This window comes from Azospirillum sp. UENF 111221 (assembly GCF_058780625.1).
Genome location: NZ_JBSNCH010000003.1, coordinates 415,001 through 472,671 on the forward strand (window position 1 = coordinate 415,001; position 57,671 = coordinate 472,671).

Sequence of the window (57,671 nt, forward strand, 5' to 3'; positions counted from 1 at the left end):
CGGTCAGACGGAAAGACCCCGTGCACCTTTACTACAGCTTTGCAGTGGTGCTAGGGACTTCATGTGTAGGATAGGTGGGAGGCTTGGAAACATGGGCGCCAGCTCGTGTGGAGCCAACCTTGAAATACCACCCTTGAAGTCTCTGGCATCTAACCGTGGCCCGTTATCCGGGTCCGGGACCCTGCATGGCGGGTAGTTTGACTGGGGCGGTCGCCTCCCAAAGTGTAACGGAGGCGCGCGATGGTGGGCTCAGAGCGGTCGGAAATCGCTCGTCGAGTGCAATGGCATAAGCCCGCCTGACTGCAAGACTGACAAGTCGAGCAGAGACGAAAGTCGGCCATAGTGATCCGGTGGCTCCACGTGGACGGGCCATCGCTCAACGGATAAAAGGTACGCCGGGGATAACAGGCTGATGACTCCCAAGAGTCCATATCGACGGAGTCGTTTGGCACCTCGATGTCGGCTCATCACATCCTGGGGCTGGAGCAGGTCCCAAGGGTTCGGCTGTTCGCCGATTAAAGTGGTACGTGAGCTGGGTTTAGAACGTCGTGAGACAGTTCGGTCCCTATCTGCCGTGGGTGTCGGAGTTTTGCGAGGATTTGTCCCTAGTACGAGAGGACCGGGATGGACATACCTCTGGTGCACCGGTTGTCACGCCAGTGGCATGGCCGGGTAGCTAAGTATGGACGGGATAACCGCTGAAAGCATCTAAGCGGGAAACCCACCTCTAAACCAGAGCTCCCTTGAGAGCCGTGACAGACCATCACGTCGATAGGAGGCATGTGGACGGGCAGCAATGCTTGAAGCTAAGCCTTACTAATCGCTCGATCGGCTTGATCTCGACACCACTAACCGCGCCATGCGCAGCAGCAAGCCTGCTTGAAAGCAGTGCTTGACCAGCGCATCGCCGTTCGATACATCCTCCTCACTTGCACTGAACAAGCATTAAGCGCTTTCGGTAACAGCGTCGGTCTTGTGCCTCGGTGACCTGGTGGTCATGGCGAGGTGTCAAACACCCGATCCCATCCCGAACTCGGCCGTGAAAAGCCTCCGCGCCAATGGTACTGCGTCTTAAGACGTGGGAGAGTAGGTCGCCGCCAGGTCGCTCAGGCACATGAGACGCTCAATACAAGAAAGCACGCACGCTTGCATCTTCACGACATCCGTCATCCAGCATAATGGACATCCGCGGGGTGGAGCAGCCCGGTAGCTCGTCAGGCTCATAACCTGAAGGCCGCAGGTTCAAATCCTGCCCCCGCAACCACCGACAGTTGACAGCCCGCCTCTCACGAGGCGGGCTGTCGTCGTTTCGGGTTCGCCCCGGCGCACGCCTCCAGGATCGCCAGCAGATCGCCAGGACGCTGCGCCTCCAACCCGGCGTCCGAGAGGGCAGGGGAAGCACACGACCCTGTCGACCATGGTCCGCACCATCTCCATAGCCGCCATCCCCTCGTCGCCATGGCGGCGCATCCACTGGATCGCGCCGATCCACACGGAGATGTGGGTCAGTTCGACGCCCAGCGGGTTCACGTCGATGCCCGGCACGGCCTCCGGCCCGATGGTATTCGGCCGTTGGTTTACTTTCAGGTCGAGTTTCAACTGGCGGAGGTAGCCGAAGCTCTCCAAGCCCTGCCCCGCGGCGGACGCCGCTGCCATGCCGATTTGTGCGCCAAAGCGGTTCGCATGCGAAAGAGCCTAAATTTCCGCGGGGTGCATTCGTCGTCTTTCAGGAATCCGGAAGGAGGCGGCGGTCGGCTGAGGTCGGTCGGCATCCGGCTGGAGCCCCGCCACGCCATTGACCGGCACGACCGGCACAGGCAGGAGCAGGACCGGCCCATGCGTCCGGCAGCCGTGGCGGTGTTTTTGGGATTCTCAACAGGGGACGACAATTCCATGACTCAGTTCAGCCTCTCCGAAAAGCCCCTGGACCTTGCCGGGATCGGGTTCGGACCTTCCAACATCGGGCTGGCGATCGCCCTCGAAGAACAGGCGGAGCGTTCCGGACGGGCGCTGGACACGGCCTATTTCGACCGGCAGGCCTCCTACAGCTGGCATGGCGGCACGCTGGTCCAGCAGAGCGACCTGCAGATCTCCTTCCTCAAGGATCTGGTGACCCTGCGCAATCCGCAGAGCCCCTACAGCTTCGTGAACTATCTGCACCGCAAGGAACGGCTGATCGATTTCATCAACATCGGCACCTTCTATCCCTGCCGGATGGAGTTCAACGACTATCTCCGCTGGGTGGCGTCCCACTTCTCCGATGCCTGCCGCTACGGCACAGAGGTGGTGCGCATCGAACCGGTCGTCGACAGGACCGGCGTCATCAGCATGCTGGATGTCGTCACCCGCGGCCCCGACGGTATCGAACGCGTGCGGCGAACCCGCTCGCTGGTGGTCGGCACCGGTGGAACGCCGCGCATCCCGGCGCTGTTCGCCGGGCTGAAGGACGATCCCCGCGTGTTCCACCATGCCGACTATGTGCAGCGGATCGCTGCCCAGCCCTGCGTCGCCGGAACGCCGATGCGGATCGCCCTGGTCGGTGGCGGGCAGAGTGCCGCCGAGGCCTTCATCGACCTCAACGACAGTTTCCCGTCGGTGCGGGCCGACATGATCCTGCGCTCGGCGGTCCTGCGTCCGGCCGACGACACGCCCTTCGTCAACGAGATCTTCGCGCCGGCCTATACGGATGTGATGTTCAACCTGCCGGAGGATGAACGGACGCAGCTGATCCGCGACTACCACAACACCAATTACTCGGTGGTCGACGCCGAGCTGATCGACCGCATCTACGGCATCCTCTACCGGCAGAAGGTATCCGGCCTGCAGCGCCACGGCTTCCTGTGCCGGCGGCAGATCGAAGCGGTCACGTCCGACGGGTCCGGCATCGCGCTCACCCTGCGCGACCTGTCCAGCGGTGCCCTGGAGGAAATCCACTATGACGCGGTGGTGCTGGCAACCGGCTACGAGCGCAACTCCCACCGCCGGCTGCTGGAGCCGCTGGGCGACCTGACGGGCGATCTGCGGGTCGACCGCGATTATCGCGTCCGCACCGACCCCAAGCTGACGGCACCGGTCTTCATCCAGGGCTTCTGCGAGGAGACCCATGGGCTGAGTGACACGTTGCTGTCGGTCCTGCCGGTCCGGGCGGCGGAGATCGCCGCCGCCCTCTACCGCGATCTGGCGCCGGCCGACGGCCGGTCCCGTCGTCAGTCGGGGCCGACCGGGCTGGTCGCCGGCGCGTCGAACCGCTGATGGACGCGATGATGCGGCGCGGACGCGCCGGGCTGCGGCTGCTGTGCATCCTGTCCGCCGTCTGCGCGGCCGGGTCGGCAGCCGCCGCGGCGGACGATGCCGTGGCGAAGGCCGTCCCTCAGGCTGTCCATGCCTCCGCACGGGGCGCGGTGCTTGAGGTGGCGACGCTGGCGACCTACCGGCGGGATGCGATCGAGGCCGGGCTTGGATCGCGCGCCGCCTTCATCGGCCGGCCGCTCTGCGACGTTTCCCTGTCGCGGGTGACCTATGCCACCATCGGGGTGCATGGCGAACCGGCGACCGCTTCGGCCATGCTGCTGTTGCCCGGCGGTCCGGATTGCGGAGAGCCGCATGACTTGCTGGGCTGGGCACAGGGCACCCAGACACGGCGGGACGCCAGTCAGGCCGACGATACGCTGGCCGCGGGCGACAGCCCGCTGCTGACCTTCTACGCTGCCCGCGGCGTCGCGGTCGCCGCCACGGACTATCTCGGGCTCGGCCGCTCGGACTACCCGTTCCATCCCTACCTGCATGCGGAGAGCGAGGCGTCCGCCATCGTCGATGCGCTGCGCGCCGCGCGCAGCGTGGCGGGGGAGGCGCGGATTCCGCTGTCCGGGCATGTGCTGCTAGCCGGCTATTCCCAGGGCGGGCATGCGTCGATGGCGGCCCAGCGCACCATCGAGCGCGACCATGCGGGCGAGTTCCACCTTGCCGGAACGGCGCCGATGTCCGGTCCCTATGCGCTGGAGCAAACCTTCGTCGACGGCTGGTCGGCGACCGGGCCGGCGGGGCCGAACGGTCTGGCGACGGCGCTGTTCGCTTATGCCGTGGTGGCGATGCAGCGCGTCTACGGCAACATCTATGCCTCGCCCGCCGACGTGTTCCGGTCGCCCTTCGACGCCACGGTCGAGGGATTCATGCCGGGCCGCCTCGACATCTTCGATGTGCTTCGGCAGGGAATGCTGCCGCCGGGACCGGAGATCGCGCGGCTTCGCCAGGACGGCTTCACACGGTCCTTCGACGATCCGCAGGCTCCGTTCCGCCGCGCCCTCGCCGGCAACGACCTGCTGGACTGGACACCGCGCGCGCCGATGGTCCTGTGCGGGGCCGGCCGGGATGCCGTGGTGCCCTTCGCCAACACCCTTGCCGCCAAACGGCTCTTCACCGCCCGCGGGGCGGCTGTCGAGCTCCTGGACATGGATGACCGCATCCCGGCCGAGGTGGATGGGGTGTCGGTCCACACCAGCGCCGCCGTCTGATCTGTGCTTCGGGGCGACCCGCGACCGGCTGCTCGCCCTCGCCCGGTGACGGGACGGCGGCAGCGGGCGCCAAGAACTGGAAACCGCCACCATGACATCATCCCGTACCCTGCCTTTGCCCGATGGCCGCCGGCTGACCGCCGAGACCGGATCCGGCGGTCTGCGTCTGTCCATCGACGGCCGTCCGCTGCTGTCGGCCGCCTGCGAGCCGATCGAGGGCGGCCTCGTCCTTGTGCCCGACCTCTTCGGCGAACGTCCCGCTCCACTTCCCGCGGATGCCGCCTGGGCGATGGCCTGCTGGCTGTTCACCGGCGACCCGGCCTGCCGCCGTCTCGTCTGGCGCGGCATTGAGCCCGACCCGGCCTCGCTGCGGTCCGGCCTGCTGCTCGCCGATGGCGGAGGTGGCGCCATCAGCCGGCGCGACGCCTTCTGGCAACTGCCCGGCCCCTGGCTGCGCGGTCCGGGCACGACCGGCTATCCGGCCATAGCGCGGGGGGATGGCGCGCGGGGGGATGGAGTGCATCTCCACCGGCCGCCGAAGCCGGCCGGGGAGTTGTACCGCCGGTTCGATCCGGCGCTCGGCCTCTGGATTTCGCTGCGCAGCCTGGACATCGACGTCGATCTGGAGCGCTTCAACCGTTGGCAGAACACCCCCCGGGTCCTTGCCTTCTGGCAGGAGGGCGGCGACTTCCTGAGACACCGCGCCTATCTGGAGGGGTTGGCGGAGGACCCACATGTCCAGACGGTGATCGGCTGCTTCGACGATGAACCTTTCGCCTATTTCGAGGCCTATTGGGCGAAGGAGGACCGTATCGCTCCCTTCTGCGCGCCGGGCGACCATGACCGCGGCATCCATATGCTGGTGGGGGAGGAGCATCACCGTGGACCGCACAAGGTGCGGTCGTGGCTTTCGGCGCTGGTGCACTGGATGTTCCTCGACGATGCCCGCACCGGCCGCGTGGTGTCGGAGCCGCGGGCCGACAACGCCCGCATGATCGGGCACATGCAGTCGCTGGGGTTCCTGCGCGAACGGGAGTTCGACTTCCCGCACAAGCGCGCGGCGCTGATGACGCTCGACCGCCGTGACTTCTTCGACCGCTGCCCCGGCCTGTCGGAGCCGTCGACGACGGCCGCCGCGCACGAAAATTCGTACATATGAAAGATTCTCCTTAATATTCGCCTACCCCCTTCGTCTTAGAGCCGGGAGACGGATTTCGCGAGAGAGCGGAGTCCGTCGGACAGAGCTTCAGTTGGGGGAACGGTGATGGAGAGTGAGGTTGGCGCGGCCGGATCGGCCGGTCGTCTGGCGACGGGCAAGCACGGGCGTTTGAAATCCTTCCTGCTGGCGACGACGATGGCCGGTCTGGCGCTGCTGGCGAACCAGCCGGCCGGTCTCGGCGCAGCAGGCGACGAACGGCGGCCAGGCCGGCCAGGGCAGCGGGCAGGCCACTAGCGGAGAGGCCGCCACCGGCGCCGGCATTGTTCTCGACCCGATTTCCGTTCAGGGAGTCGTCGGTGGCACGGAGGGTTATGTCGCCACCCGCAGCGCCGTCGGCACCAAGGTCGAGACGCCGCTGGTCGAAATCCCCCAGACGATCTCCGTCGTGACCCGCAAGGAACTGGACCAGCGCGCGGTGCAGGATTTCGCAGGTGCGGTCGCCTACTCGCCCGGCATCGCCGTTGTCGATTACCCGGGCGGCCCCGGCGCCCCTGATTTCTCGATGCGCGGCTTCCGCGACTTCAACCTGTTCGGCATCTACCGTGATGGCCTGCGTGCCGGCTTCAACAACTACGACACCAATTTCGAGCCCTACGGGCTGGAACGTGTCGATGTCGTGAAGGGCCCGTCGTCGGTCCTGTTCGGCCAGACCTCGCCCGGCGGCGTGGTGAATCTCACCACCAAGCGGCCGACCGACAAGCCGCTGCACGAGATCGAACTGCAAACCGGCAGCTATGACCGCCGTCAGGCCGCCTTCGATTTCGGCGGGCCGGTGGATGGCGACGGCAAGGTCCTGTACCGCCTGACCGGCCTCGGCCGCCTGTCCGACACCCAGGTCGACCATGCGCCTGACGACCGCTTCTACATCGCGCCGGCCCTGACCTTCAAGCCGACCGACAAGACCAAGATGACCCTGCTCGGCAGCTATCAGAAGCTGAAGATGAGCGGGGCGGAACAGAGCATTCCCCGCGATGCGATGGGCCAGATCGGCACCGATCTCTTCTTCGGCATCCCTGGCTATTCCGACTGGAAGGTGCAGAACACCACCGTCGGCTACGAGCTGGAGCATGAGATCAGCTCGAACTGGACCTTCCACCAGAATGCCCGCTACATGCATTCAAAGGTCAACTTCGTCAGCGCCTTCAGCACCGCCTGGCCGGTGGAGCTGGTGAACGGGCGCGATTATCCGGTCGGGGTGCAGGACCGTCCGAAGACGACCGAGACCTACCTGCTCGACAGCAACGTCCAGGGCAAGGTGCAGACCGGCGCTGTGTCGCACACCATCCTGGCCGGTGTCGACTACGGCTATTACATTGGGCGGGAGACGCGGCGCAACTCGTTGAACGAGCTGGTGATCGATGTTCTCAACCCGAGCTATCCGGGGACCGACTTCCTCTATGGAAACCCCTGGGTGGATGGCAAGAGCAACCTGAGCCAGATCGGCGCCTACCTCCAGGACCAGTTGCGCTACGACAACTGGATCCTGACCCTCAGCGGCCGCCAGGATTGGGTGGTCGACAAGGAGACGGACAACCTGTCCAGCAGCTCCCAGACCGCGCGCGACCATCATTTCACCGGCCGTGTCGGTCTGGGCTATGTCTTCGACAACGGCATCGCGCCCTATGCCAGCTATGCGACCTCCTTCCAGCCGACCACCGGCACCTACGCGCCGCAGCGCGGCGGCGGCACCTTCAAGCCGACCACCGGCACCCAGTACGAGGTCGGCGTGAAGTACCAGCCGAACGGCTGGAACAGCTTCATCTCGGCCTCGCTCTATCACATCACCCAGCAGAATGTGGTCACCAACGACCCGGTCTACAGCGGCTTCGCGGTGCAGGACGGCGAGAATCCGCAGCCGCGGCATCGAGCTGGAAGGCAAGATGGAGCTGACTGAGGAGTTCAGCCTGATCGCTTCCTACGCCTTCGTCGATGCCGAGATCACCAAGGACAATCCGGCCGTCGGTTCCAGCACCAGCTCGGTCGGGCTGCGTCCGAAGGGCATCCCGCGCCACATGGCCTCGGCCTGGGGGGACTATACCTTCAAGTCCGGTCCGCTCACCGGCCTCGGCTTCGGCGTGGGCGCGCGCTATGTCGGCTCGTCCAAGAATGCCGGCAACACCGAGACCATCCCGGATTACACGCTGGCCGACGCCGCCGTCCGCTACGACCTGGGTGCCCTGCGGTCCGAATTGCAGGGGGCCAGCGTGGCGCTCAACGTCAGCAACCTGACCGACAAGAAGTATTACTCGGCGGGCTTCTATGACAACACGGTGCTGTACGGCAACCGCCGCCAGGTCCTGGCGACGCTGAAGTACAGCTGGTAAGGCGGGACCGTTGTCCCCGATGCCCAAGATGACCGGCGCCGTCGACCGGCGCCGGTTCCTCCATGCCGCCGCCGCGCTGCCGCTCGGTCTTCTGGCCGGTGGCGCACGGTCGGCGGAGCCGGGGGTGGACGGCGGGGTCTGCGCGCTCGATTGGACGAGTGCACAGGCGCTGTTGTCGTTGGGCATCGTCCCGCATGGCTTGCCGGAGATCGATCGCTACCGTCGCTCCGTGATCGAGCCGGCGGTGCCGGACGGCGTTCCGGACATCGGTGCCAGGGCGGAGCCGAACCTGGAACTGCTCGACCGGCTGGCACCGGCACGCTTCGTCACCGATGGCATGCTGTCCGCCGTGCGCGGCCGGCTGGAGCGGATCGCTCCGCTGACACTCTATCAATCCTTCGACACGGGATCTGTCGACAGAGATCGGGGGAGCGGTCAGCTTGCCTTCGCCATCGCCTCCCTGCGCGGGTTGGCCGACGGCCTCGGCGTGCCGGATGCGGCGGACCGCGCGGCTGCCCGTCTCGACCGCGCATTGGAGGAGGCGCGCGCCCGCCTGAGCGGGCGGGAGAGGCGTCCGCTCTATATTCTCAGCGTCCTTGACGGGCGCCGCGTCCTCATCCATGGACGCAACAGCCTTTACCAGGATCTCCTCGACCGGCTGGAGATCGAAAATGCCTGGACCGGTCCCAGCGGCCCCTACGGCCACGCCACCGTGACCATGGACCGGCTGACCGGCCGTCCCGATGCCGGACTGGTCAACATCGGCAGCGAGGGAAAGCGGGCGCTGGAGGCGCTGGCCGACCTGCCGCTGTTCGCCGGGCTGCCGTTCCTGCGCGAAGGCCGGGTCACCATCCTGCCGCCCATCCTGTTCTATGGCGGCGTCCCGACGGCGGAGCGTTTCGTCCGTCTGCTCGGCGAAAGGCTTCCGCAGCGCCATGGCTGACACCGCGATCCCGACCCCGTCCCGCCGGTTCGGTCCGGCCTGGCCGGTGACCGGCCTGTTCCTGCTGGCCGGACTGGCATCCTTTCTGGTGCTTGGCCGGCAACTGCCGCCGGAGCTGTGGTGGAGGGCGCTCGTTGATCCCGATCCGGCGCGTCTCGACCAGCTTGCCGCCCACTATGTCCTGTTCCCGCGCTTCGCGGTCGCCCTGCTGGTCGGGGCGGCGCTGGGGCTTGCCGGCACCATCCTGCAGCAGGTTCTGCGCAACCCGTTGGCCGAACCCGCCACGCTCGGCATTTCCGCCGGCGCGCACCTGTCGCTCGCCGTCGCCACCCTCTGGATTCCCGAGGCGCTGGCGCTGGGCCGCGAATGGGTCGCGCTGGCCGGTGCCGGACTGTCGGCGGCGGCGCTGCTGGCGCTGTCCTGGCGCAAGGGGTTGTCGCCGGTCACCGTCGTGCTGGCCGGTCTCGTCCTCAGCCTCTATGCCGGATCGGTCAGCGGCGTGATGGTGCTGTTCAACCACGACCTGCTGATCGGCCTCTTCCTGTGGGGTGCCGGCTTCCTCGACCAGCAGGATTGGGGCATGGCCGCCTTTCTGGCGCCCCGGCTGGCGGTGCTGGCCGTCGCCGCGGCGCTGGTCCTGCGCCCGCTGGTCCTGCTCGGCCTGGGGGAGGGCGGGGCGCGCAGCCTCGGGCTGTCGGTTGTGGGCGCCCGTCTGGCCGGATTGCTGATCGCGGTGATGCTGACCGCCCTCACGGTCGCCGCCGTCGGCGTGGTCAGCTTCGTCGGGCTGGCCGCCCCGACCATCGTCGGCATGGCCGGCGCCCGCCGGCTGGGGCAACGGATGCTGTGGGCGCCGCTCTGCGGTGCCGCCCTGCTGTGGGCGACCGACGCCTTGGTGCTGATGGCGCCGATCACCTACCGCGAATTGCCGACCGGTGCCGTCACCGCGGTCCTGGGTGTGCCGATGCTGCTGTGGCTTCTGCCGCGGCTGCGGACCTCCGCACCGCCGGTCCTGTCCGCCGCCGCCCAGCCGCCGCGCGCCTCCCGCCCCGCCCTGGTGCTTGCCGGCGCTGCCCTGCTGCTGCCCCTGGCCCTGTGGATGGCGGTCGCCTTCGGTTCCGGTCCGGATGGCTGGGGCTGGAGTTCCGGCGACGATCTTGCCGCGCTGGGGCCCTGGCGGCTGCCGCGGGCGATGGCGGCCCTGTCCGGCGGGGCCATGCTTGCGGTCGCGGGTGCCATGCTGCAACGGATGACCGGCAATCCGCTGGCGGCGCCGGAGATCCTCGGCGTGTCTTCCGGCGCGATCCTCGGCGTGATCGTGCTGATGTTCTCGGCGGACGCGCCGGAGCGTGGCGCGCAGATCGCGGCCGGCGGGGCGGGAGCGGTCGCGGTGCTGGCGGCGATGCTGGCGCTCGGCCGCAAGGACGGCTTCTCGCCCGACCGGCTGCTGCTGGCCGGAATCGCCACCAGCTCCATCTCCGGCGTCGTCGTCGCCGTCCTGATGGCCGGGCAGGATCCACGCCTGCAAACGCTCGTCACCTGGCTGTCCGGTTCGACCTACATGGTGGGGTGGACCGACGGGCTGGCGGCGGTTCTGCTGGCGATGCTCGCCATCGGCGCCATTCCCTTCGTCGCCCGCTGGCTCGACCTGCTGCCGCTCGGCGGCGGGGTGGCCGCCGCGCTGGGGGTCAGCCCGTCGCTCAGCCGGATCGCGCTGTTCAGCCTGTCGGCCCTGCTGACCGCGGCGGCGACGCTGATCGTCGGCCCGCTGAGCTTCGTCGGGCTGATGGGGCCGCATCTGGCCCGTATGCTCGGCCTGCAGCGGGCTGCTGCCCATCTCGCCGGTTCCGCCATGCTCGGCGGCCTGATCATGCTGATGGCCGACTGGCTCGGCCGCAGCGTGATCTTTCCCTATCAGGTGCCGGCCGGGCTGCTCGCCTCGGTGATCGGCGGACCCTTCCTTCTCTGGCTGCTGGGACGGCGCTGATGCCCCGCTTCTCCTGCGATACCGCGATCCCTCACGACCGCCCCTCCGCTGCCGCGGACCGGCTGGTCGCCGCCGCCGAACCCTACGGCCTGACCTTCACCCGCGAGGGCGAAACCCTGGTGGCGAGCGGCCCATTCGGCCGGCTGGCTCTGTCCGTCGCGGCCGACGCCCTGCATCTCCGGGCGGAGGCGGACGACCGCGGCCTTTTGGAGCGTCTGCGCGCGTCCGTCAGCGAGCAGCTGGTCGGTCTGCTGGGGGAGGAGGTCGCCATCGTCTGGAGCGGCGATGTGGAGACAGGACCGCTCTTCGCCGACTTCCGCGAGATCCGCGTCGTCGCCGTCCGTGACCTGACGCCGCGCCTGCGCCGCGTCACCTTCCGTGGCCGTGACCTTGACCGCTTCGCAACGGCGGACAACCTGCACGTCCGGCTCTATCTGCCGCCGGACGGATCGGAAACGCCGTCCTGGCCGCGCCCCGGCCCCGACGGACGGCCGCTCTGGCCCGAGCCGGACCGGCGTCCGGCGGTCCGCTACTACACCCTGCGACGCATCGATGCCGAGGCGGGCGAACTGGACATCGATTTCGTTCTCCATGCGGACGATACGCAGTCCGATGGCGGGCATCCCGGTGGTGCTCCCAATGGCGCTCCCAATGGCGCTCCCGGGGCCGACTTCGCCCGGCGGGCCCGGCCCGGCGACCTCTGCGGCATGTCCGGTCCCTGCGGGCTCGGCATCCGTCCGGCGGCCTGGTACCTGCTGGCCGGCGACGAAACGGCGCTTCCCGCCATCGCCCGCATCCTGGAGGAGTTGCCGGGCGACGCCCGCGGCATCGCCCTGATCGAGGTGGAGGACGCGGCGGACGAACTGCCGCTTCAGGCGCCCGCCGGTGTCTCCGTCCATTGGCTGCACCGCCGGGATGCCGGGGGTGCGGGGCCGCTGGTCGAGGCGGTGCGCGCCCTGACGTTGCCGTCCGGCCCGGCCGCGCCGTTCGCCTGGGTGGCCTGCGAGTTCGACGATCTCGCCCTCCTGCGCGACCATCTGCGCGGACGCGGCATCGACCGCGACCGCCTGCTGACCGTCGCCTACTGGCGGCGCACCCCGCCGGCCGCCTCATCAGACCGCAGGATTTCCGCATGACGTCTTCAGCCGCGTCCCCGACAGCGCCCCCATCTGCGTCCCCGACAGCGCCGATGTTCCGCATCGACGGGGTGAGCTTCGCCTTGCCCGGCCGCCTCCTGCTCGACATACCGTCCTGCGACCTGCTTCCCCGCCGGGTGACCGCACTGATCGGCCATAACGGCTCCGGCAAATCGACCCTGCTGAAGATCCTCGCCCGCCAGCAACGACCCAGCGGCGGGCGGGTGCTGTTCGACGGCCAGCCGCTGGACCGCTGGAAACAGCGAGCGCTCGCTCGCCGGATCGGTTACCTGCCGCAGCACATGCCGCCGGCCTCCGGGCTCCTGGTGCGGGAGCTGGTGGCGCTCGGCCGCTATCCCTGGCATGGCGCTCTGGGCGCCTTCCGGGCGGAGGATGCCCGCAAGGTGGAGGAGGCGCTGGTGCTGACCGATACCGCGCGGTTCGCCGGCCGTCTGGTGGACAGCCTGTCGGGCGGCGAGCGGCAGCGGGTCTGGCTGGCCATGCTGATCGCGCAGGATGCCGGCTGCCTGCTGCTGGACGAGCCGATCTCGGCGCTCGACGTCGCCCATCAGGTGGAGGTGCTGGCGCTGGTCCGCCGGCTGTCGCGCGACCGCGGCGTCGGGGTGGTCGCGGTGCTGCACGACGTGAACATGGCCGCACGCTTTTGCGACGACATCGTCGCTCTGCACGGCGGGCGTCTGATTGATCGCGGCACGCCGGCCGAGATCATGACCGCTGCCCGGCTAGGCGCCATCTACGGCCTGCCGATGGCGGTGATTCCCCATCCGGAGTCCGGGGAGCCCGTCGCGCTGGTCCGTTGATTGCCGCAGCAACCCTCGCATCGCTTGTTGCGAGGGGGGCGTTGCGAGGGAATCGCAAAATCCTCCTAACAATTCGCCGCGCTGCTTCGTCCATTAGGGCAGGAGGGCGCCGGGCGCGGACCGCATGAGCGGCCGGACCGGAATGCCGCCCCACTCCCGACAGTGAACGAGGACAGCGATGGCGTTCGACCGCGAGGACATCACCTTCAAGGTGCTGGTCAACCACGAGGAACAATATTCCATCTGGCCGGACTACAAGGCGGTTCCGGCCGGCTGGCGCGAGGCGGGCAAGAGCGGTCCCAAGGCCGACTGCCTCGCCTACGTCGAGCAGGTGTGGACCGACATGCGGCCGCTCAGCCTGCGCCGCCAGATGGACGAAGCCGCCGCGCGATGACGTCCGCGACCGCCCCCGTCTTCGGTCGCGCCGCACCACCGGCGATGCGGCTGTTCTGCCTTCCCTATTCCGGCGCCAGCGCGATGATCTATGCGCGCTGGAAACGCCTCGTGCCCTCCTGGCTGGAGGTTGTGCCGGTCGAATTGCCGGGCCGCGGCCGGCGGATGGACGAACCCCCCAGGACCGACCTGACGGCGCTGGCCGCCGAACTGGCGGAAGAGCTGGCTCCGCAAGCGCAGGGCCCCTTCGCCCTGTTCGGGCACAGCCTGGGCGGTCTCCTCGCCTTCGAGCTGGCGCATGCCTTGCGCGGGCATGGGCGGGGGGAACCGCGGGCGCTGTTCGCGTCGGCTGCCGCCGCTCCCAGCCGGCGCGAGGACGGGCGTTGGGCCGAACCGCTGGACGATGACGGGTTGATCGCCGAGATGCGCCGCCTCAGCGGCACGGCCGAGGAGGTGTTCGGCAACCGCGACCTGCTGGAGATGGCCCTTCCGGTCCTGCGCGCCGACTTCCTGCTGTGCGGCCGCTACGCATACCGTCCCCGACCGCCGCTGGACTGCCCGATCCGGGTGTTCGGCGGCACACAGGACGACATCGCCGCCGACCGGCTGCGGGCGTGGTCGGCGGAGACGCGCGGGGGCTTCACCCTGGAGATGTTCGACGGCGACCATTTCTTCCTGCGCGCCCACGAACGTCCGCTCCTCGACCGGCTGGCGGACGGCTTGGGCGTGATCGCCGCGACCGCCTGAATTCAAGAGGGTTCCATGGCCGAGCGTAGTTTCACGATCGAAGATTTTCCCCATGCGCGTGGCGGCCTGCCGCTGCTGGTGCGGGCGCGCGATCCGCAGGTGGATCTGCTCGACGCTTTCGCCGACCTGGAGCCGCTGGTGCGTGACTGGCTGCCGCGCTGCGCCGGCATTCTCTTCCGCGGCTTCGCGCTGGGTCCGGCCCCAGAATCCGCAGCGGACTCCGCAGCGAACACGGTAGAGCGTTTCCGCGCCTTCGCCGCCGCCTTCGGCCATCCGCTGCTGAGCTACGAGTTCGGCTCGACCCCGCGAACCAACGTGACGTCGGGCGTCTACACCTCCACCGAATATCCGGCCGACCAGCACATTCCCCTGCACAACGAGCAGGCCTATACCCGCGACTGGCCGATGCGCATCTGGTTCTGCTGCGTCCAGGCGGCGCCGGTCGGCGGCGAGACGCCGATCGCCGACAGCCGGGCGATCCACCGCCGGATTCCCGCCGACATCCGCGAGCGGTTCGAACGGCGCGGCCTGATGTATGTCCGCAACTACGGCAACGGGTTGGACGTGCCGTGGCAGAAGGTCTTCAACACGGAGGACCGCGCGACGGTGGAGGCTTATTGCCGCGACCACCGCATCCTCTGCGACTGGAAGGAGGATGGCGAACTGCGCACGCGCCAGATCTGCCAGGCGACCGCCCACCATCCGGTGACCGGGGAGGCGGTGTGGTTCAACCAGGCGCATCTCTTCCACGTCTCCAACCTTCCGGAGGAGGCGCGCACGGCGCTGCTCGACATCCTCGACGAGGAGGATTTGCCGCGCAACGTCTACCACGCCGACGGCGGTCCCATCGATCCGGCCGACCTTGCCGCCATTCGCGCGGTCCTGGCCGAGGAAACGGTGCTGTTCCCATGGCAGACCGGGGACGTGATGATGCTCGACAACATGCTGGCCGCCCATGCCCGCACGCCCTTCAGCGGGCCGCGCAAGGTCGTGGTCGCCATGGCCGAACCCCATTCCGCCGACTGACCGCTCCCGGCTGGCGTTTCCGCCGGCCTTGCCGACCTCGTGACCGTTTCGCCCCATGGCTTGGCCGGGGGCGTGCCCTTCTGCCTGCACAGGTGATCCCATGGACAACCGTTCCGATGCCGCCTCCCTTTCGACGGTCTCAGCCGGGCGCAAGCCCGCCGGGACGTCGGCCGAGACGCTGGTCGGCACACTGGTCGGGCGGGCCGCGGAGACGCCCGGCGGCATCGCCCTGCGCTTCATCGCCGAGGGGACGGACGATCCGCTCAGCTATGCGGACCTCGACCGGCGGGCCCGGGCCATCGCCGTCCGTCTGCGCGAGCGGGCCGGACTGGGCGACCGCGCCATTCTGCTGCTGCCGAGCGGCCCGGACTATGTCGCGGCTTTCTTCGGCTGCCTCTATGCCGGCGTCATCGCCGTGCCGGCCTATCCGCCTGAATCGGTGAGGCCGCAGCATCTGGCCCGGCTCCAGGGCATCCTGGCCGATGCGCAGCCGCGCTTCATCCTGACGGATTCGGTCCTGTACGACACGCTGCTTGAGGCTTGCCGGGCCATGACGGGTAGCGACCAGATGCCCGAAATTCTGGCCGTGGACAGGGTGGACGGCGGGCTTGCCGACGACTGGTCGATCCCGCCGCTGTCAGGCGACGATATCGCCTTCCTGCAATACACCTCCGGCTCGACCTCCGCGCCCAAGGGGGTGCGGGTCAGCCATGGCAACCTGATCGCCAACGAGCGGCTGATCCGCGGCGGTTTCGGCATCGGGCCCGACGACTGCATCGTCAGCTGGCTGCCGCTGTTCCATGACATGGGCCTGATCGGCGGCCTGCTGCAGCCGATCCACGCCGGCATTCCCTGCGTGCTGATGTCGCCGCGCTATTTCCTGGAACGGCCGCGGCGCTGGCTGGAGGCGATCGGCCGCTATGGCGGCACCATCAGTGGCGGGCCGGATTTCGCCTTCCGCCTGTGCTGCGAGCGCATCGCCGACACCGCGCTGGATGGGCTGGACCTGCGGTCCTGGCGCCTTGCCTTCTCCGGGTCCGAACCGATCCGTCCCGACACGCTGGCCCGTTTCGCCGAGCGCTTCGCCCCAACGGGTTTCGACCGCCGGTCCTACTTCGCCTGCTACGGGCTGGCCGAGGCGACGCTGTTCGTCACCGGCGGCCGGCGCGGGCAGGGCATCACCCTGGCGCCGTTCGACGGAGCGGCATTGGCCGCCAACCGGGCCTTGCCTCCGGGTGACGACGCGTCGGCGACCGTGCTGGCCGGCTGCGGCCACGTGCAGCCCGATCATCCCCTGCGGCTGGTCGATCCGGCCAGCGGCTCGGAGGTCGGCGAGGGGACGGTCGGCGAGATCTGGGCCGGCGGACCCAGCATCGCCGACGGCTATTGGCGCAATGCGGAGGCGACGGCCCGCAGCTTCGTCGAGCGCGACGGCACGGTCTGGCTGCGCACCGGCGACCTGGGTTTCATGAAGGAGGACGAGCTGTTCGTCACCGGCCGGCTCAAGGACATGCTGATCGTGCGCGGCCAGAACGTCTATCCGCAGGATCTGGAGCGCAGCGTCGAGGAGGAGGTGGAGGTCGTCCGCAAGGGGCGGGTTGCCGCCTTCGCCGTCGAGCAGGATGGCCGTGAGGGGATCGGCATCGCCGCCGAGATCGGCCGGACGGTGCTGAAGCTGGTGACGCCGGAGGCACTGTGCGGTGCCATCGCCGCCGCGGTGGCCGATTCCTGCCAGGAGGCGCCGGTGCTGGTCGCCCTGCTGGAGCCGGGCGCCCTGCCCAAGACCTCAAGCGGCAAGCTTCAGCGCTCCGCCTGCCGGTCCCTGCTCGACGCGGGTGAACTGCCGGCTTTCCACGTCCAGCGCCGGGGAGCGCCCGTCGCCGCCGCCGAGACCGCCGCCCGCGCCCTGACAAAGCGCGAGAGCGTGGTGGCCGCCGTCTGGGCGGAGGTGCTGAACGTCGCCGTCACCGATGCCGGCGCCCATTTCTTCGCGCTGGGCGGCAATTCGGTGTCGGTGGTGCAGGTGGTCGCCCGGCTGCGCGAACGGTGCGGACTGGCGGCCGACGTCGCCGACCTGTTCCGTCATCCCACCCTGTCGGACTTCGCCGCCAGGCTGTCCGAGGCGGGTCCCGCGACGATCCAGGCGATGGCTCCCCAGAGGGGCGGGGAGGAGCGCATCGCCGAACCGTCGGCGGCCCAGGCCCGCATGTGGTTCAACTGGAAACTCGACCCGCGGGACTGCGGCTACACCATTTCCGGGCGGGTCCAGCTGCGCGGGCCGCTGCGCCGCGATGCCGTCCAGGCGGCGGTGGACCTGCTGGCCGGGCGGCACGAGAGCCTGCGCACCGTCTTCCGCGAGGAGGCTGGTCGGCCGGTGCAGGTGGTCCGCCCTGCCGGGACGGTGCCCGTCGCCGTCCGCCTCGCCGATCTCTCCGGTGACGCTGACCGGGACGATGCGTTGCGCCGTCTGCTGGAGGAGGAGGTCCGTGCCCCCTTCGATCTGGTAGAAGGCCCGCTGATGCGGGTGCAGCTGATCGCCTGTGCCGACGACGACCATCATCTGCAGGTCAGCCTGCACCACGCCATCGCCGACGGCTGGTCGATGAATGTCCTGCTCGACGAGTTCGGTGAGGCCTATGCCGCCTGCTGTGGCGGCAGGGCACCCGAATTGCCGGCGCTGACCGTCCAGTATGCCGACGTCGCCCAATGGCAGCGCGACCTGCTGGAGTCGGGTGAGGGCGCTCGCCAGCTTGCCTATTGGGCTGGCCGGCTGGGCGACCGCCATCCGGTGCTGGACCTGCCCGCCGACCGACCGCGTTCCGCCGGTGGTAGCCAGCGCGGGGCGGCGGTCCATTGCGCCATCGACGACGGGCTCGCCACGGCCTTGCGCGGGCTGGCACGGCGGATGGGGGTGACGCTGCCGACCCTGCTGCTCGCCAGCTACACGGCTCTGCTGCACCGCTATTCCGGCCAGGACGACATCCGTGTCGGCTGCACGCTGGCCAACCGGCGCAGCGTGGACAGCGAAAGGCTGATCGGCTTCTTCGTCAACATGGCGGTGCTGTGCGCCGACCTGTCGGACGATCCGGCCTTCGAGGCGCTGCTTCGCCGTGTCGGCGAGGCGGCGCTCGACGCCCAGGCCAACCAGGATCTGCCCTTCGACCGGCTGGTCGAAGAACTGCAACCGCAGCGCGATCTAGCTCATCATCCGCTGTTCCAGGCCGCCTACGACCATCAGTGGCAGCGGCTGGACGGCCTCGACCGGTTGCCGGGCCTGCGGGTGGAGGCCGTCGAGCATCTCCAGCTCGCGACGCAGTTCGACCTGATCCTGCACACCACCGAGCGGGCCGGTCCGGGCGGAGCCGGTCCTCTCGGCGCCTTCTTCACCTACAGTCTCGACCTGTTCGAGCCGGAAAGCGCGGAGCGGATGGCCCGGCACTGGCTGACCCTGCTTCGCGGCATCATTGCCGATCCGGCGCTGCCGGTCAGCCGTCTGCCGCTGATGGACGAGGCGGAGACGGCGGCGCTGGTCGCCGGCTGGAACGATCCCGCCCGCAACCTTGCCCGCCTGCCGGCACCGCTTCCGGCCGATGCCCCCGGCCTTCATGCCCGCATCGCGGCCCATGCGCACCGGCACCCCGACGCCCCGGCCGTGACCTGCGATGGCCAGACCCTGAGCTATGGCGAGCTCGACCGCAGCAGCGACCGGCTGGCGTGGCAGCTGCGCTCGCTCGGTGTCGGGCCGGACCGGCTGGTCGGGCTGGCGGCCGACCGCTCCTTCGACCTGATCGTCGGCATGCTCGGCATCCTGAAGGCGGGCGGCGGCTATCTGCCGCTCGACCCCTCCTATCCCGCAGACCGGCTGCTTTACATGCAGGCCGACAGCGGCATCGGGCTGGTCGTCACCCAGGCCCATCTGCGCGATGCGCTGCCGCTTGCCGATGGCGTGCGGGCGATCTGCGTCGGCGACGAGCCCGACGCGCCGGACGGACCGCCGCCCGATGGTCCGCCGCCGGACCTGGGCCGGGCCGGATCGCTCGCTTACTGCATCTACACCTCGGGATCGACCGGCCAGCCGAAGGGCGTGGCGATCACCCATGCCAATGTGCTGCGGCTGTTCGAGTCCTGTCCGGCGGACCTGCGCTTCGACGGGGGCGACGTCTGGGCGCTGTTCCACTCCTATGCCTTCGACTTCTCGGTCTGGGAAATCTTCGGCGCCCTGCTGCATGGCGGGCGGCTGGTGGTGGTGCCCTACTACACCAGCCGGTCGCCGGCCGACTGCTTCGCCCTGCTGCGGGACGAGGGAGTGACTATCCTGAACCAGACGCCGTCCGCCTTCCGGCAACTGGTGCCGGTGGCGCTGGCGGCGCCGCGCGATGCCCTGTCGCTCCGGCTGGTGGTGTTCGGTGGTGAGGCGCTGGAGATGGAAAGCCTGCGCGGCTGGTTCGAGCATTTCGGCGACAGCCGTCCGCGGCTGGTCAACATGTACGGCATCACCGAAACCACCGTCCACGTCACCCATCGTCCGCTGACCCTGGCCGACCTGCCGAAGTCCGGGCAGGCAACGGACCAGCCGGAGGCCGGCGCCCCGGTCGGCATGCCGCTCGGCGACCTGCGCTGGTACTTCCTCGACCGGCATCTCCAGCCGGTCCCGCCCGGCGTGGCGGGTGAGATCCATGTCGGCGGAGCCGGGCTCGCGCGGGCCTATCTGAACCGACCCGGCCTGACCGCCGGGCGCTTCGTCGCCGATCCCTTCGGCGCGTCCTTCGGCGATCCGGGGGAACGCCTGTACCGCAGCGGCGATCTGGCGCGCTATTGGCCGGATGGCCGGGTTGAGTATCTCGGCCGCGCCGACCAGCAGATCAAGTTGCGCGGCTTCCGCATCGAACCGGGCGAGATCGAGGCGGCGGTCCGCCGCCAACCCGCCGTCGCCGATGCCGCTGTGCTGCTGCGCGGCGACGGTGCCGACCGCCGGCTCGTCGCCTATGCCGTCGCCGACGAGGAGGCGCTGCGCGACCGGCCCGAGGAGCAGCGGGGCGATCTGGTCGGGCAGTGGAGCACGGTGTTCGACGGCACCTATTCGCGCGCGGACGCGGCAGCGGGGCCGGGCTTCACCGGCTGGAACGACAGCTACGACGACCGGCCGATCCCCGAGCCGCAGATGCGGGAGTGGCTGGATGCCACCGTCGCGCGCATCCTGGCCTTGAAGCCGCAAAGGCTGCTGGAGATCGGTTGCGGCGTCGGTCTGCTGACCCAGGCGGTGGCGCCGCACTGCGCCGTCTATCACGGGACCGACTTTTCGGCACAGGCCATCGCCGATCTCGGTGCCTGGGCGGCGGGAAGGCCGGAGCTGGCCCATATCCGGCTCAGCCGGCGCGAGGCCACCGATTTCGGCGGGATCGGCGAGAGCGGAATGGAGGAGGGTGGCTACGACACCGTCGTCATCAACTCCGTCGCCCAGTATTTCCCCGACGGCGACTATCTGCTGCGCGTCCTGGAAGGGGCGGTGCGGGCCTTGCGGCTGGGCGGGCGCATCGTCCTGGGTGACCTGCGACCGCTGCATCTCCAACCGCTGTTCCATGCGTCGGTGGCGCTCTGGCGGGCGGAAGCGCAGGCGAGCCCCGCCCAACTCCGTGCCCGCGTCGCCCGCGCCATGGCCGAGGATGGCGAGCTGCTGTTCGCTCCCGGCTTCTTCCAGGCGCTACGCGGCCGGATTCCAGAGATCGGCCGCATCGACCTCGATCTGCGTTGCGGCCGGGCCGACAACGAGTTGACCCGCTACCGCTTCGACGCGGTCCTGCATGTCGGTGGGGAGGACCTGCGGCCTGCCGGCGGCTGGCGCGAGGCCGGGGAGGACCTGACCCGTCTCGACCGCCTACTGGCGGAGGAGCGGCCCGCCGGCCTGCGGATCGCCGGGATCGCCAACCGCCGGCTCGCCCGCGACCTTGCCGCCTGGACGGCGATGTCCGGCGCCTCCTCGCCAGCGGCGGGGGCATTGCGGGAACGGATCGACCGGCTGGATCCCGCCGGTGCCGATCCCGACGCCTACCGGGCGCTTGCCGAGGCGCATGGCTACCGGGCCCGCGTCGGCTGGAATGTCGGTCCGGACGGTGCCGGCAATGCGGAAGGCCGTTTCGACGTGGAAATCTTCGATCCGGCCCGGCTGGAGCGTCACCCCATCGGGCCGGAACCGGCAGTTCGCGATGGATGGCGCGCCCAGTGCAGTGATCCGCTGCTCGCCCGGCAGCGGCGCCAGTTCGCGCCGCGTCTGCTGTCCGCCCTGCGCGGCAGCCTGCCGGCGCATATGGTGCCGTCCCAGATGTTGCGCGTCGACCGGCTGCCGCTGACCGTCAACGGCAAGCTGGACCGCGACCGGCTGGCCGACCACGACCAGCCCATGCAGGTGACGGCGGCCGCCCATGTCCCGCCGGAAAGCCCGGTGGAGCAGGCGCTAGCCGCCATCTGGGCCGAGGTGCTGGGCGTCACCCGCGTCGGCCTGGACGACGACTTCTTCGAGCTGGGGGGCCATTCGCTGCTGGCGACCCAGGTGGCCTCGCGCATCGCCGCCGATCTGGGGGTGACGCTGGATATCCGCACCCTGTTCGAGGCGACCGGCCTGCGCGGCCTCGCCCGGCGGGTGGAGGAGCGGCGCGCCGCCACCGAGCCCGCCGCCGCATCCGCCATCGAAGACGAACTGGCCGCCGCGCTGAAGGCCATCGAAGGCCTGTCGGAGGCCGAACTAAACGCGCTCGCGGATGCCGCCACGGATTCCGCCCGTATCGGCAGTGCCGAAACAGACAGTGCAAACACGGGGATCGCCCGATGACCAGCAGCCCGTCCACTCCCTCCCTGCCGTCCTCGCTCGACGGTCTGTCGCGCAGCCAGCGCCGGGCGCTCGCCGCCGTTCTGGCTGCCAAAGGCATCGACATCCATACCCGGTTCCCGATCCCCCACGCGGACCGTTCGCAGCCGCTGCCGCTCTCCTATGCGCAGCAGCGGCTGTGGTTCCTCTGGCGGATGGATCCCGGCGGGGCGGCCTACAATATTCCCGGCGCCATCCGGGTGACCGGCCCGCTCGACCCCGCCCTGCTGGAGGCGGCCTTCGCCCATCTGACCGACCGGCACGAGGCGCTGCGCACCAGCTTCGCCGAGCGCGACGGCCAACCCGTCCAAATCATCCACCCCCGGATGGCCCCGATGCTCGCCAGCATCGACCTTTCGGCGCTTTCCCCCGCCGACCGCGAGGCGCGCGCACGGGATCTGGCGCGCACGGAAGCTTTGGCACCCTTCGATCTCGGCAACGGTCCGCTGATGCGCCTGACGCTGGTGCGGCTGGCGGCGGAGGATCATCTGCTGCTGGTCACCCTGCACCACATCGTCGCCGATGGCTGGTCGGTGGAGCGCTTCCTGGCGGAATTCGCCCGCAGCTACGACGCCCTGCGGGCTGGCCGGCAGCCGGACCTGCCGTCGCTGCCGATCCAATATGCCGATTACGCGCAGTGGCAGCGCGACTGGCTGGAAGCCGGGGAGCGCGACAGGCAGCTCGCCTACTGGCGCGACCGGCTCGGCACCGATCATCCGGTGCTGCCGCTGCCGCTCGACCGGCCCCGGCCGGCGGTGCTGGGCGCCCATGGCGGCACGGTGGCCTTCCGGCTCGGCACGCAGCGCAGCCGCGACCTGAAGGCGCTGGCCCAGGCCCGCGGCGTGACCCCCTTCGTCCTGCTGCTGGCCACCTTCAAGCTGCTGCTGATGCGTCACAGCGGTGAGACCGACCTGCGGGTCGGCGTGCCCTTCGCCAACCGCAATCGCATCGAGACGGAAGGGGTGGTCGGCTTCTTCGTCAACACCCTGGTTCTGCGCAGCCGGTTGGACAGCCGCGAGAGCTTCGGCGCCCTGCTGGCCCGGCTGCGCGATACCGCGCTGGAGGCCCAGGCCCATCAGGATCTTCCCTTCGAGCAACTGGTCGAGGCGCTCCAGCCCGAACGCAGCCTGAGCCACAACCCGCTGTTCCAGGTGAAGTTCAACTACGGCTTCGACACCTCCACCCTGCCGGCACCGGTGGGGCTGCGACTGGCGCCCGAGCCCAACGAGTTCCTGGGCGCCCATTTCGACCTGGCACTGGATATCGCCGACGCTCCGGACGAGTTGCACGGTTCGATGACCTATGCCCGCGACCTGTTCGAAGCCGCCAGCGTCGAGGGGTTGGTCACCGACTATTGCGGTCTGCTGGACGCCGTCCTGCGCCAGCCCGACGCCCCGCTGTGGCGCCTGCGCCCTTCGGGTTCGGCACCGGCCGGCGAAAGCGGCAGCTGGCGCGATCCGGCGCCGGGCGTTCTGGAACTGTGGAACGCCCGTGTCGAAGCCGATCCGGAGGCCGTCGCGGTGTGCGGCGGCGACCGGACGCTCACCGTCCGTGCGCTGGACGGGTTGGCGAACCGGCTGGCGAATGCCCTGCGCGAAGCCGGGATCGGGCCAGGCGACCGGGTCCTGTTGTGCTTCGAGCGATCCTGCGGCCTGATCGCCGCACTGCTCGGCGTCATGAAGGCCGGCGCCGCCTATGTGCCGCTCGATCCCTCCCAGCCGGCGGAGCGGTTGCGCCGTCTCGCCCTGTCGAGCGGCGCCCGCTGCGCCGTGGCGGCGGGAGCGACGCTGGCCGCAGCCGCGGCCACCGGGTTGTCCTGCCTCGACCTCGACGGTCCGCGTATCGCATCCCAGCCGGATGGCTTCGATGGCCCGGTCCCGGCCGGGGGGCTTCCGGCCTATGTCATCTACACCTCCGGCTCCACCGGCGAACCCAAGGGCGTCGTCGTCAGCCATGGTGCGCTCGGCAGCTATCTGCGCGGCGTTCTGGAGCGGCTGGCCGTGCCGAAGGGCACCTCGATGGCCATGGTCTCGACCGTTGCCGCCGACCTTGGGCATACGGTGCTGTTCGGCGCGCTCTGCCATGGCGGCGCTCTGCATCTGGCCGACGACGCCACCGCGCGCGATCCCGACCGCTTCGCCGCCTGGATGGCGGGCTGCGCCGCCGGGGTGCTGAAGATCGTGCCCAGCCATCTGCGCGGCCTGCTTCACGCCGCCAGCACCGCCGACGTGCTGCCGCGGGACCTGCTGGTCCTGGGCGGCGAGGCCTGCGACGGCGGGCTGGTGGAGCAGTTGCGGCGGCTGCGGCCGGGCCTGCGCGTGCTCAACCATTATGGCCCGACCGAGACGACGGTCGGCGTGCTCACCCACGAGGTTCCTGCTGCGGTCCCCGCCGTCATTCCTCTCGGCTCCCCCCTGGCCAACGTCCGTGCCTGCGTGCTCGACCCGGATCTTGAGCCGGTGCTCGCCGGAGCCGTCGGCGAGCTTTATGTCGGTGGCGACAGCTTGGCCGATGGCTATCTCGGCCAGCCGGCGCTGACGGCGGCCCGCTTCATTCCCGATCCGCAACCGCGCCGGCCGGGCGACCGGCTCTACCGCACCGGCGACCGGATCCGCCTGCGCCGGGACGGGCTGCTGGAGTTCGTCGGACGCCTCGACGATCAGGTGAAGATCCGCGGCCATCGCGTCGAGCCGGGAGAAGTCGCCCGCGTCCTCAAATCCCTGCCCGGATTGGCGGACGTGCTGGTGACCGCCGGCACCGCTGCTCATGGCCCGGCGGCCGGGCAACTGATCGCCTACTGCGTGCCGTCCACCGGCGAGCCCGATATCGCGGCCCTGCGCCTGTCCGCTGCCGGTCTGCTCCCGGATCATATGGTTCCGGCACATTGGCTGGTGCTGGACCATCTGCCGCTGACCGCCAACGGCAAGCCGGACCGCAAGGCGCTGCCGGTTCCGGCTGCCGCCGAACCGGCATCGCAAACGGCGATGACGGAGACGGAACAACGCCTCGCCCGGATCTGGGCCGAGGTGCTGAAGCGCGAGACGGTGGACGTCGGTGCCAGCTTCTTCGCCATGGGCGGGGATTCGATCCTCAGCCTCCAGCTGATCGCCCGCGCCCGCAAGCAGGGGCTGAAATTCACCCCGAAGCAGCTGTTCGAGGCCCAGAGCATCCGCGCGCTCGCCGCTCTGCTGGACGCCCGGCCGCTGGGAAACGCTCCGGTCCTGTCGCTGGTCCCGGTCCCAGCCCCGGCATCGGCGGCGGAGCCACAGGCCGGACCGGAGGCTGCGGCGATTCCCACCGTACCGCGCGGCGATGGTCTGCCCTTGTCCTCCACCCAGCGCCGCCTGTGGTTCCTGTGGCGCCTCGACCCAGCCAGCACAGCCTATACCATCGCCACGGCGCTCCGCCTGCGCGGCCGGCTCGACCCCGAAAGCCTGCGGCGGGCCTTCGCGCTGGTGTCCGGGCGGCACGAAACCCTGCGCACCCGCTTCGTCGAACGGGGCGGCGAACCCCGGCAGGTCGTCGAAGCCGATGCCGCCGTCGACTGGACGGTCGAGACGCTGGAGGATGCCGGTCTGCTGGATGGCCGGCTGCGCGGCGAGGCAGCCCGCCCCTTCGACCTGGAACGGGGGCCGTTGCTGCGCCTTCGCCTGTTCCGTCTGCCGGACGGGCCCGGCGGGAACGAGCACGTGCTTTCGCTGGCGATGCATCACATCATCTCCGACGGCTGGTCGATGAACGTCCTGGTGGACGAGGTTGCCCGTGCCTATGCGCTGTTGTCGGCCGGTCTGCCGGCTGCATTGCCGCCGCTGCCGCTCCAGTATGCGGACTATGCCGCATGGCAGGAGCGCTGGATGGAGTCGGCCGAGGCGCGTCGGCAGCTCGACCATTGGCAGGGGCGCCTGGGGGGCGAGCAGCCGGCGCTCGACCTTCCGGCCGACCGTCCGCGCCGGCCGATGCAGAGCCATCGCGGTGCGGCGGTGGAGTTCCGGCTGGACGCCTCGCTGGTCGCCGGGATGGCTGCCGTCGGGCGGGAGCAGGGGGCGAGCCTGTTCATGGTCCTGCTCGCCGCCTTCGCCGCCCTGCTGCTCCGGCACAGCGGTCAGCGGGACCTGCGCATCGGCGTGCCGACCGCCAACCGCGGCCGGGTCGAGCTGGAGGGGCTGATCGGCTTCTTCGCCAACACCCAGGTCCTGCGCATCGAACCCGATGGGCGTCTGCCCTTCGACCGCTTCCTGGCGCGGGTGCGCGACGAGGTTCTGGCGGCCCAGGCCAACCAGGAGCTGCCGTTCGATGCCCTGGTGGAGGCCTTGCAGCCCGACCGCAGCCTCGACCGCAACCCGCTGTTCCAGGTGATGGCCAGCCACAGCCGTCCGCGCTCCGACGCGCTGCGCCGCCTGCCCGGCCTGGACATCGCCGAGCATCCGCGGCTGCACCACGCCGCCCAGTTCGACCTGTCGCTGCACAGCGAGGAGCAGGCCGACGGTTCGCTGCGTGCCACCCTGATCTACGCCACCGACCTGTTCGAAGAGGACACGGTCCAGCAATTCCGCAGCCATTTGGAACGTATCCTCCACGGGGTGGCGCAGGCGCCCACGGTCACGCTGGGCTATCTGCCGATCCTCGACGCCGCCGACTGGCCGGAGGTGCTGCCCAGCCCCCGTCCGCCGGCCGGCCCTCTGGTGCCCGATCTGATCGCGGAGCAGGCCCGTCTGCATGGCGACCGTCCGGCGGTTACGTTCGGCGGGCGGACGCTGAGCTATGCCGAGCTTGAGGCGCAGGCGAACCGGCTGGCCCACCGGTTGCGGGCTCTCGGCGTCGGCCCGGAGGTGGTGATCGGCGTCGCCGCCGAACGTTCGCTGGAACTGGTCGTTGGCCTGCTGGCGGTGATGAAGGCGGGCGGCGCCTATCTGCCCCTCGACCCGGACCTGCCGTCCGCCCGCCTTGCCGCCATGGCGGCGGACGGTGGCATCGCCCTGCTGCTCACCCAGTCCCATCTTGCCGGACGGCTGGGTGGCGAGGCGCTGCCCGAGGCTGTCCGCCTGCTGCTGCTCGACGCCGAGGACACCGACGCCGAGAGCACCGGGGGACTGCCGGACACGCCGCCCGCGGCCGGGCTGCGGCCGGAGAACCTCGCCTACCTGATCTACACCTCCGGCTCCACCGGCACGCCCAAGGGAGCCTGCAACAGCCATGGCGCCCTGCTGAACCGGCTGGTCTGGATGCAGAAGGCCTACCGGCTTTCCCCTGGCGAGCGGGTGTTGCAGAAGACGCCCTTCGGCTTCGACGTCTCGGTCTGGGAGTTCTTCTGGCCGCTGATGGTGGGGGCGCATCTGGTGGTGGCTGCGCCCGGCGAGCACCGCGACGCGGCCCGGCTGGTGGTGCTGATTCGGGAGCAGGGCATCGACACGCTGCACTTCGTGCCCTCCATGCTGCAGGCCTTCGTGGAGGAGCCGGGGGTGGAGCAATGCACCAGTCTGCGCCGTGTGGTGTGCAGCGGCGAGGCGCTGCCGGCGGCGTTGCAGGACCGGCTGTTCGCCCGGCTGCCGCAGGTCGGCCTGTACAACCTCTACGGCCCGACGGAGGCGGCGATCGACGTCAGCCACTGGACCTGCCGGGCCGGGGAGGGCGGTACGGGCGGCAGCGTGCCGATCGGCGTGGCCATCGACAATCTGCGCCTCCATGTGCTGGATGAGTGCCTGAACCCGCTTCCGGCCGGTGCGGTCGGTGAGCTGTACATCGCCGGTGCGGGCCTGGCGCGCGGCTATCACCGGCGGGCCGGCCTGACGGCGGAACGCTTCGTCGCCGATCCGTTCTCGGCCGACGGCGGCCGGATGTACCGGACGGGCGATCTGGCGCGGCGGCGCGGGGACGGGGTGATCGAGTATGTCGGGCGGATCGACCATCAGGTGAAGATCCGCGGCCTGCGGATCGAGCTTGGCGAGATCGAGGCTGTGCTGCGCGGCCATCCGGCGGTGCGGGATGCGGTGGTGGTCGCCCGCGACGGTGCGGGCGGCAAGCGTCTGGTCGGCTATGTCGCCGCCGATGCGGCTGCGGAGCTGCCACGGCGGCTGAAGGAGCACCTTGGTCACGCTCTGCCGGACTACATGGTGCCAACGCATCTCGTGGTGTTGGAGCGGTTGCCGCTGACGCCCAACGGCAAGCTGGACCGCAAGGCCCTGCCCGAGCCTGCGCCGGATGCCGGGGTGGAGCATGTTCCGCCATCCACGGCGACCGAACATGCAGTGGCGGAGATCTGGCGGTCGGTCCTCGGGGTGGAGCGTATCGGCGGCGCCGACAGCTTCTTCACGCTCGGCGGCCACTCGCTGCTGGTGGCACGGGTGGCGGCGCAGCTCCGCGAGCGGCTCGCGGTGGATCTGGCCCTGCGCACCCTGTTCGAAGCGCCGACCCTGGCCGAGCTGGCGGCGCGGATCGACCGGGAGAAGGCGGACGGCGCCGCGGAGGAGGAGATCGCCCGCATGGACGCCCTGCTGGCCGATCTCGAAGCCGATTTTGAAGCCTTGCCGTCGGAGGCCGCCCAATGACCACGCCTGTCCAGCATGACCCGGCGGAGCGGCCGGCGGACGCGCTTGTCCAGATCGCCCGGCGCCTCCACGCGTTGCCCGCCGACCGGCAGGAGGAGTTCCTCCGGCGCTTGGCCGGAACGGGAATTTCCTTCGCCCGGCTGCCGATCCTGCCCGGTCGCCGGCCGGACCGGCTGCCGCTGTCCCATGCCCAGCGGCGGCTGTGGGTGCTCTGGCAGCTCGACCGCCATAGCCGGGCCTATCACATTCCGATCGGTCTGAGCCTGACCGGTTCCCTTGACCGGGAGGCATTTTCCGGCGCCTTCGCCGATATCCTGGCGCGGCACGAGGTGCTGCGGACCAGCTACCCGGCGTGCGACGGCGAGGCCGAGCAGCGCATCCATCCCGCCGCTCCCCCGGACATCGCCTGGAACGATCTGTCGGCCCTGGCCCCTGTCGAGCGGGAAACCCGGCTGCAGGCCCTGGCTGACGCGGAGGCGGCAACCCCCTTCGACCTGGAAGCGGCACCGCCGGTCCGCCTGCGGCTGGTGCGGCTGGCGGAGGACGAGCATGCGCTGTTCCTGACGCTCCACCACATCGCCGCCGATGGCTGGTCGGTGAACCGGCTGGTGGAGGAATTCTCTGCCCTCTATGCCGCCCGGCGGGAGGGGCGGGACGCCGGGTTGCCCCCGCTGCCGATCCAGTATGCCGACCATGCGCTGTGGCAGGACCGGCTCCTGCGCAGCGGCGAAGGGGGGCGGCAGCTCGACCATTGGCGTGCCCTGTTGGGCGATGAGCAGCCGGAGCTGATGCTGCCGCGGGACGGAGAGGGTGCTGCCGACGAAGGGCAGGGCACCGACCGGCGGGAGGCGGGCGTCCCGTTTGTCCTCGACGATGCACTCGGCGCCCAGCTGCGCGCCGTGGCCGGCAAGACGGGGGCGACCGTCGCCAATCTTCTGTTGGCCGCATTCCTGCTTCTGCTTCACCGTCACACCGGGCAGGGGGATGTGCGGGTGGGGGTGCCGGTCGCCGGGCGTCATCGCGCCGAGACCGAGCGCCTGATCGGCCTGTTCGTGAACAGTCAGGTCATCGGCGCGGACCTGCATGGCGGGCTCGGTCTGCATGAGGTGCTGGCGCAGGTTCGCGACCGGTCGGTCGACGCCCAGGCCAACCAGGATTTGCCCTTCGAGCATCTGGTGGACGCCCTGAGACCGGAACGCCGGCTCGACCGCAATCCGCTGTTCCAGGTGATGTTCAACCATCAGCACCGTCGACTGTCGGCGCTGGACCGGGTCGCCGGTCTGACGATCTGCCCTCTCGCAGGCAGCCTCCGCGTCGCCCTGTTCGACCTGTCGCTGGAGGTCGAGGAGGACGATTGCGGACGCATCCGTTGTGACCTGCGCTATGCCGCCGACCGCTATGCGGCGGAGCGGCTCGCCGCGATGGCGGAAGATTACCGGCGCATTCTCGCAGCCTTCGCCGCAGAGACGGGCGGTCCGGTCGCGGCCATCCGCCTGACGGCCGACGACCGCATGGCCAAAGACAGCATGGATGTCGCCGGCACCGTGCCCCCGAAGACGGCCTCCGGCGCCGCCCCGTCGCCCGCGACGCTGTTCGATGCCCGCGCGACGGACTCTCCGGAAGCCATCGCTCTGGTGGCCGATGGGCGGCCGGTGACCTTCGGTGCCTTGAAGGACCGCTCGGACCGGTTGGCCCGGCGGCTCCGTGCGCTGGGTGTCGGGCCGGATGTCCGGATCGGGCTGGCGGTCGAACCTTCGCCAGCAATGGTCGTCGGACTTCTGGCTGTGCTGAAGGCGGGTGGAGGCTATGTGCCGCTCGATTCCCGCCTCCCCCATGACCGGCTGGCGGGCATGATCGCCGATAGCGGCATGGCTCTGATCCTGGCGCAGGACAGTGTACTCGGCTCGATGCCGACCGGGGCGGCCTGTCTCACGCTGGACGCCGACGGGGTGTGTGGCGACGGGATATGCGGGGATGAGCCGGACGCGAGGGGCGCTCTCCGGGCGCCGGTGGACGAAGCCTTGGCCTATCTGGTCTACACCTCCGGGTCGACCGGGACGCCCAAGGGCGTCATGGTTTCCCACGGAGCGCTGGCCCGCCACTGTCTGGCGGCGGCCGGGGCTTATGGGATGACCGCCGGGGACCGGCTGCTGCATTTCGCCTCCTTCGGCTTCGATGCGGCGAGCGAACAGATCCTGGTGCCTCTGTTGGCGGGTGCTGGTGTCGTCCTGGGCGCCATGGTGGATTCCACGCCGGAACGGCTGGCGGCGCTGATCCTGCGCGACGGCGTCACCGTCGCCGACTTGGCGCCGGCCTATCTTGCCCGCCATGCCGAGGCCCTTGCCGACGCCATGCCCGGTCACCGCCTGCGCGCCTGCATTCTGGGCGGCGAGGCCTGGGATTTGTCGCTCGCTGGCCGCCTCGCCGGCTGGACCGGCCGGATCTTCAACGCTTACGGGCCGACCGAGGCGGTGATCACTCCTCTCGTCTGGCGGGCCGGTAGCGAGCGGCGCGCCGGAACCGCTCCCATCGGCCAAGCGATCGGCGAGCGCCGGGCGCTGGTGCTCGACGCTTCGCTGAACCCGCTTCCGGCCGGCGCGGTCGGCGAGCTTTACATCGCCGGTGCGGGGTTGGCGCGCGGCTATCTGAACCGCCCCGGCCTGACGGCGGAGCGATTCGTGGCCGACCCGTTCTCCAGCGGCGGCGGGCGGCTCTATCGCACGGGCGACCTCGTGCGCCAGCGCGGGGACGGGGTGATCGAGTATGTCGGGCGGATCGACCACCAAGTGAAGATCCGCGGCTTCCGCATCGAGCTTGGCGAGGTGGAGGCACGGCTGCGGGCGCAGGAGGGCGTGCGCGAGGCGGCGGTGGTCGCCCGTGACGGCGCAGGCGGCAAGCGTCTGGTCGGCTATGTTGTGCCCGCTGGCGATGAAGGTAGCGGCGATGATGCCGGCGCCGGCCTTGTCGAGCGGCTGCGTGCCGGGCTGAAGGCGGCGCTGCCGGACTACATGGTGCCAACGCACCTCGTGGTGCTGGAGCGCTTGCCGCTGACGCCCAACGGCAAGCTGGACCGCAAGGCCCTGCCCGAGCCGGAGGTGTCGTCGTCGGTCCAAGTGCCGCCGCGCAGCGCGGCCGAATGGGCCCTGGCGGCGCTGTGGTGCGAGCTGCTGCGGCTGGACAGCGTCGGCGTCACCGACAACTTCTTCGAGCTGGGCGGGGACTCCATCCTCTCCATCCAGCTGGTCAGCCGCGCCCGCCGCCACGGCCTCGCCTTCACCCCGCGCGACGTCTTCGAGCACCAAACCCTAGAGGCGCTCGCCCGCGCCGCCCGCAGCGACGCCGGGACTCCGGCCGCCGAGCAGGGCAGCGTCTGCGGGGCGCTGTCGCTGACGCCGATCCAGCGCTGGTTCTTCGAGGAGCCGATCCCCAACCGTAGCCACTGGAACCAGTCGGTGCTGCTGCGGCTGCGCCGGCCGGTCGATCCGGCGTTGCTGGAGCGGGCGCTCTCGGCGCTGCTGGCCCATCACGACGCCTTGCGGCTGGTCTTCGCCGGCGACGGACGTGCCGAGCACCTGCCGCCCGAGGCGGTGCCGCCGATGCTGTGGCAGCGCACCGCCGCCGATGCCGGGGCGCAGGAGCGGCTGTGCGAGGAGGCCCAGCGCAGCCTCGACCTCGCGCATGGCCCGCTGCTGCGCGCAATGCTGGTGGAACGTAACGATGACGGTCAGCAGCGCCTGCTGCTGGCGATCCACCATCTGGTGGTGGACGGCGTGTCCTGGCGCGTGCTGCTGGAGGATCTACAACTGGCCTGCACGCAGCTGGAGCGGGGCGAGGCGGTGGTGCTGCCGGCCAAGACCGCCTCCTTCCAGTCCTGGGGCAAGGCGCTGCGCCGCCACGCCGCGAGCAGAGCGCTGCGGGACGAACTGTCCTGGTGGCGCGACAGCTTGGCGGATGCGCCGGCCGGACTGCCTGGCGTGGCGGAGCCGGTTTCTCCCGAGGCGCTGACGGTTGCGAAGTCGGCGGTTGCGCGGACGCGGCTGGATGCCGGCTGGACGAAGCGGCTGCTGTCGTCGGCGCCGGCGGCCTACCGGACGCGGGTGAACGACCTTCTGCTGACGGCCTTGGCGCGAGTGCTGTGCCGGTGGAGCGTGGACGCCTCGGCGCTGGTGCAACTGGAGGGGCATGGCCGCGAGGAGCTGGTGGCGGGCCTGGACCTCAGCCGCAGCGTCGGCTGGTTCACCACCGCCTATCCGGTGCATCTGCGCCCCGGTGAGAGGGCCGGCGGGGAACTGGGCGCGTCGATCAAGGCGGTGAAGGAGCAGCTTCGGGCTGTTCCGTCGAACGGTCTGGGCTATGGCGTGCTGCGCCATCTGGGCGATGCGGAGGCGCAGGCAACGCTGCAGGCCCTGCCCGAGGCGCGGGTGACCTTCAACTATCTGGGCCAGTTCGACGGCAGCTTCGACGACACCGCCCGCTTCGTGCCGGCCAACGAGCCGGCGGGTGCCCGTCTCGATGCCGACGCCCCGCTCGGCAACTGGCTGAGCATCGACGGCAGGGTCTATGACGGGGAACTGGTGTTCGACTGGAGCTACAGCCATGCGGTGCTGGCGCCGCCGGTGGTGGAGGGGCTGGCCGCTGCCTATGGGGAGGAGCTTCGGGCGCTGGTCGCGCATTGCGAGTCCTCGTCCGGCGGGCTGACGCCGTCGGACGTACCGCTGGCCGGCCTGACGCAGGGGCAGCTGGACGCGCTGTCGCTGCCGGCGCGCGAGGTGGAAGACCTCTACCCGCTGAGCCCGATGCAGCAGGGCATGCTGTTCCATGCGCTGGAAGGGGATGCGGAGGGCGAAAGCCCCTATGTGACGCAGCTCGCCGTCGAGGTGGAGGGGCTTGAGGAGACCCGCTTCGCCGCCGCCTGGGCCTGGGTGACGGCTCGCCATGCCGTGCTGCGCACCAGTTTCCTGTGGGGCGGCACGCTTGCCGCCCCGTTGCAGGCGGTGTGGGAGCGGGTGGGTGATGCGGTGTCGGTGCTGGACTGGCGCGACCGCGGCCTCGCCGGCGCCGACCTGGAGGAGGCTCTGGGTGCCTTGGCGCGGGAGGAGCGTGCCCGCAGCTTCGAGCTTGGCCGTCCGCCGTTGCAGCGGGTGGTTCTGGTGCGGCTGGGGCAGGGGCCACAGGGCCAAGTGCGCCATCGCCTGATCTGGACCAGCCACCACCTTCTGCTGGACGGCTGGAGCAGCGCGCGTCTGGTGGCGGAGGCGCTGGGCCGCTACCGGGGGGCGGAGGTGGACGGCGCGGTCGGTGGCGCGGCGGGCCGCTACCGCGACTACATCGCGTGGCTCGGGCGGCAGGATGCGGCGGCGTCGGAGCGCTTCTGGCGCGGGCGCCTGTCTGGGCTGGAGGCGCCGACGCTGCTGGCGGCGAGCCTGCCCTGCCGGCATCCCGAGGCGGGGCACGGCATGGTGCGGCTGCGGCTGGACGGCGGTGCGACGCGGCGGTTGCAGGCGTTCGCGCAAGCGCAGCGGGTGACGCTGAACACGCTGGTGCAGGGGGCGTGGGCGCTTCTTCTGCAACGCTACAGCGGGCAGGAGACGGTGGCGTTCGGCGCGACGGTGTCGGGCCGTCCGGCGGAACTTGCCGGCGTCGAGGAGACGCTGGGGCTGTTCATCAACACGCTGCCGGTGGTGGAGCGTCCGCCATCGGATGAGCGGGTGGGGGAGTGGCTGCGCGAGTTGCAGCGGCGGAACCTGGAGATGCGCGAGCACGAGCACACGCCGCTGCACGAGGTGCAGCGCTGGGCCAGCTCCAGCCTCGGCACCGGCGGCGGCGCGCGGGCCCTGTTCGACAGCATCCTCGTCTTCGAGAACTACCCCGTCGACGAGGCCATCAAAAACCACAATGACCACACCATCAGATTCTGGAGCCGCCGAGACCGTCGACGACACCCATTACGCCATGACCCTGACGGTGCGGGCCGGGGAAAAGCTGGATCTGGCCTTCGGCTACCGGCGCGAGCAGTTGGACTCCGGCCGGGTGGAGGAACTGTCCCGGCTCTTCGGCGCCCTGCTGGACCGCTTGGCGTCGAATGCCGAAGCATTCGTCGGGGCATTGGATTCTGCTGGAGGGCGACAACCGCCGCCGCCAAGTGCTGGTGGACTGGAGCGGACAGGATGAGCCGGGCTTGCCGCCTCCTTCCCTCCAGCGCCTGCATCAGCTGATCGAAGCCCAGGTCCGCCGCAAGCCGGAGGCGACAGCCCTGGTTCATCCGGGCGGTACCCTGAGCTATCGTGAGCTGAACGCCCACGCCAACCGTCTGGCCCGCCTCCTGCGCGCCGAGGGAATCGGGCCTGACGACCGGGTCGCCATCGCGCTTGAGCGCTCTCCCGAACTGCTGGTCGCCATTCTTGCGGTTCTGAAGGCCGGCGCCACCTATCTGCCGCTCGATCCCAGCTACCCGCCGCAGCGTCTGGCATACATGCTGGACGATGGCGGAGCCGCGCTGCTGCTGACCTCGGAGACGCTTCAGGGCGGCATGCCCAGGCCGGCCGGTCTGCCGATGGTCCGCCTGGACGCCGACCGGGACCGTCTGGCGGCGTTCGCCGACGATGATCTGCCGCCGGCCGGCGCACCCGACAACCTGATCTACCTGATCTACACCTCCGGATCCACCGGCCAGCCCAAGGGGGCCGGGGTGACGCAGGCCGGGTTCGTTAACCTGATGCGCTGGTATTGCGACCATGTCGGCTTCGATGCCGGCAGCCGCCTACTGCTGATGAGTTCGCACGCCTTCGACCTGACGCAGAAGAACCTGTTCGCACCGCTCCTGGTTGGCGGTCAGCTGCACATGGCAGGCGAAGGCTATGACCCGCAACTGTTGCTGGACTGGATCGCCCGGCATGGCATCACCGCGCTGAATGCCACCCCCAGCACTTTCCAGCCGCTGGTGGCGCTGGAACGGAATGGGGAGCTGGAGTCCCTGCGCGACGTGATCCTGGGCGGCGAGCCGATCCGCACCGATGCGCTGCGTCCCTGGCTGGAGAGACGGCATGGGCCGAAACCGCGCATCCACAACAGCTACGGTCCCACGGAATGCGCGGATGTCGTCGCTTTCCATCGCTGGGACGGCATCTCAGCCGAAATCCCGACCGGCCGGCCGGTGCCCGGACTGCGCCTTTACATAATGGACGGCTGCGGCAATCCGGTGCCGCCGGGGGTGGCGGGCGAACTGCACATCGGCGGCATCGGGGTCGGGCGCGGCTATCACCGCCAGCCGGGCCTGACCGCCGACCGTTTCATCCCCGATCCCTTCGGCGAGCCGGGCGGGCGTCTCTACCGCAGCGGCGACCTTGCCCGTCACGGCGAGGACGGTGTGATCGAGTATCTCGGCCGCATCGACCAGCAGGTGAAGATCCGCGGCCTGCGCATCGAACTCGGCGAGATCGAGGCGGCATTGCAGGCGGATGCGGCGGTCCGGAATGCGGCGGTCGCCGCCGTCGCAGGACCGGGCGGCGGACAGCTCTGCGCCTACATCGTTCCCGTCGAACAGGACGACCGGCAAGGCGACGCCCTCTGGCCGTCCCTCTGGCCGTCGTTGCGCCGGCGGCTGGGCGAACGGCTGCCCGACCATATGGTCCCCACCCTCTGGGTCCGGCTGGACCGGCTGCCTCTGACGCCCAGCGGCAAGCTCGACCGCCGGGCTCTTCCTCAACCCGAACCGAGGCAGCGGACCCATGTGCCGCCCGTCACGGATCTGGAGTGTCGGCTGGCGGCTCTTTGGGAAGAACTGCTGCGGGTGGAGCGCGTCGGCCTTGACGACGACTTCTTCGAGCTGGGCGGCCACTCGCTGCTTGCGGTACAGCTGATCGCCCGTCTGCGCCGCGATTTCGGAATCGGCCTGTCGCCGGGACAGGTTTTCGGCAACGCCACCCTGCGGGCGCTGGCCGCCCATGTCGCCGAGCGTCCGGCGGCGCCGGATCCGGCCAAGCTGTCGCGGATGAGCGCGTTGATGGACATGCTGGAGTCCGGCTGAACGACCTGTTTGCGAAAGGAAAGGGGGCGCACCCAACCGGGCGCACCCCCTTTTTTCTGCCGCTTCCCGTACAGGCTCCGTCACAGCGCCGGCTGGCGATCCTCCACGACCTTGCCGGCGGTCAGCCGGAGCAGGTGGTCGGCCACGTCGAAATAGCGGTCGTCATGGGAGATGACGATGATGGTCTTGCCCAGCGCCTTCAAGCTCGGCAGCAGTTCGGTGTAGAAGATCCGCCGGAAGGTCGGATCCTGGTCGGCGGCCCATTCGTCGAACACCAGCACCGGCCGCTTCTCGGTCCAGGCCTGGAGAAGGGCCAGGCGCTTGCGCTGGCCGGTGGACAGGTCGGTTGTGCTGAACACGCCGTCGACGACGCTGACCTTATGGGCGATCTCCAGCCGTTCCAGATAGGCCTGGGCATCCTCCGGCACGCTGTCGTTCGCCTGGATCAGGTCGTCGAACAGGAAATAATCGGCGAAGATGGTGGTGAAGAGCTGGCGGTAATCGTCGCGCGTCTCCGGTGTCACCGGCCGGCCGTCCAGCAGGATCTGGCCTTCGTGAGGGGGGTAGAGGCCGAGCAGCATCTTGATCAGCGTGGTCTTGCCGCAGCCGTTCTCGCCGACGATGAACAGGATCTCGCCGCGGCCGACCCGCAGCGAGACGGGACCGAGCACGAAGGGCTCCACGTCGGGTCCGGCCGGCGGGTAGATGTAGCGGGCATTCCGCAGCTCCAACCGGTCGATGGTCGCGGGCGGGCGGGCGTCGTCCTTCATCAGCAGATGCGGTTCCGGCGAGGCGAACTCCGCCGACAGGTCGGCGATGCGGCGGAAGGCGACCTGGGCGCGGCTGACGATGGGCAGGGTGCCGATCAGATGCTCCAGCGGCCCCTTCATGTAGAGCAGGACCAGGATGAAGCCGCTCAGCGTCCCGCGGTCAGTGCTGGGCCACAGCGCTTCGACGCCGAGCGCCACCCCGATGACGATGAAGAACAGCGTCGACCCGAATCCCTTGGCGATGACGAAGAGGTTGATCGACCGGATCTGGATGTCGCAGATGCGGTCGATGGTGCCGCGCAGCGCCTCGCTCTGCAGCCGCAGCCGCCGCGGACGGTTGATGCGCAGTTCCTTCGCCCCTTCCGCCAGCGACCGGTAATGCTTCTGCAGCTCATCCTCGTGGGCGCGCGCCTCGTGGAAGCCTTCGATGCCGCGGACGCGTGCCACATACTGCACGGCGCTGCCGATCAGGATGGCGGCGGCCGTCGCCAGGAACATCGGCCAGGACAGCACCGCCAGGTAGCACAGGCTGCCCATCGTGACGCTGAGCGACACCGCCAGCGGCGCGAAGGCGAAGGCGAAGTCGCTGATGGTGTCGACGTCGTGGGTCAGCACGGGGATCAGGCGGTGGCTGCGGTAGCGCTCGAGCTGATCGATCGGCGCGGTCAGGATGCGGTCGCCCAGATCCTTGCGCAGCCGCGCGATGACCTTCTGCCCGATCCGGTTGGTGCCGATGTCGGAAAGGACCGAGCCCGCGAGCGCCAGGGCGCACAGGCCGGCGAAGGCGAGCAGGATCCCGGCGCCCGGACTATCGCCTGCATGCAGGATGCGGTTGATGGTTGCCAGCAGCCCGGTCACGCTGAGCCCGCCCAGCACCCCCAGCAGGGTGGCGGCGGTCAGCATCGGCCAGAAGGGGCGAAGCAACTGGAGCAGAGCGGCGAGGCTGGTGCGGGGTGGCGTCGGCATCGGGGTTCCTGCGGGACGGGAGCGAAGGTGGCCGGCACAAAGGCTCCGCCGTGGAGGCGGATGCGCGCGGCCGTCCTGACTAGGACGAACGAGCGGGGCGAAACTGAAACCGTTATCCTCCGGAACCGGTTTTCCCGACGGCCTGCTTCCCGGAACCGGCCCCCCGATCCGTGCCTGCTCTCCCACCCCGTGCCCTTGCCTGCCACGGAAGGTCGCAGCCGGCGCCGCGGACGCGGGGGTTTCCCTGCCCGATTACCTCGCGTAGAGTCCATTCCGTCCGGCTCGCCTTGCGATCCATCCCCTGCTTGCCCTATAGCTGCCGAACGCCTTCCGGAGCCGAGCGCGCCCGTATGCCTCCGTCTTATCCTTCCGACGATGACCGCGTGACCGAAGAGGCTGCGGACTGGTGCCTGCGCCTGCAATCGGCCGAGGTCAGCGACGCCGATCGCGCCGCATTCGAACGCTGGTGCCTGATGGACCCGCGCCATCTGGCGGAATTCGATGCGATGCGGGAGATTCTGGGGCCTGTCCGCCGGTCTGCGCCCGCGGGTGACTGCGGTTCCCGGGACGGCGGCGGCACACCCTGCGCCGGGCTGCGGGCGGACAGCGCGGTCCGCCGCCGTCAGGGTTCCGTCACGGTGGCGGCGCTGGGCGATGGCGGCCTGCATTGCGGCGACCCTGGCCGCCTGCTGGCCTGTGGGCTGGTCGTTCGGCATGCTGCCGGGGCGTGTCGATGTCTTCCTCGGCGGCGGCCGGCACCGCATGGTCGAGTTGCCCGACGGTTCCACCGTGGACCTGAACGTCCACACCACCCTGTTCTATGCCCAGTTCCGCGACCGGCGCAGCGTCCTGATGGACCATGGCGAGGCCTATTTCGCGGTCGCGCACGATGCCGGACGGCCCTTCACCGTCTTCACTGCCGGTCATCGGGTCCGGGTGACGGGGACGAAGTTCAATGTCTGGGCCAATGACGGCGATCTCGCCGTGACGCTGGCGGAGGGATCGGTCACCGTGAGCCCCGACGCGGCGGCGGGAGGAGAGCCTTTGCGGCTGACGCCCGGCATGCAGGGCCGCTTCGCCCGCGACAGCCGGTTCGGCAGCGTTGCGCACGTCGATCCGCTGCGGATCCTGTCCTGGCGCGAGGGCAGGCTGGTGTTCGACAACATCACGCTGGCCGAAGCGGTGCCCCTGCTGAACCCCTATCTGTCGCAGCCGCTGAGGCTGGCCGACCGCAAGGTGGGGGCGATGCGCATCGGCGGCGTGTATGACGTCGCCGATCTGGACCGCGTGGCGGCGTCCCTTCCGCGGGTGCTGCCGGTGACGCTCGCGTCCAAGGACGGCGAACTCCTCGTTTCGGCCCGCTGACTCCGAGCATCCGCGAGCACACTCCATTCGCCGCCGCCGATTCCGAACCGGCGGGGTAAATCCGGCCGTCCCTGCTTCGTCACTACTGGAGACCGCGGTGTGCCTGATGGCGCGCCGCGCACAGTCTGGCCGCCCCGGTCGACCGTACCGGAACCCCCGGCGGCCGGATCAGCGTCAAGCCAGCCGGCGATGGGAAATTCCAGATGGTTGCTCAAGACTCCGTGGACCTGGTCCGCCGCTTCATCGGTCTGCCGGTGGAAAAGCGCAAGCTGTTCTGGCGCGCCATGCGCGACGAGGCCGTGGACCTTTCGCTGCTGCCGATCCCGGCGGACCTCGCCCCGGCCACGGAGGCGCCGCTGTCCCATGCGCAGCGCCGGATGTGGGCGCTGTGGAAGCTCGATCCCGACAGCGGTGCCAACAATATTTTCAGCGCGACGCGCCTCGCCGGGGATCTTGATCGCGACGCGCTGTCCCGCGCCTTCGAACGTCTGCTGGGCCGCCATGCCGCTCTGCGGACCGTGTTCCGCCAGGGCGACGGGGAGCCGGTGCAGACCGTCCTCGACGATACCGAATTCCGGCTGGCGGTCGACGAGCTGAGCCATCTGCCCGCCGAGGAGCGCGAGCCTGCCGCACGCCGCCTGATCGAGGAGGAGGCGCAGGCACCCTTCGATCTGGAGGCCGGCCCGCTCCTGCGGGCGCGCCTCGTCCGTCTGGGGCAGCAGGACCATCGTCTTCTGGTGACGATGCACCACATCGCGTCGGATGGCTGGTCGATGGCCGTGCTGATCCGGGAGTTCGCCGATCTGTACGGGGCCATCCGGCAGGGCGGGAGGATCGACCTGCCGCACCCCCCGATCCGCTATGTCGATTACGCCCTTTGGCAGAAGAACATGCTGGAGGCGGGCGAGGCGGAGCGGCAACTCGCCTATTGGCTCGACCGTCTGGGGAGAGCGGGCTCCGTTGGAACTGCCTGCCGACCGGCCGCGGCCGGCGCGGCAGAGCCACCGTGGCGCCATCCTTCGCTTCACGCTCGGTGCGGAACTGGCCGGGAGGTTGCGCGCCTTCGCCCGCGAGAACGACGCCACGCTGTTCATGCTGCTGTTGTCGGCTTTCACGATGCTGCTCCACCGCCACAGCGGGCAGGGGGATATCGCCATCGGCGTTCCGGTCGCCAACCGCGACCGTGCGGAGTGCGAAGGCGTGGTCGGCTTCTTCGTCAACACCCAGGTCCTGCGCCTGCGGATCGACGGGCGCGACCGCGTCGCCGACCTGCTCGATCGGGTCAGGCAAACGGCGCTGGGGGCTCAGGCGCATCAGGACCTGCCCTTTGAACAACTGCTGGAGGCGCTGAAGCTGGAGCGCAGCCTCAGCCACAATCCGCTGTTCCAGGTGATGTTCAACCACCAGCGCCGCGATGGCCGTGCCGCCTCCGCGATGGATGGTCTGCGGGTGGAGCCGATGGCGCTCGACAGTGCCATGGCCAGCTATGACCTGACCCTCGATACCGTGGAAGAAGAGGGCGGTGGGATCGAGGCCTCTTTCACCTACGCGACCGATCTCTACGACCATGACAGGATCGAGCGGTTGCGCCGCCATTTCGAGACGCTTCTGTCTGGTCTTGTTGCAGATGCCGGGCAGCTGGTGGGCGAGGTGCCGCTGCTGACCGCGGATGAGCAGGCGCGCTTCGCCGCCTGGAACGCGCCGGTCGCCGCCGAGGCCTTCGAGCCGGTGCATGTCCGCATCGCCGCCATGGCCGCCGCTCTCGGGGACCGGCCGGCGGTGGTGGACGGTGCTCCCGGAGGTGCCCGCGGGGGCGGCACTCTCGGCTTCACCGCGCTCGACCGCCGGGCCAACGCCCTGGCCCACCGGCTGGCGGCGGCCGGCGTCGGGCCCGAAGTCCGCGTCGGCGTCGCCCTGCCGCGCGGACCCGCCATGATCGTCGCCCTGCTGGCGGTGCTCAAGGCCGGCGGCGCCTATGTCCCGCTGGATGCCGCCTATCCGCGCGAGCGCCTCGCCTACCTGATCGGGGATGCCGGTATTGCCCTGCTACTGACCGATGGCAGCCTGGCGGAGCGGCTGCCGCTGCCGGACGGCCTGCCGAGCCTGCTGCTCGACGGCCTGCCGGCCGAGGAGGCCGAGGCAGCACCGCCGGTGGCGGTGCTGCCCGGCAGCCTCGCCTATGTCATCTACACCTCCGGTTCCACCGGCCTGCCCAAGGGGGTCGCGGTGGCGCACGGCCCGCTCGCCATGCATTGCCGGGCCATCGGCGCGCTCTATGCCATGACCCCGCAGGACTGCGAGCTGCATTTCATGTCCTTCGCCTTCGACGGCGCGCATGAACGCTGGCTGACCGCGCTGACCCACGGCAGCCGCCTGCTGATCCGCGACGACAGCCTGTGGACGCCGGAGCAGACCTACGAGGCGATGCAGCGCCATGGCGTGACGGTGGCGGCGTTCCCGCCGGTCTATCTGCAGCAGCTTGCAGAGCATGCCGGGCGCGAGCGGACGGAGCGGGGGACCGCCCCGCCGCCGGTGCGGGTCTATTGCTTCGGCGGCGACGCCGTCAGCGATGCGGCGTTCGAGCTTGCCAGGGAGGCGCTGCAACCGGAGCACATCATCAACGGCTACGGCCCGACCGAGACGGTGGTGACGCCGCTGATCTGGAAGGCGGGCCGGCAGGACCGCTGCGGTGCGGCCTATGCGCCAATCGGCCTGCGGGTGGGCGACCGCACCACCCATGTCCTGGACGGCGATCTGAACCCGGTGCCGCTCGGCGTGGTCGGGGAGCTTTATCTTGGCGGTGCCGGGTTGGCGCGCGGCTACCTGAACCGCCCCGGCCTGACGGCGGAGCGTTTCGTCGCCGACCCGTTCTCGGCGGGCGGCGGGCGGCTCTACCGGACGGGCGACCTTGTGCGCCAGCGCGAGGACGGGGTGATCGAGTATGTCGGGCGGATCGACCATCAGGTGAAGATCCGCGGCTTCCGCATCGAGCTTGGCGAGGTGGAAGCACGGCTGCGGGCGCAGCAGGGCGTGCGCGAGGCGGCGGTGGTCGCCCGCGACGGCAGCTCCGGCAAGCGTCTGGTCGGCTATGTCGTGCCCGCCGGGGATGAGGGGGCCGGCGATGATGCCGGCGCCGGCCTTGTCGAACGGCTGCGCGCCGGACTGAAGGCGGCTCTGCCGGACTACATGGTGCCCACGCATCTCGTGGTGCTGGAGCGCTTGCCGCTGACGCCCAACGGCAAGCTGGACCGCAAGGCCCTGCCCGAGCCGGAGGTGTCGTCGTCGGTCCAAGTGCCGCCGCGCAGCGCGGCCGAGCGCGCCCTGGCGGCGCTGTGGTGCGAGCTGCTGCGGCTGGACAGCGTCGGCGTCACCGACAACTTCTTCGAGCTGGGCGGGAACTCCATCCTCTCCATCCAGCTGGTCAGCCGCGCCCGCCGCCACGGCCTCGCCTTCACCCCGCGCGACGTCTTCGAGCATCAGACCCTGGAGGCGCTCGCCCGCGCCGCCCGTAGCGACGCCGGGACTCCGGCCGCTTCGGCCACCGAGCAGGGCAGCGTCAGCGGTACGCTGTCGTTGACGCCGATCCAGCGCTGGTTCTTCGAGGAGCCGATCCCCAACCGTAGCCACTGGAACCAGTCGGTGCTGCTGCGGCTGCGCCGGCCGGCCGATCCGGCGCTGCTGGAGCGGGCGCTCTCGGCGCTGCTGGCCCATCACGACGCCCTACGGCTGGTCTTCGCCGGCGACGGACGTGCCGAGCACCTGCCGCCCGAGGCGGTGCCGCCGGTGCTGTGGCAGCGCACCGCCGCCAATGCCGAAGCGCAGGAGCGGCTGTGCGAGGAGGCCCAGCGCAGCCTCGACCTCGACCATGGCCCGCTGCTGCGCGCCCTGCTGGTGGAGCGCGGGGATGACGGTCAGCAGCGCCTGCTGCTGGCGATCCACCATCTGGTGGTGGACGGCGTGTCCTGGCGCGTGCTGCTGGAGGATCTGCAACTGGCCTGCACGCAGCTGGAACGGGGCGAGGCGGTGGTGCTGCCACCCAAGACCGTGTCCTTCCAGTCCTGGGGCGAGGCTCTGGGCCGCCACGCCGCGAGCGGGGCGCTGAAGGATGAGCTGTCCTGGTGGCGCGACAGCTTGGCGGATGCGCCGGCCGGACTGCCTGGCGTGGCGGAGCCGGTTTCTCCCGAGGCGCTGACGGTTGCGCGGTCGGCCGTGGCGCGGACGCGGCTGGATGGGGGCTGGACGAAACGGCTGCTGTCGTCGGCGCCTGCGGCCTACCGGACGCGGGTGAACGACCTTCTGCTGACGGCGCTGTCGCGGGTGCTGTGCCGGTGGAGCGGCGCCGCCTCGGCGCTGGTGCAACTGGAGGGGCATGGCCGCGAGGAGCTGGTGGCGGGCCTGGACCTCAGCCGCAGCGTCGGTTGGTTCACCACCGCCTATCCGGTGCATCTGCACCCCGGTGGGGAGCTGGAGGCAGCGATCAAGGCGGTGAAGGAGCAGTTGCGGTCGGTTCCGTCGAACGGGCTGGGCTATGGCGTGCTGCGCCATCTGGGCGATGCGGAGGCGCAGGCAACGCTGCGGGCGCTGCCCGAGGCGCGGGTGACCTTCAACTATCTGGGCCAGTTCGACGGCAGCTTCGACGACACCGCCCGCTTCGTGCCGGCCGACGAGCCGGCGGGCAGCAGCCAGGACGCCGATGCGTCTTTGGGCAACTGGCTGACGCTGAACGGTCAGGTCTATGACGGGGAGCTGGTGTTCGACTGGAGCTACAGCCGTGCGGTGCTGGCGCCGCCGGTGGTGGAGGGGCTGGCCGCGACCTATGGGGAGGAGCTTCGGGCGCTGGTCGCGCATTGCGAGTCCTCGTCCGGCGGGCTGACGCCGTCGGACGTTCCGCTGGCCGGCCTGACGCAGGGGCAGCTGGACGCGCTGCCGCTGCCGGCGCGTGAGGTGGAGGACCTCTACCCGCTGACGCCGATGCAGCAGGGCATGCTGTTCCATGCGCTCTACGAGCCGGGTGGCGACGCCTACATCAACCAGATGCGGGTTGATGTGGACGGGCTGGACGTGGCGCGCTTCCATGCGGCATGGCAGGGGGCGGTCGACGCGCATGACAGCCTGCGGGCGGGCTTCCTGTGGGATGGCCTGGAGCAGCCGTTGCAGGCGATCCGGCGCAAGGTCGCGGTGCCGCTGCGGCTGGAGGATTGGCACGGCGATGCGGACCCGGTGGCGCGGCTGGACGAGCTTGCGGCGGCGGAGCGGCAGGCCGGCTTCGATCTTGCGGTACCGCCTCTGCTGCGGCTGGCGGTGGTGCGCACGGGCAGGGAGCGCCATCATGTGATCCTGACCAGCCACCACATCCTGCTGGACGGCTGGAGCAGCTCGCAGCTTCTGGGCGAAGTGTTGCAACGCTATGCCGGCGTCGTGCCGGCGGCGGACGGCGGCCGGTTCCGCGACCATGTGGCCTGGCTGCAAGGGCGCGACAGGGCGGCGTCCGAGGCCTTCTGGCGCAACCGCACCGCCGAACTCGAACAGCCGACCAGGATCGTCTCGCTGCTGCCCTCCGGCCCGCGGGTGGAGCCCATGCCGGAGCGGGACGGGCAGGGCGAGCATCGCTGCGTCTTCACCGTGGAGGAGACCCGTCGCCTCACCGACCTCGCCCGTCGCTGCGACGTCACGCTGAACACGCTGATGCAGGCGGCCTGGGCCGTCCTGCTGCGCCAGCATGGCGGCCAGGACACCGTCGCCTTCGGCACCACCGTGTCCGGCCGCCCGGCGGATCTGCCGGGGGTGGAGCACCGGCTCGGCCTGTTCATCAACACGCTGCCGGTGATCCTGACACCCCATCCCGCGATGCCGGTGGCGGACTGGCTCCGCACCGTCCAAAGCCGCAACCTCGACCTGCGTGAGCATGAGCATACGCCGCTCGCCGACATTCAGCACTGGTCGGGCCAGACCGCATCGGGCGATGCCGGCGGTGCCCTGTTCGACAGCCTGCTGGTGTTCGAGAGCTATCCGGTCGCCGAAGCGTTGCGTCAGGGAAGCCCCGGCGGACTGCGCTTCTCGCCGGTGATCGGTTATGAGCGGACCAGCTATCCGCTGACCATCGCGATCATGCCCGGCGACCGGCTCGAATTGCATCACCGCTACGACCGCGCCCATCTGACGGGGGCGGCGGTGGCGCGCCTCGCCGGCCATCTGAACCGTCTTCTGCTGGCGATGGCCGAAGCCCCGAACCGGCCGCTCGGTGCCTTCTCCGTGCTGGACGAGGCCGACCGCGACCGCATTTTCGGCGCCTGGAACCAACCGGAGCCGATGGACGCGACGCCCTTGCCGCGTCTGTTCGAGGTGCAGGCCGCCCGCAGTCCGGATGCCACCGCGGTCATCGCCGGCACGCGCAGCGTGAGCTATGGCGATCTCAACCGGCAGGCCAACCGGCTGGCCCATCGGCTGCGCACGTTCGGCGTCGCGCCCGGTGTCCCGGTCGCCGTCATGCTTGAGCGGACGGAGGCTCTGCCGACCGGTCTTCTGGCGATTCTGAAGGCGGGCGGTGCCTATGTTCCGCTCGACCCCGACTATCCCGCCGACCGTGTCGCCTACATGCTGGCCGACAGCCAAGCGGCAATGGTCGTGACGCAACGCAGCCTGCTGCCCCGTTTTCCGACGGGCGGGGGCCTGCGGGTGCTGGCGCTCGACGATCCGGCGCTCGGTCTGGAGAACGGCCCGGCGGATGATCCGCTGCCGGTCAACAGGGCGGAGGACGCCGCCTATGTCATCTACACCTCCGGCTCGACCGGACGGCCGAAGGGTGTGGTGATCGAGCATCGCAACGCCTCGGCCCTCATCGACTGGGCATTGCGGCTTTACCGGCCGGAGCAGTTGCAGGGGGTCCTGGCCTCGACCTCCATCTGTTTCGACCTTTCGGTCTGGGAGTTCTTCGTCACCCTGAGTGCCGGCGGCCATGTGGTGATGGCCGACAACGCTTTGGCCTTGCCCGACCTGCCGGCCCGCGATCGTGTGTGCCTGATCAACACGGTGCCGTCGGCTATTGCCGGCCTCCTGCGCTCCGGCGGTATTCCGGCCGGTGTGCGGACCGTCAATCTGGCGGGCGAGCCGTTGGCTCAATCGCTGGTGGATGACCTCTATGCCGCCGGTATCGCCGACGTCTACGACCTCTACGGCCCGTCGGAGGACACGACCTATTCGACAGTGACCCGTCGCGAGGCGGGGGGCCGCGCCAGCATCGGCCGTCCCATCGATGGGACCTGCGGCTATGTTCTGGACGGCGACCTGAACCCGGTACCGCTTGGCGTGGTCGGGGAGCTTTCATCTTGGCGGCGCGGGGTTGGCGCGGGGCTACCTGAACCGCCCCGGCCTGACTGCGGAGCGTTTCGTCGCCGATCCGTTCTCGGCGGGCGGCGGGCGGCTCTACCGCACCGGCGACCTCGTGCGCCAGCGCGGGGACGGGGTGATCGAGTATGTCGGGCGGATCGACCATCAGGTGAAGATCCGCGGCTTCCGCATCGAGCTTGGCGAGGTGGAGGCACGGCTGCGGGCGCAGGAGGGCGTGCGCGAGGCGGCGGTGGTCGCCCGCGACGGCAGCTCCGGCAAGCGTCTGGTCGGCTATGTCGTGCCCGCTGGGGATGAGGGGGCCGGCGATGATGCCGGCGCCGGCCTTGTCGAGCGGCTGCGCGCCGGACTGAAGGCGGCGCTGCCGGACTACATGGTGCCAACGCACCTCGTGGTGCTGGAGCGGTTGCCGCTGACGCCGAACGGCAAGCTGGACCGCAAGGCCCTGCCCGAGCCGGAGGTGTCGTCGTCGGTCCAAGTGCCGCCGCGCAGCGCGGCCGAGCGCGCCCTGGCGGCGCTGTGGTGCGAGCTGTTGCGGCTGGACAGCGTCGGCGTCACCGACAACTTCTTCGAGCTGGGCGGGGACTCCATCCTCTCCATCCAGCTGGTCAGCCGCGCCCGCCGCCACGGCCTCGCCTTCACCCCGCGCGACGTCTTCGAGCACCAGACCCTGGAGGCGCTCGCCCGCGCCGCCCGCAGCGACGCCGGCGCTCCGGCCGCCGAGCAGGGCAGCGTCTGCGGGCCGCTGTCGCTGACGCCGATCCAGCGCTGGTTCTTCGAGGAGCCGATCCCCAACCGTAGCCACTGGAACCAGTCGGTGCTGCTGCGGCTGCGCCGGCCGGTCGATCCGGCGCTGCTGGAGCGGGCGCTCTCGGCCCTGCTGGCCCATCACGACGCCCTGCGGCTGGTCTTCGCCGGCGACGGACGTGCCGAGCACCTGCCGCCCGAGGCGGTGCCGCCGGTGCTGTGGCAGCGCACCGCCGCCAATGCCGGAGCGCAGGAGCGGCTGTGCGAGGAGGCCCAGCGCAGCCTCGACCTCGACCATGGCCCGCTGCTGCGCGCCCTGCTGGTGGAGCGGGGGGATGACGGCGGGCAGCGCCTGCTGCTGGCGATCCACCATCTGGTGGTGGACGGCGTGTCCTGGCGCGTGCTGCTGGAGGATTTGCAGCTGGCCTGCACGCAGCTGGAGCGGGGCGAGGCGGTGGTGCTGCCGGCCAAGACCGCCTCCTTCCAGTCCTGGGGCGAGGCCCTGGGCCGCCACGCCGCGAGTGGGGCGCTGAAGGATGAGCTGTCCTGGTGGCGCGACAGCTTGGCGGATGCGCCGGCCGGACTGCCTGGCGTGGCGGAGCTGGTCTCCCCCGAGGCGCTGACGGTTGCGCGGTCGGCCGTGGCGCGGACGCGGCTGGATGGGGGCTGGACGAAGCGCCTGCTGTCGTCGGCGCCTGCGGCCTACCGGACGCGGGTGAACGACCTTCTGCTGACGGCGCTGTCGCGGGTGCTGTGCCGGTGGAGCGGCGCCGCCTCGGCGCTGGTGCAGCTGGAGGGGCATGGCCGCGAGGAGCTGGTGGCGGGCCTGGACCTCAGCCGCAGCGTCGGCTGGTTCACCACCGCCTATCCGGTGCATCTGCACCCCGGTGGGGAACTGGGCGCGTCGATCAAGGCGGTGAAGGAGCAGCTTCGGTCGGTTCCGTCGAACGGGCTGGGCTACGGCGTGCTGCGCCATCTGGGCGATGCGGAGGCGCAGGCAACGCTGCGGGCCCTGCCCGAGGCGCGGGTGACCTTCAACTATCTGGGCCAGTTCGACGGCAGCTTCGACGACACCGCCCGCTTCGTGCCGGCCGACGAGCCGGCGGGCAGCAGCCAGGGCGCCGATGCGCCTTTGGGCAACTGGCTGACGCTGAACGGTCAGGTCTATGACGGGGAACTGGTGTTCGACTGGAGCTACAGCCGCGCGGTGCTGGCGTCGCCTGTTGTGGAAGAGCTGGCCGCAGCCTATGGGGAGGAGCTTCGGGCGCTGGTCGCGCATTGCGAGTCCTCGGCCGGCGGTGTGACGCCGTCGGACGTTCCGCTGGCCGGGCTGACCCAGGGGCAGCTGGACGCGCTGCCGCTGCCGGCGCGCGAGGTGGAGGACCTCTACCCGCTGACGCCGATGCAGCAGGGCATGCTGTTCCATGCGCTCTACGAGCCGGGTGGCGACGCCTACATCAACCAGATGCGGGTGGATGTGGAGGGGCTGGACGTGGCGCGCTTCCATGCGGCATGGCAGGGGGCGGTCGACGCGCATGACAGCCTGCGGGCGGGCTTCCTGTGGGATGGCCTGGAGCAGCCGTTGCAGGCGATCCGGCGCAAGGTCGCGGTGCCGCTGCGGCTGGAGGATTGGCACGGCGATGCGGACCCGACGGCGCGGCTGGACGGGCTTGCGGCGGCGGAGCGGCAGGCCGGCTTCGACCTTGCGGCACCGCCTCTGCTGCGGCTGGCGGTGGTGCGCACGGGCGGGGAGCGCCATCATGTGATCCTGACCAGCCACCACATCCTGCTGGACGGCTGGAGCAGCTCGCAGCTTCTGGGAGAGGTGCTGCAACGCTATGCCGGCGTCGTGCCGGCGGTGGACGGTAGCCGCTTCCGCGACCATGTGGCCTGGCTGCAAGGGCGCGACAGGGCGGCGTCCGAGGCCTTCTGGCGCAACCGCACCGCCGAACTCGAACAGCCGACGAGGATCGCGACGGCCAGCGGGCAAGCGGATATCGGCCAAGGGCATGGGGTCCTCGAACTTGCCTTCGACGAACGGGAAACCGCGCGGCTCGTCCGCTTCGCCCGTCAGAGCCAGGTGACGCTCAACACGTTGGTTCAGGCCGCTTGGCTGCTGTTGCTGCACCGGCGGACCGGACAGAAGGCGGTGGCGGCCGGCGTGACGGTCTCCGGCCGGCCGGCTGAACTGCCGGGCATCGAGAAGCAGATCGGCCTGTTCATCAACACGCTGCCTCTGGTCGCTACACCGCATCCGGCCCAGACCGTGTCGGAGTGGCTGAGCGATCTCCAGGCCAGCAATCTCGAAATGCGGGAGCACGAACACACCCCGCTGGCCGACATCCAGCGCTGGTCCGGCCATGGCGGCGAAATGCTGTTCGACAGTCTGCTGGTGTTCGAGAACTATCCGCTGTCAGACGCGCTTGGCCATGGAGAAGGGCGCGGGGAAACCGGCGGCCTGCGCTTCGGCGCTCCACAGAATCATGAGCTTACCTCCGTCCCGTTGACCCTGCTGATGGGTGCCGGAAAGCAACTGACGTTGACCTTCAGCCATTGGCGCGATCGTATCGGCGACGAGGAGGTCAGCCATTTCGCCGCACAGACCCAACGGCTTCTGCTGGCCCTGGTCGAGGATGCCGGGCGCCGGTTGGGTGAGATCGGGTTGCTCGACGAGGAGGGATGGCGGAACTTCGCCGGCTGGAACGCGACCCGCGACGGGACGCTGACCGCCGGTCCATTGGTGCCGGATCTGATCGCGGAGCAGGCCCGTCTGCATGGCGGGTGCCCTGCGGTGAACTTCGGCGGGCGGACGCTGAGCTATGCCGAGCTGGAGGCGCAGGCGAACCGCTTGGCCCACCGGCTTCAGGCGCTTGGCGTCGGCCCGGAGGTGACGGTCGGCGTCTTCGCCGAACGTTCGCTGGAGCTGGTCGTCGGCCTGCTGGCGGTGATGAAGGCGGGCGGCGCCTATCTGCCCCTCGACCCGGACCTGCCGTCCGCCCGCCTTGCCGCCATGGCGGCGGACGGTGGCATCGCCCTGCTGCTCACCCAGTCCCATCTTGCCGGACGGCTGGGTGGCGAGGCGCTGCCCGAGGCTGTCCGCCTGCTGCTGCTCGACGCCGAGGACACCGACGCCGAGAGCACCGGGGGACTGCCGGACACGCCGCCCGCGGCCGGGCTGCGGCCGGAGAACCTCGCCTACCTGATCTACACCTCCGGCTCCACCGGCACGCCCAAGGGGGCCGGCAACAGCCATGGCGCCCTGCTGAACCGGCTGGCCTGGATGCAGAAGGCCTACCGGCTTTCCCCTGGCGAGCGGGTGTTGCAGAAGACGCCCTTCGGCTTCGACGTCTCGGTCTGGGAGTTTTTCTGGCCGCTGATGGTAGGGGCGCATCTGGTGGTGGCTGCGCCCGGCGAGCACCGCGACGCGGCCCGGCTGGTGGCGCTGATCCGGGAGCAGGGCATCGACACGCTGCACTTCGTGCCCTCCATGCTGCGGGCCTTCCTGGAGGAGCCGGGGGTGGAGCAGTGCACCAGTCTGCGCCGTGTGGTGTGCAGCGGCGAGGCGCTGCCGGCGGCGTTGCAGGACCGGCTGTTCGCCCGGCTGCCGCAGGTCGGCCTGTACAACCTCTACGGCCCGACGGAGGCGGCGATCGACGTCAGCCACTGGACCTGCCGGGCCGGGGAGGGCGGTGCGGGCGGCGGCGTGCCGATCGGCGTGGCCATCGACAATCTGCGGCTGCATGTGCTGGACGAGTGCCTGAACCCGCTTCCGGCCGGTGCGGTCGGCGAGCTGTACATCGCCGGTGCGGGCCTGGCGCGCGGCTATCACCGGCGGGCCGGCCTGACGGCGGAACGCTTCGTCGCCGATCCGTTCTGCGCCGACGGCGGCCGGATGTACCGGACGGGCGACCTGGCGCGTCGGCGCGGGGACGGGGTGATCGAGTATGTCGGGCGGATCGACCATCAGGTGAAGATCCGCGGCCTGCGGATCGAGCTTGGCGAGATCGAGGCTGTGCTGCGCGGCCATCCGGCGGTGCGGGATGCGGTGGTGGTCGCCCGCGACGGTGCGGGCGGCAAGCGTCTGGTCGGCTATGTCGCCGCCGATGCGGCTGCGGAGCTGCCGCGGCGGCTGAAGGAGCACCTTGGCCGCGACCTGCCGGACTACATGGTGCCAACGCATCTGGTGGTGTTGGAGCGGTTGCCGTTGACGCCCAACGGCAAGCTGGACCGCAAGGCCCTGCCCGAGCCGGAGGTGGTGGCGTCTTCGGAGCGGGTGCCGCCGCGCAGTGCGGCCGAACGGGCCCTGGCGTCGCTGTGGTGCGAACTGCTGCGGCTGGACAGCGTCGGCGTCACCGACAACTTCTTCGAGCTGGGCGGGGACTCCATCCTCTCCATCCAGCTGGTCAGCCGCGCCCGCCGCCACGGCCTCTCCTTCACCCCGCGCGACGTCTTCGAGCACCAGACCCTGGAGGCGCTCGCCCGCGCCGCCCGCAGCGACGCCGGCGCTCCGGCCACTTCGGCCGCCGGGCAGGGCAGCGTCTGCGGGGCGCTGTCGCTGACGCCGATCCAGCGCTGGTTCTTCGAGGAGCCGATCCCCAGCCGCAGCCACTGGAACCAGTCGGTGCTGCTGCGGTTGCGCCGGCCGGTCGATCCGGCGCTGCTGGAGCGGGCGCTCTCGGCGCTGCTGGCCCATCACGACGCCTTGCGGCTGGTCTTCGCCTGCGACGGACGTGCCGAGCACCTGCCGTCGGAGGCGGTGCCGCCGGTGCTGTGGCACCGCACCGCCGCCGATGCGGAAGCGCAGGGGCGGCTGTGCGAGGAGGCCCAGCGCAGCCTCGACCTCGACCATGGCCCGCTGCTGCGCGCCCTGCTGGTGGAGCGCGGGGATGACGGTCAGCAGCGCCTGCTGCTGGCGATCCACCATTTGGTGGTGGACGGTGTGTCCTGGCGTGTGCTGCTGGAGGATCTGCAGCTGGCCTGCACGCAGCTGGAACGGGGCGAGGCGGTGGTGCTGCCGGCCAAGACCGCCTCCTTCCAGTCCTGGGGCGAGGTCCTGGGCCGCCACGCCGCGAGCGGGGCGCTGCGGGATGAACTGTCCTGGTGGCGCGACAGCCTGGCGGGGGCTCCGGCCGGGCTGCCTGGCGTGGCGGAGCCGGTCTCCCCCGGGGCGCTGAGGGTGGCGACATCGGCCGTGGCACGGACGCGGCTGGATGCCGGCTGGACGAAGCGCCTGCTGTCGTCGGCGCCCGCAGCCTACCGGACGCGGGTGAACGACCTTCTGCTGACGGCGCTGGTGCGGGTGCTGTGCCGGTGGAGCGGCGCCGCCTCGGCCCTGGTGCAGTTGGAGGGTCATGGCCGCGAGGAACTGGTGGGCGACCTGGACCTCAGCCGCAGCGTCGGTTGGTTCACCACCGCCTATCCGGTGCATCTGCACCCCGGAGGGGAGCTGGAGGCAGCGATCAAGGCGGTGAAGGAGCAGCTTCGGGCTGTTCCGTCGAACGGTCTGGGCTATGGCGTGCTGCGCCATCTGGGCGATGCGGAGGCGCAGGCAACGCTGCAGGCCCTGCCCGAGGCGCGGGTGACCTTCAACTATCTGGGCCAGTTCGACGGCAGCTTCGACGACACCGCCCGCTTCGTGCCGGCCAACGAGCCGGCGGGTGCCCGTCTCGATGCCGACGCCCCGCTCGGCAACTGGCTGAGCATCGACGGCAGGGTCTATGACGGGGAACTGGTGTTCGACTGGAGCTACAGCCATGCGGTGCTGGCGCCGCCGGTGGTGGAGGGGCTGGCCGCTGCCTATGGGGAGGAGCTTCGGGCGCTGGTCGCGCATTGCGAGTCCTCGTCCGGCGGGCTGACGCCGTCGGACGTACCGCTGGCCGGCCTGACGCAGGGGCAGCTGGACGCGCTGTCGCTGCCGGCGCGCGAGGTGGAAGACCTCTACCCGCTGAGCCCGATGCAGCAGGGCATGCTGTTCCATGCGCTGGAAGGGGATGCGGAGGGCGAAAGCCCCTATGTGACGCAGCTCGCCGTCGAGGTGGAGGGGCTTGAGGAGACCCGCTTCGCCGCCGCCTGGGCCTGGGTGACGGCTCGCCATGCCGTGCTGCGCACCAGTTTCCTGTGGGGCGGCACGCTTGCCGCCCCGTTGCAGGCGGTGTGGGAGCGGGTGGGTGATGCGGTGTCGGTGCTGGACTGGCGCGACCGCGGCCTCGCCGGCGCCGACCTGGAGGAGGCTCTGGGTGCCTTGGCGCGGGAGGAGCGTGCCCGCAGCTTCGAGCTTGGCCGTCCGCCGTTGCAGCGGGTGGTCCTGGTGCGGCTGGGGCAGGGGCCACAGAGCCAAGTGCGCCATCGCCTGATCTGGACCAGCCATCACCTTCTGCTGGACGGCTGGAGCAGCGCGCGTCTGGTGGCGGAGGTGCTGGGCCGCTACCGGGGAGCGGAGGTGGACGGCGCGGTCGGTGGCGCGGCGGGCCGCTACCGCGACTACATCGCGTGGCTCGGGCGGCAGGATGCGGCGGCGTCGGAGCGCTTCTGGCGCGGGCGCCTGTCTGGGCTGGAGGCGCCGACGCTGCTGGCGGCCAGCCTGCCCTGCCGGCATCCGCAGGCGGGGCACGGCATTGTGCGGCTGCGGCTGGACGGCGGTGCGACGCGGCGGTTGCAGGCGTTTGCGCAGGCGCAGCGGGTGACGCTGAACACGTTGGTGCAGGGGGCGTGGGTGCTTCTTCTGCAACGCTACAGCGGGCAGGAGACGGTGGCGTTCGGTGCGACGGTGTCGGGCCGTCCGGCGGAGCTTGCCGGCGTCGAGGAGACGCTGGGGCTGTTCATCAACACGCTGCCGGTGGTGGAGCGTCCGCCATCGGATGAGCGGGTGGGGGAGTGGCTGCGCGGGTTGCAGCGGCGGAACCTGGAGATGCGTGAGCACGAGCACACGCCGCTGCACGAGGTACAGCGCTGGGCCGGCTCCAGCCTCGGCACCGGCGGCGGCGCGCGGGCCCTGTTCGACAGCATCCTCGTCTTCGAGAACTACCCCGTCGACGAGGTCATCAAAAACCACAATGACCACACCATCAGATTCGGAGCGACGGACCGGGTCGACGTGACCGGATTCGCCATGGATTTGGAGGTGTCGGTCGGTGAAGAGCTGGAGGTCAAGTTCATCCACCGCCGCGATCTGATCGACGGCGACCTGTGCAACCGTATCCAAGGCCATTTCGAGACGATCCTGTCTGGTCTTGTGGCGGATGCCGAACGGCGTGTTGGCGAGGTGCCGCTGCTGACCGGGCAGGAACGGGCTCGCTTCGCCGCCTGGAACGCACCGATCGCCGCGGATGCCTTCGAGCCGGTGCATGCCCGCATCGCCGCCATGGCCGCCGCTCTCGGCGACCGGCCGGCGGTGGTGGACGGTGCTCCCGGGGGTGCCCGCGAGGACGGCACTCTCGGCTTCACCGCGCTCGACCGCCGGGCCAACGCCCTGGCCCACCGGCTGGCGGCGGCCGGCGTCGGGCCCGAAGTCCGCGTCGGCGTCGCCCTGCCGCGCGGACCTGCCATGATCGTTGCTCTGCTGGCGGTGCTCAAGGCCGGCGGCGCCTATGTCCCGCTGGATGCCGCCTATCCGCGCGAGCGCCTCGCCTACCTGATCGGCGATGCCGGCATCGCCCTGCTGCTGACCGACGCCGGCCTGGCGGAGCGGCTGCCGCTGCCGGACGGCCTGCCGAGCCTGCTGCTCGACGGCCTGCCGGCCGAGGAGGCCGAGGCCGCGCCGGCGGTGGCGGTGCTGCCCGGCAGCCTCGCCTACGTCATCTACACCTCCGGCTCCACCGGCCTGCCCAAGGGGGTCGCGGTGGCGCACGGCCCGCTCGCCATGCATTGCCGGGCCATCGGCGCGCTCTATGCCATGACCCCGCAGGACTGCGAGCTGCATTTCATGTCCTTCGCCTTCGACGGCGCGCATGAACGCTGGCTGACCGCGCTGACCCATGGCAGCCGCCTGCTGATCCGCGACGACAGTCTGTGGACGCCGGAGCAGACCTACGAGGCGATGCAGCGCCATGGCGTGACGGTGGCGGCGTTCCCGCCGGTCTATCTGCAGCAGCTTGCCGAGCATGCCGGGCGCGAGCGGACGGACCGTGGGATCGCCCCGCCGCCGGTGCGGGTCTACTGCTTCGGCGGCGACGCCGTCAGCAATGCGGCGTTCGAACTGGCCAAGGCTGCGCTGCAACCGGAGCACATCATCAACGGCTACGGCCCGACCGAGACGGTGGTGACGCCGCTGATCTGGAGGGCGGGCCGGCAGGACCGGTGCGGTGCGGCCTATGCACCGATCGGCCTGCGGGTGGGCGACCGCACCACCCATGTCCTGGACGGCGACCTGAACCCGGTGCCGCTGGGCGTGGTCGGGGAGCTTTATCTTGGCGGCGCCGGGTTGGCGCGTGGCTACCTGAACCGCCCCGGCCTGACGGCGGAGCGTTTCGTCGCCGACCCGTTCTCGGCGGGCGGCGGGCGGCTCTACCGGACGGGCGACCTCGTGCGCCAGCGCGAGGACGGGGTGATCGAGTATGTCGGGCGGATCGACCATCAGGTGAAGATCCGCGGTTTCCGCATCGAGCTTGGCGAGGTGGAGGCGCGGCTGCGGGCGCAGCAGGGCGTGCGCGAGGCGGCGGTGGTCGCCCGCGACGGCAGCTCCGGCAAGCGTCTGGTCGGCTATGTCGTGCCCGTCGGCGATGAAGGTAGCGGCGATGATGCCGGCGCCGGCCTTGTCGAGCGGCTGCGCGCCGGGCTGAAGGCGGCGCTCCCGGACTACATGGTGCCAACGCACCTCGTGGTGCTGGAGCGGTTGCCGCTGACGCCGAACGGCAAGCTGGACCGCAAGGCCCTGCCCGAGCCGGAGGTGGCGTCGTCGTCGGCCCGGGTGCCGCCGCGCAGCGCGGCCGAACGGGCCCTGGCAGCGCTGTGGTGCGAGCTGCTGCGGCTGGAGAGCGTCGGCGTGACCGACAACTTCTTCGAGCTGGGCGGGGACTCCATCCTCTCCATCCAACTGGTGACCCGTGCACGGGCGTTGAAGCCGCTTGGGGTGTCCTTCAAGCTCCGTGACCTCATCCGCAAGCCGACCATCGCCGAACTGCTCGGTACGGCTGCGGAGACAATGGCGGCGAAGGGCGAACCGTCGCCGATCATGGCCCTGAACCGGCCACTTGCCGGACAGCCGCCGCTGGTCTGCATCCATGCCGGCTTCGGCACAATCTTCGATTATGAACCGCTGGCCCGTCGCCTCGATGGGCGGCGGAGCGTGCTGGCGATACAGTCGCGCATGCTGGTCGATCCGGAATGGCGGGACCGTTCGCTGGAGGAAATGGCGCGAGACTATGTCGACCTGCTGCGGGCACGGCAGCCGCAGGGACCCTACGACCTGCTCGGCTGGTCGCTGGGAGGAACGATTGCCGCGCTGATGGCGGCCGAGTTGGAGCGCCGGGGGCACCGTGTGCGGCGCCTTGTCCTGCTCGACCCCTTCGTGCCATCGCCGTACATCGGCGAGGTTGGCGGCGAGCTTGGGCTGGATGACTGGCGCGACGATCTCGCCGGCTTCCTTGCGGTGGTGTTGCCGGGCTTGGTCGTCGGCCGTCCCGCAGCCGCGCCCGAAGACGCCGACGCGATCAGAAGCGTCGTTGCCCGGATGCTCGATGCTCCCAGAACCGGCAACGCCGAAGGGCTGGGGACCGCGATGGGGGCGGAGGAGTTGACCCAGGCCTTCCTGACCGCCCGTCATCTGAAGCGGCTGTCCGTGGCCCTGCCTGCCTGCCTGCCGGTCGATGCCGCTGCGCAGGGCTGGTGGGTTGCCGGCCGCGACACCGACCGGCTGCGCCTGGAGACACAGCTCGGCGGACGCCCGCTGCCCTGGCGGTCGCTCGGCTGTGGTCATTTCGAGGCGCCGCGTGATGAAGGCTT

Annotated in this window: 21 protein-coding genes, 1 tRNA gene, 2 rRNA genes and 2 pseudogenes (2 of these 26 running past the window's edge); 24 read left to right on the top strand and 2 right to left on the bottom strand. The window is 70.3% G+C overall.

Annotated elements, in window-relative coordinates:
- The 3 genes from ACWPN3_RS10155 to ACWPN3_RS10165 all read left to right on the top strand — a co-directional run.
- Nucleotides 1-841 (top strand): 23S ribosomal RNA (locus ACWPN3_RS10155); it begins 1,905 nt to the left of the window's first position.
- A gap of 146 nt (nt 842-987) precedes the next feature.
- Nucleotides 988-1,103 (top strand): 5S ribosomal RNA (gene rrf, locus ACWPN3_RS10160).
- 84 nt (nt 1,104-1,187) lie between these two features.
- Nucleotides 1,188-1,264 (top strand) — tRNA-Met (locus ACWPN3_RS10165).
- Here ACWPN3_RS10165 and ACWPN3_RS10170 read toward each other — a convergent pair.
- Nucleotides 1,243-1,626, bottom strand: a complete 384-nt coding sequence (locus tag ACWPN3_RS10170) for a hypothetical protein (protein WP_492243175.1) — start codon at nt 1,624-1,626, stop codon at nt 1,243-1,245. The two genes, ACWPN3_RS10165 and ACWPN3_RS10170, sit on opposite strands and share 22 nt — an antisense overlap.
- Nucleotides 1,627-1,893: 267 nt before the next feature.
- Here ACWPN3_RS10170 and ACWPN3_RS10175 point away from each other — a divergent pair, with 267 nt between their 5' ends.
- The 17 genes from ACWPN3_RS10175 to ACWPN3_RS10255 all read left to right on the top strand — a co-directional run bounded on the left by ACWPN3_RS10175 (nt 1,894) and on the right by ACWPN3_RS10255 (nt 36,540).
- Entirely contained in the window at nt 1,894-3,252 is a 1,359-nt protein-coding gene (locus ACWPN3_RS10175; RefSeq protein WP_492261320.1) for a lysine N(6)-hydroxylase/L-ornithine N(5)-oxygenase family protein, read from the top strand.
- Nucleotides 3,252-4,511 carry a lipase family protein gene (locus ACWPN3_RS10180; RefSeq protein ID WP_492261321.1) on the top strand — a complete coding sequence of 420 codons (1,260 nt, stop codon included), beginning with the start codon at nt 3,252-3,254 and terminating at the stop codon, nt 4,509-4,511. The genes ACWPN3_RS10175 and ACWPN3_RS10180 overlap by 1 nt, the downstream gene beginning before the upstream one ends.
- A 91-nt stretch (nt 4,512-4,602) precedes the next feature.
- Complete coding sequence (locus tag ACWPN3_RS10185) at nt 4,603-5,670, top strand: GNAT family N-acetyltransferase (protein ID WP_492243178.1); 1,068 nt, start codon at nt 4,603-4,605, stop codon at nt 5,668-5,670.
- Between the two features lie 105 nt (nt 5,671-5,775).
- Nucleotides 5,776-5,964 (top strand): hypothetical protein, encoded by a 189-nt coding sequence (locus ACWPN3_RS10190; protein ID WP_492261322.1) that lies wholly within the window; start codon nt 5,776-5,778, stop codon nt 5,962-5,964.
- Between the two features lie 151 nt (nt 5,965-6,115).
- On the top strand, nt 6,116-7,624 hold the full coding sequence (locus ACWPN3_RS10195) for a TonB-dependent siderophore receptor (protein ID WP_492261323.1): 1,509 nt from the start codon (nt 6,116-6,118) through the stop codon (nt 7,622-7,624).
- Nucleotides 7,611-8,054 (top strand): TonB-dependent receptor domain-containing protein, encoded by a 444-nt coding sequence (locus ACWPN3_RS10200; protein WP_492261324.1) that lies wholly within the window; start codon nt 7,611-7,613, stop codon nt 8,052-8,054. The genes ACWPN3_RS10195 and ACWPN3_RS10200 overlap by 14 nt, the downstream gene beginning before the upstream one ends.
- 19 nt (nt 8,055-8,073) lie before the next feature.
- Complete coding sequence (locus tag ACWPN3_RS10205; protein ID WP_492243180.1) at nt 8,074-8,997, top strand: ABC transporter substrate-binding protein; 924 nt, start codon at nt 8,074-8,076, stop codon at nt 8,995-8,997.
- Nucleotides 8,990-10,984, top strand: coding sequence for a Fe(3+)-hydroxamate ABC transporter permease FhuB (gene fhuB / locus ACWPN3_RS10210; RefSeq protein WP_492243181.1), 1,995 nt, complete (start codon nt 8,990-8,992; stop codon nt 10,982-10,984). The genes ACWPN3_RS10205 and fhuB overlap by 8 nt, the downstream gene beginning before the upstream one ends.
- Entirely contained in the window at nt 10,984-12,120 is a 1,137-nt protein-coding gene (locus tag ACWPN3_RS10215) for an SIP domain-containing protein (protein WP_492243182.1), read from the top strand. Before fhuB ends, ACWPN3_RS10215 begins: the two co-directional genes overlap by 1 nt.
- A 53-nt stretch (nt 12,121-12,173) precedes the next feature.
- Complete coding sequence (locus ACWPN3_RS10220) at nt 12,174-12,941, top strand: ATP-binding cassette domain-containing protein (RefSeq protein WP_492243183.1); 768 nt, start codon at nt 12,174-12,176, stop codon at nt 12,939-12,941.
- Nucleotides 12,942-13,119: 178 nt separating this feature from the next.
- Nucleotides 13,120-13,335: an MbtH family protein gene (locus ACWPN3_RS10225; RefSeq protein WP_098735105.1), complete on the top strand. Its 216-nt coding sequence runs from the start codon at nt 13,120-13,122 to the stop codon at nt 13,333-13,335.
- Nucleotides 13,332-14,081 carry a thioesterase II family protein gene (locus tag ACWPN3_RS10230; protein ID WP_492243184.1) on the top strand — a complete coding sequence of 250 codons (750 nt, stop codon included), beginning with the start codon at nt 13,332-13,334 and terminating at the stop codon, nt 14,079-14,081. Before ACWPN3_RS10225 ends, ACWPN3_RS10230 begins: the two co-directional genes overlap by 4 nt.
- Before the next feature lie 15 nt (nt 14,082-14,096).
- The gene (locus ACWPN3_RS10235) at nt 14,097-15,107 is read left to right on the top strand and encodes a TauD/TfdA family dioxygenase (protein WP_492243185.1); all 1,011 of its coding nucleotides are present in this window, start codon (nt 14,097-14,099) and stop codon (nt 15,105-15,107) included.
- A gap of 100 nt (nt 15,108-15,207) precedes the next feature.
- Nucleotides 15,208-21,933, top strand: a complete 6,726-nt coding sequence (locus ACWPN3_RS10240; RefSeq protein ID WP_492243186.1) for an amino acid adenylation domain-containing protein — start codon at nt 15,208-15,210, stop codon at nt 21,931-21,933.
- Nucleotides 21,930-28,514, top strand: coding sequence for an amino acid adenylation domain-containing protein (locus tag ACWPN3_RS10245; protein ID WP_492261325.1), 6,585 nt, complete (start codon nt 21,930-21,932; stop codon nt 28,512-28,514). The genes ACWPN3_RS10240 and ACWPN3_RS10245 overlap by 4 nt, the downstream gene beginning before the upstream one ends.
- Nucleotides 28,511-34,729 (top strand): amino acid adenylation domain-containing protein, encoded by a 6,219-nt coding sequence (locus tag ACWPN3_RS10250; protein ID WP_492261326.1) that lies wholly within the window; start codon nt 28,511-28,513, stop codon nt 34,727-34,729. The genes ACWPN3_RS10245 and ACWPN3_RS10250 overlap by 4 nt, the downstream gene beginning before the upstream one ends.
- Nucleotides 34,693-36,540: an amino acid adenylation domain-containing protein gene (locus ACWPN3_RS10255; protein WP_492261327.1), complete on the top strand. Its 1,848-nt coding sequence runs from the start codon at nt 34,693-34,695 to the stop codon at nt 36,538-36,540. Before ACWPN3_RS10250 ends, ACWPN3_RS10255 begins: the two co-directional genes overlap by 37 nt.
- A gap of 80 nt (nt 36,541-36,620) precedes the next feature.
- Here the strand turns inward: ACWPN3_RS10255 and ACWPN3_RS10260 are convergent, their stop codons facing one another.
- Nucleotides 36,621-38,276, bottom strand: coding sequence for a cyclic peptide export ABC transporter (locus ACWPN3_RS10260; RefSeq protein ID WP_492242684.1), 1,656 nt, complete (start codon nt 38,274-38,276; stop codon nt 36,621-36,623).
- Nucleotides 38,277-38,626: 350 nt separating this feature from the next.
- Between ACWPN3_RS10260 and ACWPN3_RS10265 the strand changes: the two are divergent.
- From ACWPN3_RS10265 to ACWPN3_RS10280, 4 genes and pseudogenes are all read left to right on the top strand, one after another.
- A pseudogene (locus ACWPN3_RS10265) lies at nt 38,627-38,731 on the top strand (FecR/PupR family sigma factor regulator); the annotation flags it as partial.
- A gap of 199 nt (nt 38,732-38,930) precedes the next feature.
- Nucleotides 38,931-39,641, top strand: coding sequence for a FecR family protein (locus tag ACWPN3_RS10270; RefSeq protein WP_492261328.1), 711 nt, complete (start codon nt 38,931-38,933; stop codon nt 39,639-39,641).
- A gap of 377 nt (nt 39,642-40,018) precedes the next feature.
- Nucleotides 40,019-46,922, top strand: a pseudogene (locus ACWPN3_RS10275) (amino acid adenylation domain-containing protein); the annotation flags it as partial.
- Nucleotides 46,923-46,980: 58 nt separating this feature from the next.
- A protein-coding gene (locus ACWPN3_RS10280) for an amino acid adenylation domain-containing protein (protein WP_492261329.1) crosses the window boundary here: on the top strand, nt 46,981-57,671 show its 5' portion. The gene runs 97 nt beyond the window's last position; the window shows 10,691 of its 10,788 coding nt (coding positions 1-10,691); its start codon is at nt 46,981-46,983; its stop codon lies beyond the right edge, outside the window.

Coding starts and splice junctions, on each gene's coding strand:
- ACWPN3_RS10175 (WP_492261320.1), top strand. CDS start 1,894: ATGACTCAGTTCAGCCTCTCCGAAAAGCCCCTGGACCTTGCCGGGATC.
- ACWPN3_RS10180 (WP_492261321.1), top strand. CDS start 3,252: ATGGACGCGATGATGCGGCGCGGACGCGCCGGGCTGCGGCTGCTGTGC.
- ACWPN3_RS10185 (WP_492243178.1), top strand. CDS start 4,603: ATGACATCATCCCGTACCCTGCCTTTGCCCGATGGCCGCCGGCTGACC.
- ACWPN3_RS10190 (WP_492261322.1), top strand. CDS start 5,776: ATGGAGAGTGAGGTTGGCGCGGCCGGATCGGCCGGTCGTCTGGCGACG.
- ACWPN3_RS10200 (WP_492261324.1), top strand. CDS start 7,611: ATGGAGCTGACTGAGGAGTTCAGCCTGATCGCTTCCTACGCCTTCGTC.
- ACWPN3_RS10205 (WP_492243180.1), top strand. CDS start 8,074: ATGCCCAAGATGACCGGCGCCGTCGACCGGCGCCGGTTCCTCCATGCC.
- fhuB (WP_492243181.1), top strand. CDS start 8,990: ATGGCTGACACCGCGATCCCGACCCCGTCCCGCCGGTTCGGTCCGGCC.
- ACWPN3_RS10215 (WP_492243182.1), top strand. CDS start 10,984: ATGCCCCGCTTCTCCTGCGATACCGCGATCCCTCACGACCGCCCCTCC.
- ACWPN3_RS10220 (WP_492243183.1), top strand. CDS start 12,174: ATGTTCCGCATCGACGGGGTGAGCTTCGCCTTGCCCGGCCGCCTCCTG.
- ACWPN3_RS10225 (WP_098735105.1), top strand. CDS start 13,120: ATGGCGTTCGACCGCGAGGACATCACCTTCAAGGTGCTGGTCAACCAC.
- ACWPN3_RS10230 (WP_492243184.1), top strand. CDS start 13,332: ATGACGTCCGCGACCGCCCCCGTCTTCGGTCGCGCCGCACCACCGGCG.
- ACWPN3_RS10235 (WP_492243185.1), top strand. CDS start 14,097: ATGGCCGAGCGTAGTTTCACGATCGAAGATTTTCCCCATGCGCGTGGC.
- ACWPN3_RS10240 (WP_492243186.1), top strand. CDS start 15,208: ATGGACAACCGTTCCGATGCCGCCTCCCTTTCGACGGTCTCAGCCGGG.
- ACWPN3_RS10245 (WP_492261325.1), top strand. CDS start 21,930: ATGACCAGCAGCCCGTCCACTCCCTCCCTGCCGTCCTCGCTCGACGGT.
- ACWPN3_RS10250 (WP_492261326.1), top strand. CDS start 28,511: ATGACCACGCCTGTCCAGCATGACCCGGCGGAGCGGCCGGCGGACGCG.
- ACWPN3_RS10260 (WP_492242684.1), bottom strand. CDS start 38,276: ATGCCGACGCCACCCCGCACCAGCCTCGCCGCTCTGCTCCAGTTGCTT.
- ACWPN3_RS10270 (WP_492261328.1), top strand. CDS start 38,931: ATGGCGGCCTGCATTGCGGCGACCCTGGCCGCCTGCTGGCCTGTGGGC.